This is a genomic window from Candidatus Eisenbacteria bacterium, from assembly GCA_018831195.1.
Classification (GTDB): Bacteria; Eisenbacteria; RBG-16-71-46; order CAIMUX01; family JAHJDP01; genus JAHJDP01.
In genome coordinates this window covers 1-49558 of sequence record JAHJDP010000048.1, presented here as the reverse complement: position 1 = coordinate 49558, position 49558 = coordinate 1, and the positions used below count along the sequence as shown (strand labels likewise).

The following is a 49558-nucleotide window of genomic DNA, read 5'->3' as shown; positions in this document are numbered from 1 at the left end:
GGACGAGGTCAGCCCTGCCCCTATCAACCCCGGCTTCTTTGTAGCGATCCACAAGTAGACCTCCCCACCACCTTCATCCCCGCCGGGGTTCCTTCTCTCAGGGGCCGCCGACCGATTCCCGGCCGGCCGCCACGCCGTTATCGATTTCGGAAGTGGCGGTGATGTCATACTCCGTCCAAACGGGTCTCAAGAGCTGAGAGCCCGCCCGGTTGGTCGCTTGGAGCACGGCGAAAACAACGGCCTCATCGGGATAAGATCCGATCAGGGCGCATCCGGCCATCTCGCTGCGGCGGCGCCCCGATAGCAATAAGACCTTTACAGCAATCGCCTCTCCCTCCCCCAACCTGAACTTCAGAGCATCGCCCAAACTCCATTGATGCCCCTCACGCGTCGCCTGCTGAACGGCATCAAGAGCCGCCTCACCCACCAGACGCAATCGGGACTCGGGCGTATTAGCCCCGGTCTGGGACCCAAAGAGAGACCCTCCGCCCCAGGAAAGTTCAACCTGAGCTTCGACGCGGGAGCCCTGCAGCAATGAGTTGACACTAACATATTCCAGCCGCTGATCCGTTGAGACTTCCACCGCGTCCGATTCCTTTACTTTCTTCATATCGTGCTGTCCCATTACCGCAACACTTATTTTGCGGTGGTTGAGTCGGATTCCGTGCCAAGCAAACAGCGTGGTCACCACATCACGGACAATCCCCTTCACATCCCGGCCGGGGAGGGCGATGATGTGAACCTCTTGAATCTGCTCACCGTCCGCCATCAAACGAACGGCCCGTACGGCGCGGAGTTCCGACAGATCCCGTTCTATGCGGCCCAATCGCTCAGGATCCACTGGAAACCCCTCCCCTCATCTTACTCGCATCTCTTCTATATCGGTTTCACCATCGAGGGCCTCATCGGGATAGGGGACCGATCCCATCTCCCGAAGGATCAGAGCCCTGGAGAGGATCTCACTTCGTTTCAAATTGACCAGGGCCTCAGCCCCGAACCTCTCGATGGCATACGATGCCGAAGCCCCTCCGATCAAGAGCGATCGGCGGAGCCCCACATCATCCAATCCCCAGCGGGCTAAAGAACCCAGAAAACCTGCGGCAAAGCTATCCCCGGCCCCGGTCGGATCGACGACCCTCCCCTCGGGAAAAGGCGGCACCCAAAACCAGGTGGATCGAATCCGCGCCAGGGCCCCGCAATCTCCGCGTTTGACAACGACCACCTCCGGTCCCCTGTCCTGAATCCAACAGGCCGCATCGGGAATCACATTCAGACCTGTCAGAAGTTTCGCCTCTTCATCATTGACCAGGACGGCATGCACGCGTCCGAGGAGTCTCAATAAAGAATCTCGCTTGGCCCCGTTCATCCAGAAATCCATCGTATCGAGGACGACCCACTCGGGTTTATCCATTTGATCAAGAACAGAGGCTTGGAGATCCGGATCTATATTCGCCAAAAAGACAATGGGTGTTTGTCTGAATGAGTCGGGAATGACCGGCCGAAATATCTCAAAAACATTGAGATCCGTCCTTAAAGAACGCCGTCCGACCAGATCGGCTTCATAGACACCTTCCCATTGAAACGTTTTTCCGGGTGCGACGGAGAGGCCCGTGAGATCGATCCCCCGGCAGGCAAGCACCTCATGATGTTTCTCCGGAAAATCTTCACCAACGACCGCGACGATGCGAACCGGCGCAAAGACGGATGAAACCAAACTGACATATGAGGCCGACCCGCCGAGAACCTCCACACCCTTTGCTTGCGGAGTCGAGATGGTGTCCAGCGCGACGGATCCGACAACAAGAATCGGCGTTGCGGCATTCCGTCCTTTGTCTTGGGGCATTCCGGTTCTCCGTGGACCCTCGATCCGGCGCTACGATTTAAAGGTTTCCCGGGGGGCATCTCCCCAAAGGCGCTCAAGCTGATAGTGTTCCCGGGTTTCGTGATGGAAGATGTGAACGACCCAATCAACACAATCCAGGAGAACCCATCGGTCACCTGTTCTGCCCTCGACATGCCAGGGCCGAATCCCGTATTCATCTTTCAACTGCCGGCGAAGCCCCTCGGCGAGAGCCCAAACATGCGCCTCGGATGTCGCGCTGATGACGACGAAGAAATCGCAGACAGAGGATATCTCTCGAAGATCGAGGAGAAGCACATCCTCGCCTTTTCGTTCCACCGCCTCCCGGGCGCACCATCGGGCCAGTTCGTGGTTAGAGATATCCCCGGATGCCCTATCCGCGGATGCAACATCTTTTGAGGCTGCATTCAAATTGGGGGCCGCCTTTCCATGCTTTGGGATTTTATCACCGCGGGGACGCATCTTCAAGGGTGACTCCTTGGAATACCAACCCGTGGGGTCCTGTTCAGATGGATCGATAACCTCTGTGAAATCAGGCGGTGAATCACGATGAATAGTCTAGTGCGTCCGCACAACGGCATAATCCACAGCCTGTTCCAACGCGTCGAGGTAGGGAGTTCTGCCGAGCCCTTCAATGAGGGCGCGGGCGCGATCGGCATATTCGAGGGCTTTCAGGCGTCCGTACTCGAGTCCGTCATAGCGGTCGAGAAGCTCGAGCACTTGCTCCCAATCAACGCCGTCCATCTCAGGACCTTGAATGATACTCTTGATCCGTATCTTTTCTTTTTCGGTGGCTTTTGAGAGAACATGGATCAGGGGAAGCGTCACTTTTCCTTCACGGAGGTCGGATCGCAGAACCTTGCCCAACTGCTCGGGATCCCCCACAAAATCGAAGAGATCATCCGTAATCTGATAAGCCAGACCGAGATAGTGGCCGAACGCCCTGAACATTTCCCGGTATCTCTCCGCCTCCTCCGTCACTAGAACCCCAATCTCACAGGCGGCGCTCATAAGAGAGGCGGTTTTACAATCGATGAGCTCCATGTACTTTTCCTCGCTCATCTCGGGATTCCCACGGTATTGGATCTGAAGCATCTCTCCCAGACTCATTCGATAGGCGGTGCGGGCGGTGACCTCGAGCACATTATGGAGGCCTCGATCCATGAGAGAGACAAAAGCCTTGGTATAGACAAAATCGCCGACGATTGTCGCGGCCATATCGTCATAGAGAGCGTTGAGCGTGGGATGCCCCCGGCGCAGCTGGCTACGATCAATGGTATCGTCGTGAATCAGAGTCGCGGTGTGGATCAACTCGACCACCGATGCGGAGAAAATCGCATCGTCCAGCCGTCCTTCGAAGTGACCCGCTACCAGAAGCACGAGGGTGGGCCGGAACATCTTCCCAGGAACGGCGACCGTGTAATCGCCGATTTTCTCAACGACTGGAATATCGGATTTGAAGAAGTTCCTCAACTCATGCCGGACATTCTGGAGACGGTCGCCCACAGGCTTCTGGACATTCTTCAGGTTCTCATCGGTATTCACCGCTCTGAGGAAAGACTCAAGATGAGAGAGGCTCAAATCGGCTCCTTCCTCCGATTCCCACAACTGAGATCTCATGAATTCCGACAAGCTCAACCGACGCAATCTAACAGTCGAAAGATCCCTCTGTCAAGGTGAACCCCCTTCCGCGGCGGCCACGGAAATCGTCGCACCATCCTTTGGAGAGAAATGCGGGGCCGACGGCGCCGGAATCCTCTTTCCTGGGAGCAAATCGTGGATCTCCTTTTCCAGCCAGGTCAGGTGCTCTCTAAAGCGGTCCCAATCCGTCTCTGGAATCGGGTGCGTCGGGGGATTCTTCAATCGAAGGGGATCGACAAACCGGCCATCCCGCATGACCCGGTAATCGAGGTGGGGTCCGGTCGCCAAACCCGTCGCCCCAACATATCCGATCACTTGATTCTGTTTGACCCTGGCCCCTCGACGGATTCCCTTCGCGAACTTCCTCAGATGCCCATAGGTTGTGTAGATCTGACCGGCATGTCTGATCTTGATATATCTGCCGAATCCCCCATTCCATTCCGCCTGGGAAACCTCTCCGTCGGCGACCGATACCACCGGGGTTCCGGAGGGGGCGGCGTAGTCAACGCCCAGATGGGGCCTGTATTTCTTTAGGATGGGATGGAAGCGGTGCTGGCTGAAGGTGCTGCTGATCCGCGTATAATTCAGAGGAGATTTGAGGAAGGACTTTCGCAGATTTCTCCCCTCAAGATCGTAATACTCCGGCCCTTCCCGATCCAAGGCATGAAACCGCACGCCGGTCGTCGAGACCTTCTCTCCCCGATAGGTGACCCATTGAATATCACCAAAGCGGAAAAATTCACCGTCGATGTAGATTTCCTCGACGACAAGATCAAGGGTATCTCCCTTGCGCGGATCGGTGAAGAAATCAAGATCCCAGGAAAGGGTCGCCGCCAGCTCATGAAGCAAGAGAGGATTCCCCCCCGCCCGCCGCAGAGCGGCATCGACCGTACTATTCACCACGGCCTGAAGACGGCGCCACTGGGTTTCCCGCACGACGGAACAGGCGGAGACGGAAACCGAATCCCCAGCCAATTCCAGCTGAAAAATATCTTCTCTGTTGAGGAGATAAAGGACCTGGCGCAGGGAACCCATCTCATCATGTTTCCCCTCTAACAGCTGGCCCGGCATGAGATGCCGCCACGAGAAAGGTTCATCGCCATGAACCCCATTGAGAAGCCGGTTGACGTCAGCCATATAGACTTGATGCCGATCCAGGATATCCCAGAGGGTGTCTCCCCGGCGCACCGTGTCACGCCACGTCGTCCAATACTGCTCTGGATCGACCGTGATCCCCTTTGAGGCCTCCTGATTCTCAGTGAAGCCCTTCTCCCCTTTCGATCCCTTGCATCCGGCGGCAAGGATGGAAATGAGCAGGATGAAAAGGATCGAAAGGGGGAAAAGGAGGGAACGTGAAATGATAGAGGGACCTGCCCCGTGGATGAGGATCCGATCTTCGCCTCTGATGTCACTCCGGGAATGATCCATAACAGAAAGACCGTACGGTGCATCGCCGCGTGTGTCAATGTGAAGGTTGATCGTGTGAGATCCTCGCCGGTTCGAAAGAGCGGCCCCGCACTCGAAACTAGGCGGCTTTGCGAGATCCCGGCAGGGAAAGATGGAACTGAGCGCCGCCAAGGGGGCTCGCGTCGACCCAGATTTTCCCACCGTGGTTCTCCAGAATGCGGAGACAGGTATAAAGACCGAAGCCATGTCCATCCGGTTTGGTGGTCACACCGGGTTCGAAAACCGCATCCCGCTTATTCTCCGGGATCCCCGGTCCGTCATCCTCGACGATTAGATGCGCGCCTCCATTGGCGTCGACTTCACTGTAGATGTGGATGACACCCTCAGCGCGCCCTTCACCCAGGATGGCGTCGGCGGAATTCTTGATGAGATTGATCAGGACCTGCTGTATTTGACCTGCATCAACGAACCAGTCCCCGATGCCCTCGCCCAGCTCCACGCGAAGCTCGATCTTATCGAAGCGATTTTGCGGTTTGAGGAATTCTACGGTTCGACTGGTCAGCTCATTGAGATCCGTATCCTGGGGTTTTACATCCCGGTGTGAATGGTCTAGAAGACCTTTCGTCAGGACCGTCATATTGGCCACTTGATCTTTAATCGTTTGGGCGTCCTTCGCCATCGCGGCATCGCCGGCGCGCATCGCCCGGCCGGAGAGGAGTTGCGCCCGGCCGGAGAGAATCGCGAGATAGTTGCCCAATTCATGGGAGATCTCAGCCGCCATCTCTCCCCGCGCCGCCATACGCTCGGAGCTGATCAAGGCATGGGTTGTGCGCTGGAGTTCGATATACTCCCGGTTCTGATTTTTAATGATAAACATCGGCAGGAAGAAGAGCAGCACGCCCCAATACCCCACCGCGAGATAGGCGATGACGAGGAGCGGCGATAGAATAAACAGCGCGACGGAAGAGAAGATGTAATTCCGGTATCCGAAATTGACGCGCCATGTCTTGAAGAGGGGTGATTTATTCTCTAATGAAACGGCGCAGGCGACCAATCCTGAATTAACGACGGTATAAACCGTCCCCGCTGCCAGACAGGGCAGCAGAGACATCGGATGGCGCAGCACTTCCAGTTCTGTGAACAATCCCCCTGTCCATCGGAACACCGATCCCGCCGCGATAATCGTTACAATCATTTGTGAGAATCCAAAGAGGGATTTGATAAAGTTTCTCTTTTGTACAAACCGCGTTGCAATAAAGACGCTCACCGGCACGACGAACAGAACGGTTGGAAGATCCAGCAGGTAGATTGCGGCGAAGTTCACGGTGGAGGCCATGGAATCCGAGCCCTCGCCGGAGATCGTCTCCAGCCAAAGAAACTCGGCGCCGATGCAAATGATGAGCCAAATCCAGAGATCGGCCCGGCGGAATTCATGCAGGGATGGGAAGGAGGCGCAAAGAATCCCCACCGAGGCCAAAATGACGGCCCCGACATAGAGACGCAGCGGTCTATCCCAGCCGGAAGAAACCGACGTTCCCCCCGACGCTGTTTCCTTGCCGGACATACCTCTCCCTTCCGATTCCTTACAGAAGATCGGCTCATCTCTTTGATATCCTAAGGATTGCCGGCTGTTCAGTCGGGATCCCGCGAGGATCTCCGCCTCCATCGCCACCCAGCGACCCTGGTCGCGATGGGACCTCCGGTGGCGTAGAGCAGCAGGGCGAGGCCCATGCCTATCAGGGCTCCCCCGATGAGATCCAGGGGGTAATGCACACCGACATAGACCCTTGAGAAGGAGATCGCCCCGGCCAAAAGAAGCCCCGACCACCACCACCGCCCCAGGACAAGGGCTAGGATGGCGGCGCCGCCCACACTGTTTGCGGCATGGCTGGACGGAAATGAGAAGCTATGTGATTGGGAAATAAGAGGGTTGACTCCATCAAGGGCAAAGCATGGGCGAACCCTCCCCACCATTTCCTTGAGGAGCGAGGCGGAGATCTGATCCGTTAGAATGAGGGTCACAGCCAGCAGGAGCCCGGCCTTCCGGCCGCGGAGGCCCCCAAAGATCATCAGCAGCAGCCATCCGACGAGGATAGGGATGCGGAAGTGGTCCAGATCGGTCAGCCAGGGGAAAAAGGCGTCGCCCCATGTGGAACGCGTAACCTCCCGCAGCCAGTGAAAGGCGAAGACATCCAGCTCTATCATCCGTTCCAACACGATGGACTTCCCCCAATGGGCCGCCCCCTTTACGATGGGGCCATGAGACCAGATGGGATCGAGTTCTCCGACCGGTTGACGCAAGAAAAGGGCCTGCTCCTCAATTGGATACCCTCATTGCCCGGGGAAGTCACGGGTTTCCTGACCACCCGCATCGGTGGTGAAAGCCCGAAACCGTACGACTCCCTCAACTGCGGCTTCACCGTCGGTGATCATCCCCAATCAGTCGAAGCGAATCTCCGACGGATTGGAGATCTGCTGAGAATACCCCCTCCCCGATGGGCTCGAATCAGGATGGATCATGGCTCGCGGATTCTCGCCGTGACCGATCCGGGTCTCGCCGGCCGGGCCGATGGGATGATCACAAGCCACTGCGGCCTGCCCCTCGTCATGACGGTCGCCGATTGCCCGCCCCTCTTCCTCTGGGCCCCCGGTCCGGTCATTTCCCTCCTTCACTGCGGATGGAGGGGCGTCGCCCGCGGCATGGTCGAGAATGGGATCCACCGTCTCAGCGCCGCCGCCGGGAGGCCCCCGGCGGAGCTCTGCGCCTGGATCGGCCCCGGCATCGGAGGCGAATGTTATCCCGTAAACTGGGATGTCGCCGTTCAATTGGCCCCTCTGGCGATGAACCGATGGTCGCCACAACCGCGGCTCGACCTCCGCCGGATAATTTATGAAAAATTGATCCGTTTGGGTTTATCCGCTCATCAGGTGCAACATTCGGCCCATTGCACATCCTGCCGATCCGACTTGTACTATTCGCACAGACGCGATAAGGGGCGAACCGGACGGATGGCCGCCGTCATGGTCATAACCCCGAGCACAGGTTCCATGATGCAGCCTAAGGACGAATCTCCCGATAAAGTTCGCGGTATTGACGGATGATCGTGTCGATCGAGAAGCGCTTCAGGGCCGATGCCCGGCCCAGGCGGCCCATCTCTTCTTTCACCGTGGGATTCTTTAAAATCTTTAAAGCCGCCTCAGTCATCCCTTCAAGATCCCGGGGATCCCGAAGAAACCCGGTCACTCCATCCTCAATCACCTCGACGGCGCCTCCCATGTTCGTCGTGATGACGGGTACGCCCGAGGCCAGGGCTTCAAGAGCGACCAAACCGAAGGATTCATGCTCACTGGGAGTCAAAACGAGATCAGCCTCGGGCAGAATTTGCTCGATACTGTTCTGAAGACCCATGACGAGAACATCATCTTGAAGCCCCAGTTCCCGGATCTGTTCAATCACCTTCGGTCTTTCCGGACCGTGACCGATTAAGACGAGGCGCGCCGGAATCCAACGCCGGACTCTCCGGAAAACCTCGATCACGGCGGGGACATTCTTCACTTTCCTGAAATTCGAAATGTGCATGATGATCGGGCGATCGTCCGGAAAACAGCGCGGACGGCTTGAATCCCGCGGCTTAAAGATGTCGCCGTCGATGAAGTTCGGAATAACCTGGATCGGGATGTCGACATCGAGCTTGGCGCGGGTTTCCGCCTCGAGCCAATGACTCACCGTGGTGACACGATCAGACTTCAAGATACTGAACCGGGTCGTCTCATAGAAGGCGGGACGCGTGCCGACCAGGGTGATATCAGTTCCATGCAGGGTCGTGACAACGGGCAGCTCCTGCGGCGCCAGGATCTGTTTCGCCAGATAGGCGGCGGTGGCGTGAGGAACGGCATAATGGGCATGGACGATGTCGAGCCCTTTCGTCCGGGCCAGTGAAGTAATGCCGGCGGCGAGACTTAATGTATAAGGTTGATGGTGGAATACCGGATAATGCTCTGTCTGCACTTCAAAGAAATCGAGGTTCGGCAGGGAACTACGGAAACGAATCGGCCGCGTATAACTGATGAGGGTCACTTGATCCCCTCCACGCGCCAGAGCCAGGGCCAAGTCGGTGGCGACGATGCCGCTGCCGCCGGAGCTGGGGTAACAGACAATACCGATTCGCAAGGGCCGGTCCGACATGAACGTCTCCTTTTCCTTCCGCTGGTGCCAAGCGCTATGACTTATCTTTCGGAGGACCCATTACCCAGTGGCTCCACTTTCCCTCCGAGCCGCTCCACTGATTCCCCCATTCCTCCACCCAATCAAGGATTTCGGAGTAGATGTCGGGTCCGCAGAAAAGCCCCGCTGTTAGAAGCGAAAGCCCGCGCTCCTGCAAGCGTCCTTTCGGCCTTAAAAACTCCTCAAAATGGGCCAAGCCGGGATTCTCTCTGAGCCGCCGGGCGCGGATTTTCGCCCGCAGTCCTTCTTCCAACCGTTTTATCTGAAAATCGATTTTGCGTTCCACGGAAGCAACCAGTTGCGGATATGATTTATCCTCTTCCGAACCGATCTCCGCCATGCCGGCAAGAATAGCCCGCAATTTCTTCCTGAATCCTCCCGATAGATGACCCAATTTTTCTCCCGCCGGGGATCGCTCCAACTTTGCGCGTGCGGCTTCGATGTCGAGGAGCCATTCCATGGGAACAATATCCTTGGGCAGCTGTTGAACCCAGGGCGGAAGAATCGTGGCGCTGAACCGTGGCAGGAGCGCCGGTGGCTGGAGATCCATTATCTTATACAAATCCCTCATCTGAATCCGGTAAAGAATCTCCCCCAATCCAACGACAACCCCCCTCTGGGGAAACAGGTAGCCCTGCATGAGGGGGCGCAGAATAACATTGGGCGCCCACATTCCCTCCGCTTCCCCGTCGCGGCGGATCCGTTTCGATTCTTTCAAAATGTATATGGGCCGGAGGGCCGACTCGCTGTCGAGCAGTGGAGTGATCTGCCGCTTCTGCAGCTCTTCACCCCGGGATTTAATCGCATCCATCGCCGCCGGTAAATGCTCTAGATATTTTTCAAAGAGAGGTCTGGCGGGAGACAGCAGGGACGGCCGCCGGCCGTCGACAACGATGAGCGGATGGGGGCCGGTCAGATGGAGCAGAAGGGCAAGAAAAGCCTCCCCCCAATCATCGCCCGGCAGGCCGGCCAGTGATTTTAACCAGACCGGCTCCCGATTGAGATCCCCCTCCACCCCTATTAGACCCAGCGCCTGATCAAAACCCTCCTGCCAGGATTCGCGCGGGAAACATCCGACCATGTTTTGCTGCGATTCAGGCTCCGGCTCAATCCGTATTTTGTTCAACCTGAGCTGGCGATCGGGTAGCAGAGTCCATGAGATCTCACCGAAATCGGTGTCATCGGTGACACCCCAAAACAGCGGCAGCACCGGACGGCCGGAGTGCTCCGACCAGCGCCGGGCCGTCACAACCGTGGTGGCCAGTTTGAGGAAATTGTATAAAGGGCCGCCGAGGATGCCGGGCTGCTGGCCGGTGATCAGCACATCGGCCTTGCCGCGCGAGACATCTTTCAGGAGCGATAGGGCTTTCTTGGTGGCTCCCAACCTCCGGTTCAGCTGCAGCAGATCGTTCCAGAAGGAATCGGTCTGGGGCGGCATCCCCTCACCGCCTCCCGCCGGCATTTCCTCCGGTTGGAACAGGGGACCCTGCACGGTAAATCCCCCCTCCCAGGCCGGCGGCTCGGTTTCCAGCAATGTTCCATGGCGAATCCAAAAACGATCGGTCATTGATGAAACCTCTCAGTCTGCCGCCCTGCAGAAAAAGAAGAGCCGGGGCGCATCGTCATCCGGCGGGGATCCATCATAATTCCCCCAAACCTGTTCGACGGCGAAGCCCCGGATCCGGAACTCCTTCTCCATCCTATCCCGCGGATAGAGGCGGACCCTCTCCGTCCACCGCTCTTCCCGGCTTGTGTCACTGTGCCGCAACCACACCTCTTTGACAACTCTCCACCCCTCCTCCTCGAGATGGCGGGTCTCGCGGATGGTCCACGCCCCCACCCTCCGCTCCGACATGGGAACCAGCGAACGCCGCACCCATGCGGGATTGCCGAGATCGAGCATGAAGAATCCAGCCGGTTTGAGGATGCGTCTCACCTCATCCAGGACCCCAAGATCCTGAGATTCGTTCTCGAAATAGCCAAAGGATGTAAAAATCGAGAGAACTCCATCCCAATGTTTGGGTTGGAAGGGAAGGAAACGCATATCCCCTCGGACAAGGGAGAGGCGGGGCGCCGACCGGCCGGCCTGCTCGAGGAGCTGTGGCGAAAGATCGAGCCCGGTGACATCGGCGCCCAGATCCTTCAGGATCCGGGATACACGCCCCGCGCCGCAGGCGAGATCGAGAAGCCGGAGAGATGCGACAGGCTGGATGGAAAGGAGACGATCCCCCACGGCGATCGCTTCCGCGTCATTCCGATGGTGGTAAACGATGGGATAGAGAGCGCCAAAAGCCTCTTCATACCAGGGATGCATAGGTCTCCTTCGGCCGGTTGGCCGGGGGGGGGTATCGCCCGGACATGGTTGGGAAGTCCCCCCCATGCTAGTCGGCGCCGCTCACAGGGGCAAGGCGGCCGGACGAAGAACCTAACTTGACATCATCGAATAGGAACGAAAAGATGCGGGAACCCGTATGGACAGACGGCGTCCCGAACAGGAAAATTCAAGGAGAGGTATGAAAAACAGAACCTGGATTTCAAAGATGGTCCTCATCATGGGGATTCTCTCCATCCTCCGCCTTCCGGTGAAGGCGCAAGAAGTCGGCGAGATCTCCGTCCCGCCCCCCGCTGCGGCGGTGGAGCTCTACAATGCCGGATTGGAGCTGGCGGGAAGCCAGCAATTCGCCGAGGCCAGCCTCAAATTCGAGGAAGCCCTCGCCCTGGCGCCGACCTTCACCGCGGCGCGCTACAATTTGGGATTGATCTACCGGCAGCTCGGCGAGAAGGAAAAGGCAGTCGAGGAGCTTCAACAATCTTTGAGCGGCGCTCCCCAGCCGGCGATGGCCCACCGGATTCTCGGCGAGCTCCTGGCTGATCTTGTTCGCATCGACGAGGCGATTGAACAATATGAGGCGGCCTTGAGCCTCGATGAAACGCAGACGGATCTTCATTATGCGATCGCCACCCTCCTCCACCGGCATGCCAAGACCAAAGAAGATAAACAGAGAACCATAGAGGCGTATGAGGCGGCGATCGAGAAAGCCCCGCGGCATTCCAGCGCCCGCTCGGCCTACAGCTCGCTGGCGCAGCTCTATTATCATGCCGGCGATAAAGAGAAGGCCTTGCACAATTACGACATGGCCTGCCGTTACGATGCCTCGAACGCCGATCTTCACTACAACCGCGGTGTGCTCCTGAATCAGATGTCACGAATCCAGGACGCCGTTGATGCGCTGAAGACATCGATCGAATTGGAATCCCCCAATGGGAAGGCGCAATATGCGCTGGCCGAAATCTACTACAGCAAGCTCCATATGGACGAAAAGGCGATTGATGCCTATGAAGCGGCGGCGGCCGATCCTCATTTTTCAAAAGCGACCCAGGCGCGGGACCACGCGAAAATGATAAAGGAGTATCTGGAGAAGAAACGGGAAGCCGAGGCGGAGGCCGACGCGGCAATGGAAGAGGGAGACGGATCGCAATAGCAGAGGCGCACAAAATAGGCGTTGCCGCATTCGATCTTGAACCCGGAAACCAAAACAAAAAAGCCGCCCCATGCAGGGCGGCTTTTATTACTTTATCGCGCCGGCTTAGTTGTCATCCGGCACACTGATCGGCGGCTTGCCCCTGGGTTGGCTCTCATAGGTGGGATCATCGGAACTCGCCAGATCAATCATGATGACGCCGAGACCGACAAGGCCGGCGCCGTAGAGCATCGTTTGTCCCATCTCCCTTTTCCGTCGCTGAACGCTCTCCACCAGCGCCAGAGGGATGCGGGTGACATGGGGCACATCGACATAGGCGATAGACCCGTTTTCAATTTTCTCTTCAACAACGGAATTAAAGCCGGAAAGGCTGTCCGCCTCGAAAACGAGGCGATCGAAATAGTAGACATAACCATCAAGGGTGACCACTTGGGCGTCTTTGATATCCATCCCCGGACGAATATCTTGAGGCGTCACGGTGACCTGGCGTGAACAACCGATCAGAACGAACAGGGCCAACAGGATCAAGCCGATGCGGCGCATGACTTCGCCTCCTTCGCATCCCCAGCGTCTGCCCTAAGGTTAGGAGCCCTCATCCGATCCGTCAAGGGAGGCTTTGATCCGCGCGCGCCAGTCTTCCAAGCATTCCCACGCCTCCCGGGGACTCATCCCATCCAGATCGATGCTCCGAATCTCATCGATAATCGGGCGCATCTTCTCCTCATTGAGGACACTCGCCGGATCCCCTGCTCGCCCGCTCCCCTCACCGCCCCCTTCATCCCACATCAGTTCTCCCACCTCATGATCCGAAAAGAGGGGCAACTGGGGTTGCAGGAATCCGCCGTCGGGGACCGGCCGGGGACCGCGCGCCTCGAGATTTCTCAGAATTTCCTCGGCCCGTTTCAGCACGGGGCCGGGGATACCGGCCAGGCGGGCGACATGAATCCCATAACTTCGATCGGCCGCCCCCTCGGCCACCTTTCGCATGAAGATCACCTCGTCATTCCACTCACGGACAAGGACATTGAGGTTTATAAAACCCTTTTCCTGTCTGGCAAGACGGGTGAGCTCATGAAAGTGGGTCGCAAAGATAACCATCGGACGGCGTTTGGGATCACGCCGCAGTTCTTCGGCGACGGCCCAGGCGAGCGAGAGACCGTCATATGTGGAGGTTCCCCGTCCGATCTCATCCAGCAGAACGAGAGCCCGGGAGGTCGCCTGATGGAGAATCCGGCTCGTCTCAATCATCTCGACGAGAAATGTCGATTGACCGAGCGCAATATTATCAGAGGCCCCGACACGGGTGAAAATCCGGTCGACCAGACCGAGGGTCGCCTCCTCCGCGGGAATCCACGATCCGGCCTGCGCCATAATGCAGAGAATCCCGACCTGGCGGAGGAAGGTCGATTTCCCGGCCATATTCGGTCCCGTTAGAATCTGAACCTGCCGATCGCCATTATTGAGATGGACATCATTGGCCACGAATTGCCCGGCCCCCACAAAACTCTCCACCACCGAATGGCGGCCTTGACTAATCCGGATCCCCGTCGTCTCAGACATCTCCGGACGGATATAACCGCCCCGCTGCGCTGTTTCGGCCCATCCGGCCAGCAGATCCAATTCCGCGATCCGCGAGGCCGTCTCAAGAATCCGGGAGGCTTCCCCTCCCGTCCGGGACTGAAGATCGCTGAGAATCTCCCTTTGACGCTTCTTCTCCGCCGCCTCGGCGCCGAGGACCTTCTCCTCCTTCTCCTTCAATTCCGGAGTTAGAAAACGCTCCGCATTGACCAATGTCTGCTTACGGATATAGTGATCGGGCACTTTGGAAAGTTGCGCGTGGGTGACCTCGAGGTAATAACCGAATACTTTGTTAAAGCCGACCTTCAGCGTCGGTATGCCGGTCTGCTTTCTTTCAATCTCTTGAAGCGCGGCGATCCATTCCCGCCCGCTGATGGATCCCTGCCGGATCGCGTCGAGCTCCTGATCGTATCCGTCACGGATAATCCCCAGGTCATTCGGCGTGGCCGGCGGGCATTCACTGAGGGAACGCTCGAGCAGATCCCGGATATCGGCCAGCAGATCGATATCGGCCCCGGGAATGACCGGCATCTCACCCGAACGGGAGGGGCCGCTTTGTCCCCCGGTCAACTCAAGGCACTCCTTCTGCAGAGCGGGCAGCGATGCCAATGAATCCCGCAGAGCCGCCAAATCCCTCGGCGTCGCCCTGTCCGTCGTCACCTTTCCCAGAATCCTCTCGATGTCCCGGATCCTGCCCAGGGCCTGGCGCAATCGTGTCAGCTGGGTGGGGTGGTCGATCAAGAGACCGATCGCGGTGTGCCGCCGCCGGATGGCCTCTAGATCCATCAGCGGGGCGCGTAACGCGGAGCGCAGCTTCCGCGCCCCCATCGGGGTGCACGTCCGATCGAGAACCGACAGAAGGGTCGTCGCGCGGTCGGTTCCCAGCAGGGGCTCCAGGATCTCAAGATGGCGCAGCGTGATCGCATCAAGAACCATGGTCGATCCGGGCCGGAGGCGTCGAATCGATCGGATATGAGGAAGGTCGGATTGTTTTTGGTCCCGCGCGTAGTCGAGCAATGCCGCGGCCGCCCCCAATCCCGGTCCCAGGTCTTCTAGATCCCAACCGGCCAGAGTCGACAGGCCGAAATGCTCACGGAGACGGTTTGCCGCCCGCGCCTCCTCGAATTGCCAGGGATCCAATTTTGTTATATAGGGTTGCGACGATTCCCTAAAAAGATCTTTTATCGCCTCATCCTGAACCTGATCGGAGCCGACAATCATCTCGGATGGTCTGAATCGTTCAAATTGTGCGCCCGCTTCACTAAAAGGCAGATCCCCGGCATAGAACTCGCCGGTGCTGATATCGGCGACGGCGAATCCGATCATCTCTCCGGCGATTCTGATGGCCAGGACAAAATTGTTCGATCTTGATTCCAAAAGACCGTCTTGAAGGGCCGTCCCGGGTGTGAGGACTTCTATCACCCGGCGATCCATAAGGCCGCTCTTGAGAGGGGGGTCGGAGACCTGCTCGCAAATGGCGATCTTGTGGCCGGCCTTGAGCAGCCGGGCGATATAGGGATCAGCGCTATGCCAAGGAAGACCGGCGAGCGGGATGCTGTTTTCCTGTCCTTTGTCGCGGGATGTTAATGTTAAACCGAGAATCTTGCTGGCCAGGACGGCGTCTTCATAAAACATCTCGTAGAAATCGCCCATGCGGTAGAGCAAAACGGCATCAGGATGTTGGGCCTTGATTTCGAAGTATTGGGCCATCATCGGCGTCGCCCGGCTTCGATCGACGGATGCGCCGGTGGATGTACCGGTCAATGACCCGGTCGTACCCATTTTTTTTAATTCTTTGCGCCGAGCCATAATTCCAACATCATTTTCGTCTTATCGCTTTTCGTCTACTTTTGGGGGGACCCGTCTCTAGGCTGCGTCCGTTCGAGCCAAACCCCCTCCAAAGAACCTGTCAGCGATCTCCCGTGCCGCTGGATAAGATCTCCGAGGGCTTTCCTCGCCCGGCTTCCCTCCGGGGTGAGGCTCAATCCTGCCATCCAGAGGCCGAAGAAACCAGTGGCGCGCGCGGCGCCTTCCCACTCCAGATAGGGGCGCAGGCCCTTTTCATCAGGAAGGCGATCAAGAGCCTTCCGGATTTCGATCCAATCCCTCAGAGCGTCCCATGAATAACGAGGTCTGTCATTAGGGCGTGGGGCTGAGAAAGAAGACGAAGTAAATGCTGTATCTCTTTGACTTGACTTGAACTGAGACAACGAGATCAAGTATCGCAGGCGCGGGGATAGGGTTGAGTCGGTCGGAAACAGATTCAAATCCATCGACTCCAGATCGACGGAGAGGCGATTCCAGTCTCCCCCGACGATAGCATCCTCAAGCAACCAGAGACGGGCCTGGCGGGCCGCCGGAGCCCCCGGTCTACGCCGAATGAACTCCTTGAGCAGTGTCACTATCTCTGATCGCGTCGGCTTGGATAGAATCTCTCTGAATTCGCCCATCAACGGATCTATGGCGGGAGGTTCCACTGGCGCTTGCGCAAGGGAGAGATCCGCGGATAAGCATAATATTCCAGCCAGAAAAAGAATCGGAAGAAGAGACAGGCCGGGCGCCTCTCTCTTTCCTCTACCGGATGGAAGGTGCCGACGGCGCATGCTGCCAAGCATTGCATTGAGGGCAACGAATGAGAAGATCCGAACCCCGGTATCCGCAAGAGGTGCACTGTGTTTGGAGGGTAGGATTCTCCTCCATCCACGTTTCCATATATTCCAGGGCTTCTGCCGTTTTACCCGCCGACAGCAGGGATTCAACCAGGAGCCGCCGCCCCCTCCGATCCTCAGGAAACTTTTCGTGAAGGAGTTGAAGATAGCGGTCGGCTTCCTCATACATGCCCCGTTTGATACACATTCTTGCCAGCGCGGCCAGAGCCCCCGGATGTTCAGCATCGTCACCCAGGATATCTTCATAGACGGCGTTTAGCTCGCCGAAGCGACCCAGGGCGAAGAGTGTTCGTTCAAGACGTCCGAAGACAAGCTCGGCGTCGTCGGGCCGGTGTTTCGCAAAATCCTTCCAAAGGTCGATCGCCTCGTTTTCATGCCCCCCCCGGCTTTTGGTATCGCCAAGAAAGACTTTCGCCAGATGAAGTTCCGGATCAAGACGCAGGGCTAGACGCAGATGCTGCTGGGCGTTTTTCAGATCACCGCTTTCAAGGCTCTTATGGCCCATAAAGACCTTATACAGCGCCGGCGACGGAACTCCTCCCGGGATGACCTCCGCCCTTTTGTAGAAGCGCTGAAGCTCATCCCAAGCCGCTTCCCATTCACCCTGGGAATCATAGGCCCGCCAGCTGATTTCGTGTGCAGTGGTATTTTGACGATCCAATTCCAGCATTTCATGAGCGGCATCCAGGGCCTTTTCTGGAAGCGCAAGAGCAAGGTTGTCCCGGGCGACCGATTCAAAAATCCGAACCATGGATTGTCTATCTCCAGGAACTTGCGTGACCAGCATCTGATGAAGGGGGAGCGCCTTTTGAGCTCGGCCCGAGCTTCTCAGGAGATCTCCCAATAGAAGTTGGGAATTCCAATCGTCGGAGTATTCAAGAGCGATCCGCCGCAGGAGACGGAGAGCTTGCGTGACATCGCCCTCGACCAGCGCTTCTGAAACATTCCGATAAAGCTCGGAACGATCCGGCTTGTGGCTCACGCCCCCCTTCCTGAAGAGAAAAACGATGATGAGAACAGCGGCGCCCGCTGCAAGAAGGGCCAGCAGAATCAAATAGCGATCACCCATCACTCCTCCGGCCGATCCTTCATTCCCCTCCTTCCGGAGGGTTCCAGGCTCTTTTCAAGTTCCTCTATCGGGGCGCGGCGCATCCTCTTGACCTCTTCCTGAAGCTGTTTGTTCTCTCTTTTCAGACGATGGAATTGGGTTCGCATCCGGAGATCCCGAGCAAGGGAGATCACATAGAGGGTGAGAATGCCTAAAAAATAGGCCAGGAAAAGGGCCATCGCCAGTGGCAATTCCAGCGAACGACTCACCGGCCAGAGGACCGATATCGTGGCGCTGGTATTCATGTTGGGTAGCAAACACCACAACAGAACCAGCACAACGATTAGAATAACAAGAGTCTTTAGAAACCACACCGTGATATTCCCTCCTCTGATACAGTTAGACCTTCGTCATTCTAGAACGGTCCCAGCCCCCCTTCAAGCCGGGCTCCGCACCGGGATAAAAAAAGGGGCGGCCAAAAGGCCGCCCCCGTTACAGACCACCAGCCTCTTGGCTAATCAGCCGGTGGGGTATCCTTGGAATCTTCAGCCGCCTCGGCCTCGGGGGTCTCCTCATCGACCGCCTTGCCGGCGGATTCATCGGTTTCCACCGCTTCATCCACCAAGTCGGCGATCTCATCAGTGCCCTCTGATGAGGACCCTTCGGCCTCGGATTCATCGCCCGCCTCCGCAGCGTCTCCGATCGCATCCCCTACCGTCTGCCCCCTCTTTCCAAATTTCGTCTGGAATTCCTCGAGGGTTTCCTTCTCCTGATCTTCATAATAAGCCTTCACAGAGAGAAGGATCCGGTGGTTGACCGAATCGACCCGCAGAACCTTGGCGTCGAGCTCATCCCCTTCTTTGAAGTGATCCGCGGGATCCTTGATCTTGTCGATCCCGAGATGCGCCACTGGAATGAATCCTTCCACCTTGTCTTCGAGCATCACAACCAACCCTTTATCGGTGATCTTGTTGACAACGGGTTTGGCGACGGCTCCGATGGTGAAGGTTTCGATCAGTTGAGGCCACGGATCATCCTCAACCTGCTTGAGACCGAGAGAGATTCTTCTTGCGACTTTATCAATGGCAAGAACGCGCACACTGACATCCTGGCTCTTCTTTACCACCTCACTGGGGTGGCCGACGCGGCGAGTCCAGGAAAGGTCGGAGATATGCACCAATCCGTCGATCCCCTCTTCCAACTCGACAAAGGCGCCGAAATTGGTGAGGTTGCGAACCTTCCCCTCAACCACTGAATTAATCGGATATTTTTCGTCCAGGGTGAGCCATGGATCGGGTTCCACCTGCTTTAGACCCAGAGAGATTTTTTCATTCTCTTTGTCTACTTTGAGAACCATGCATTCAACTTCATGATTCTCCTGGAGGATCTTGGACGGATGGCGAACATGCTTTGTCCAGGACATCTCGGAGACGTGGATGAGTCCTTCAACGCCCTTTTCCAATTCAACAAAGGCGCCGTAATCGGTGAGACTCACCACCCGGCCGGAGAGTTTTGAACCCACGGGGTATTTCTCTTCCACCCGCTCCCAAGGGTACTCCGACAGCTGCTTCAGACCGAGACTGATCCTCTCGCGATCCGGATCAAAGGAAAGAACCTTGACCTCGATTTTGTCACCCACATTAAGGACTTCGCTCGGGTGCCGGATGCGGCCCCAAGACATGTCTGTAATGTGCAAGAGCCCGTCAATACCGCCGAGATCCACAAAGGCGCCGAAATCTGTGATGTTTTTGACAAATCCCTCGCGGATCTGACCGACTTCCAGCTCTTTGAGAATGTTCGTCTTGGCCCAGGCCCGCTCCTCTTCGAGAACCAGCCTGCGGGAGACGACGATATTACGACGTCGCTTGTTCAACTTGATGATTTTGAACTTTAATGTCTCATTCATCAAGCCTTCGACGGATTGAGAAGGCCGAAGCGCAACTTGCGAGCCGGGGAGAAAGGCTTCGACGCCGAACAAATCGACGACAAACCCGCCTTTGATCTTTTTGACCAACCGCCCCTCGACAACTTCGCCCTTTTCCGCGGCATCCTTGACGCGGTCCCATACCTTGACGAAGTCGGCCCGCTGCTTGGACAGAACAACGAGTCCGTCCTGATTCTCAAGCCTCTCAAGGAAGACATCGATCGTGTCGCCGACTTTTATTGTGTCGAGCTCAGAGAATTCCGAAATGGCTATAATCCCTTCGGATTTGAAACCGATGTCCACAAGCACGTCTTTCTCATCCACCCGGATAATCCTGCCCTTGAGAATCTCACCCTCTTCGAGATGGCTCAGGGAGTCCTCGTACATGCCGACGAGTGAAGCCAGTTCTTCGATTTCTTCCGGGTTCTCCATCTCTTCCGCGTCGCGGTTCAGGATTTTGGGTTTTGGTTTGGGTCTCCCGCTACCCCTGCGACCCTCGGACATGGAATCCAGATCATCATCATCATCGTCCTCGGAAGTATCGAAGATGCCGACGTTTCTTGTCCTCTCGGCGACGCCGGTCATGACTCCAGCCGCCTTGGGAATCCTGCGACTCTCCGTGGCCGGGCTTTCTTCCTCGGGTTGTTTTTGGTTTTCGGACATTTTGGTAAACTTCCTCCTTGCATTTAAAATTCCCGGCCGCCGAGCCGCAGCCCTGGCCGGGTATCTCAGCAGATTATATCAAGGACGTTCCGGTCTCAATCCCCTTATTCGCTATTTCGATCGATAGGATCGGCCATTTTGGCAATCGCTTGCATGACCCTTTGGCTGAAGATCTTCTCATCCTCATCCCCAGGATGGATGGGCTCTCCGAACCGCACGGTGACCCTTCGCTTGCGGATCAGGGCTTTCCACCAACCTGATGTGCCACCGATATAAATGGGGACGACCGGGACACCTGCCATTCTGGCCAGGAAGGCCACCCCGCCGCGCGGCTTTCGAAAACCGGGCTCGGGCCTGCGGGTTCCCTCGGGGAAGATCAGAACCGGCCGGCCGGTCCGAAGGGCGTTGACATAGATCTTGATGCTCCTGAGATCGACCGCTCCCCGTTTTACAGGCAGGGCTCCGAGGGACCGGATGAGAGGGCCGAGAACCGGAACGCGGAAGAGCTCAATCTTCGACAGAAAGTGGATCGCCTCAAAGAGGACGACCGAGATCATGGGAGGATCGAGGTAGCTTTTATGGTTGGCCGCCAGAAGACACCCGCCCTCCGGGAGGACCGGTTTCGGCGGTTCGGAACGGAGGCCGAGAAAGACGACACCGATCGTACGGACAAACCGCCATATCAAAAAATAGTGAAACGGCATGCCATGCATCAGTTCATACTCCGTCGATCCCGCCCGCAGTCCGGCTCATGGCGCCGGATCTCACAGACCGCCCGGCGCGCGGCGCCGGCGATAGGCTTGTACAATACATTGAATTTGTTCCGCCGGCGTCATGGCCGTGGTATCGATAACAATGGCGTCGGGATGCCGCTTCAGCGGAGCCACCGCCCGTCCCGAATCCCTGCTATCGCGCTCGGCGATTTCTTCCTCGACCTCATCCACGGATGGTGCGGATCCTAATTTTTCCAGGTCTTTCAAACGCCGCTGAGCCCGCTCACGACGGTCCGCGGTAAGAAAGATTTTAAGGATGGCATCGGGAAAGACCACCGTCCCGATATCGCGCCCTTCAATCACGACGGATTGGGATTCCGCCAAGCGATGGAGAACCCGATCAACCTTCTCGCGGACATCGACCCGGACGGCCAGAACGGATGAGAGGTTTGAAACCCGGGGCTCGCGCAGCCGGGCCGTCACCTCATCCCCATTGACAAAAACACGAAAGAGCCCGGCGGACGTGTCAGCGGTTACCGTGACCTGGGTCAGCAGCGCATCAACGCGGGGATCCGGGAGGTTCTCAATACCGGCATCGACGGCGGCGACGGCGATCGCCCGATAAACCGCTCCGCTGTCGATATAGGCGAACCCGAGTTCATGGGCCACACCGGCGGCGCTGGTCGTCTTGCCTGTTCCCGCGGGGCCGTCGATAGCAATGATATCCGGCGTCATGAGAGATCCTTATCCTAAAAGATCATTGTGGAATCGATCTTAATCCAGCCAACGTTTCAATAAAGGCGGGATCAGAAGTCGAGATCGACTCCCCGCCGTGCACCGTCACACTCTCCCGCGCGGCGCACCCGGCCACAAGACCGGACATGGCGATGCGATGATCGTTAAAGCTCTCCACCACTCCACCCCGCAGACCGCCCGCCCCTCCATGCAGGGTGAGGCCGTCGGCCGTTTCTTCCACGGCGCCCCCCAGATCACGTATCATCTTGGCTGTTGTCGCCAGCCGGTCCGACTCCTTGTGCCGCAGTTCATCCAGGCCTTGAAAGACCGTCTCCCCCTCAGCGAAGGCCGCGGCCACAGATAAAACAGGCACCTCATCGATAAAGGTGACCGCCGCTTCGCCCGGCACCGTAATTCCCTTCAAACCGCAATGTTTAACCGTGATATCGCCGCGCGGCTCGGGTTCTTGTTCGCCACGGGGCGAGATTTCAATCGCGGCCCCCATCTGTCTCAGCACATTGAGGAATCCGATACGCCGCGGATTGAGTGCGACGTCCTCAAGGACAAGCTCGGACCCCGGCGCAATGAGAGCCGCCACAATGTAAAAGGCGGCTGCGGAGGGATCTCCGGGGATCGTCCATTCAAATGAAGGGATGGCGGCCGGTGTCTTGAGTTTGATGCGGGATCCCTCCACGAATATCGGAACGCCAAGATACTTTAACAATCGTTCGGTATGATCGCGGGCGGGACCGGGTTCCGTGACGACCAATTCCCCCGGTGCGGCGCCGAGACCGGCCAGGAGGAGGGCGCTCTTCACCTGGGCGCTGGCGACCGGCATCTCATATGAGATCGGGTGGCAGCGCCCCCCCAGGATGGCGAGCGGCGCGCGGCCGCCCTTCCGGGAGAGGATCGTGGCCCCCATCGCCCTCAGGGGGTCGGCCACCCGGCTCATCGGCCGGGAGCGAAGGCTCAAGTCCCCCGTCAGGATCGCAAGAAAGGGCTGGGTTGATAGGAGGCCGGCCAGAAGCCGGATACCGGTGCCGGAATTCCCCATATCGAGAACATGATCCGGTTCCTGAAAGATACCCTCACATCCCTCAATCACCCATTCCTCATCGGTGAGCCGGGTTTTTGCGCCGAGCGCCCGCGCCGCCTCGGCGGTCGCCCGGCAATCGCCGCCGGAGTTGGGCCTCGCTATCCGGCTGACACCCTTGGCGATGGCGCCCAAAAGCACGGCCCGGTGCGTCATCGACTTATCGGGGGTTACCCGCGTCCGCCCCGAGAGTGGAGGGCCGGGTTCACTCCTCAATGTCAAGGTCACGGAATATCTCCCTATTCGATCCAGGGTAGCGGGCCCAAATCAACACCGGTCATTTCCTCAAGCATCTTTCGCTCTCTCGGGGTCAGCGGCCTGGTTTTCCCTGAAGGAAGATCCCCCAACTCGATCCCCGCGAAGGAAAGACGGACCAGACGGATGACCCGGTGCCCCACGGCCTGCACCATCCGGCGGACTTCCCGCTTCTTCCCCTCGGTCAGGACAATGCGGAGGGCTGTTTTGGCGCCCCCCCGCTTGACCGATTCCGGCTGCACCCACTCCCCCGGCCCGATAGAAACGCCTTCCTGCAATTTCTTTATATCCTGATCAGAGGGTTCCCACTGCAGCACCGTAAGATAGTCCCGCTGGATGCCATAGCGGGGATGCAGGAGCGCATGCGCCAAATCCCCGCAGTTGGTCAATAGCAAAAGCCCCTCGGAATCCCGATCCAGCCGGCCGACGGGAAAAACCGCGGCGCCGGTTCCGCCGAGAACATCCATGATAGTCGATCGTCCGTGGGTATCGGATCGCGCGGTGATGAATCCCGGCGGTTTGTTGAAGGCCAGGACGATCCACTCCTCCGGCGCGGAGATCAAGCGGCCATCATATCTGACATCATCGCGTCCGGGAATGATGCGGACGGAGGGCTCCAGAATTTTTTCTCCGTTGACCGTGACCCGTCCTTCCTGGATTTGTACAAGAGCTTTCCGCCGGGAGGTGACGCCGCAGAGAGCGAGATAACGATTCAAGCGGATACCCAAAAAACGATCGTCGTCTGACCCGTTGTTCATCGGTACCTTAGGGGGATGGGGGTGGGCTTTCCTGGACTTCTTCCTCGAAATCCAACGCTTCTAATCCGGCTTCCAATTCAACGGCCTCATCATCATTTTCTATCTCTGGAGCTTCAGCATCTTCATCATGAGAAGCTTCCTGGGCCGCTGCATCGCCCGCTTCAGCCGAAGAGACCTCTTCCTCCACGGCATCCCGGTCGACCAGCGCGGCGAAATCCTCTAATTGGGGCAGGTCATTTATGGACGGCAGGCCGAAATATTCCAAAAAAGTCGCCGTCGTCCCATAGATGAGCGGCCGCCCGATACGATCCGATTTACCTTTAACCGCGACAAGATCCCGTTCGAGAATCGTCCGCAAGGCGCCCGAAGAATCAACCCCTCGCAAAGTATCTATCTCCCCCCTGGTGATGGGCTGGTTATAGGCGATGGCCGCCAGGGTTTCCAACGAGGCGCGGCTCAACCGAGCGCGGCGGCGGCCGATGAGAAGCTTTTCGACATAGGGCGCCTGCTCGGGGCGGGTCAAAATCTGCCATCCGCCGGCTACTTCGACAAGATGAACACCCCGCTCCGAGGATTCGAAATCTTGAATCATTTCTCCCAGCGCGTCCTTGATCGTCTGTTTATCAAGATCCATGGCCTCCGCGGCGGCATCTATTGATAATGGATGATGACTGGCGAAGAGGAGAGCTTCCAAACTCGCCTTTAGGGATCCCTTCATTCGCTGAGAACCTCCTCCGTCTCCGTGTCGGTGCTGGAAGATGCATCGGATGAGACCACTTGGGTTGATGGACGGCGGTCGAGGATCCAGATATCTCCCTCGGTCCATAGCTGGCAAATGAGAAGAATTTGCATGCGGCAAAGCTCCAGAAGCGAAAGAAATGTCACAGCAACTTCAATCGGACGGTAGGGAGGAGTAAAGAGGTCGCGGAAGAGCATCCGCCCCCCTCCCTCTTCCAGGCGTTTTTTAATCAAATCGGTTTGATCTTCAAGCCGGACATCTTCTATCTGCACTTCATGCCGGGTCGGTTCATCCTCAGCGCGGGAGAGCAAATCTTGCAGCGCCTGCGCCATTGTATAAAGGCTCACCGGTTTCAGGGGTAATATATAATCCTCCGGCAATTGTGAAATATGCCCCCGCGGATGAACGTGACGCGCCATCTCCTCACGCTCCTTGAGGTCTTGTGCGGCCGCCTTGATGGTATGGTACCTCAGCAGGCGCTCCATGAGTTCCTCTTGGGTCAACGGCTCATCCCCATCCTCATCGAACAACTCAGGCCGGGGGAGCAGCATCTGGGATTTCATCCGCATGAGGGTGGCCGCCATGACGAGAAACTCGCCGGCGACCTCCATATTGAGAACCTTCATCAATTCCAAATGGGTTAGATACTGCCGGGTAATCCGTGAGATTGAGATATCGGTGATCTCGATCCGATCCTTCTTGATGAGGTACAGCAGCATATCAAGCGGACCGTCGAAATTGGGCAGGCGGACGCGAACCTCCTGAAACTGGGGGGCTTCCGCATCCTGGCGCGTGAGCAGGGTCCGTATCATTCCAAACTCCTTGCGGGCCGAACAATGGTCCGGATTCTGTTTTCCTGAGATGACTCCGCCAGGGTAACCAAAAAGGGTCCGGATTGCGAACACGCTATGGGCGGCGGAGGGACCAGTCAAGGATAACGCGCGCCGGGGCGCGGGGCCAGAGGTTGCGTGAGAGAAACCGGCCGGAAATTCGGGTTGGAAATTCGACTCGTCTTCAGAGCCTGGATGAAGCATGATAGCCGGAGAATAAACCTTGAATCCTTTGGAGGGACGCCACTTGAGCGCGAAACGCCACCCTATCCTTCTCGCCGGATCGACCTTTGTCACCGGCGGGGCGGAACGAATCCTCTATTATCTGGCGAAGGGTCTGAACCGTCCCCCCTTTCAGATCGAGTTGCTCGCCCTCCGGGAACTGGGAGAGGTTGGTGAAGAGATCCGCGATCTGGGGATTCCGGCGCACTCGGAACTCACCGGATCGGGCCGGATGGATCCCCTGGTCCCCTTCCGAATCGCCCGGCTCCTCCGCCAGGGGAATTTTGAGGCGATCTACTTTCTCGATCATCCCCATGCCGTCTTTTACACAACCCTGGCCTCTTTCCTTGCGCCCGCCCGTGTCCGCATCGTTCCGGTCCACAGCATGGGACTATGGGGCGGGCGGCCCAGTGTCCGGAGACCGATCCGCCTCGTTATGCCCTGGATCAAATCGATTGTCACCATCGCCGAAGCGCAAAAGGAATATCTCCACCGGGAAGAGGGGCTTCCGGTGGAGAAAATGACCGTCATTTACAATGGGATCTCCCTCGAGTCGCCGGATGCCGGGGAGCGCGCTCGTCAACGCGCCGCCATCCGAGTCCGCATGGGTGTTTCAGAGAAAACCCCCGTGATCGGCATCATCGCCGTTCTCCGCCCTGAGAAGAATCACGAGATGCTCTTTGAAGCGCTGTCCACGATACGCAAGATTATCCCTGATGCAGAGCTGTGGGTGATTGGGGGGGGGACCCGGCGCAAGGAACTCGAGCGTGTGGCGGGGGACCTGGGGCTGGACCGCGCGATCCGTTTTCTGGGTCTCCGGCGGGACGCAAGAGAGTTGATGGCCGGACTCGACGTGGCGGTCCTTTCGAGCCATCCCCGTGTCGAGACCCTCCCCCTCTCACTGCTCGAAGCCATGGACAAAGGAATCCCCGTTGTGGCGACCCGTGTCGGGGCGTTGGCTGAAATGATCGAAGATGGGCGGAATGGTCTTTTGGTGCCGCATGGAGACGCCGGCGCCCTCGCGGCGGCTTTAACATTGGTTTTAAAAGATCCGGAGCAGCGGAAGCGGATGGGCGAGGAAGGGCAAAAAATCTGCCGGGAGAAGTTCACGGTGGAGCAGATGATCGATGCAACCGGAAAACTTTTGTGTGACCTCTTGAAAATCGATCCCAAGGAATGGACCGAAAGAGAACAATCAACAGGGGAATCACAATGATAAGAACCGAATTCATACAAGTGGACACACGTGGTTATTGCGACATGCTGGATCTGACGCCGGGTGTAGAGCGGCTCCTCACCTCTTCCGGCTTGAAGGAAGGATCGGTTCTTCTTTTTGTTCCGGGTTCGACCGCTGCGCTCACGACAATTGAGTACGAAGCGGGCGCCTTGCAGGATTTGCGGGATGCGATCGAACGTTTGGCGCCCACCGATATAACCTACGCGCATGACCGGCGCTGGGGTGACGGGAATGGATTCTCCCATGTCCGCGCCGCCCTGCTCGGGGCGCATCTTGAGATTCCTGTGGCCGGCGGGCGGTTGATCCGGGGAACCTGGCAGCAGATTTTGCTTATTGATTTTGACAACGGCCCCCGCCAGCGCCGCGTCGCGATTCAGCTGCGGGGGGAATGAATCAAGACTTACTGTATAATCCCTAGCCAATCCCTCAATAGAAACTGCACCCGGCCGGTGAGAAGACTGATACGCGCCATCACCGTATAACCGAATGAAGCGCCGAAGGTGACCATGAGAACCCAGATGCCGACACGGCTGGCCGGCAAAAGGATCCCCTTGTGTTCACTGCTGAAAAAGAAATAGACAAGCCCGCAGATAACGCCAAAGAAGAGGACGATATTGCTGAGCGATGCGCCGAAAGCGAAAACCCCCTCATTGACGACAATCAGCGGTTTCATCGTCGACGAAATCTGGCTCATGAAATCGCTTTGCATATAGCGGATGAGGTTTGTACCGGCGGCATAGCCGATCACCAGGCCCATTGCCCAGCGGGAGAGAAAACTGATCTTCTTGATCAAGCGCGTCAGCAGCAGCATACCGAAGATCAGCGGTATGAGATAATGGTATTCGGGTTGATTTCCCGCAGCGGCGGGAAGAACGCGCACAACCAGGGAGGGCCAGATCTTGGCGATAAGATTGGGCATGATCGTCGTGTGGAACCCGACCACCATCCAGTAAGCCGCACTGACACCGACAAAGAGGTGCTCGGCGAATTTGTAGAAGATATTATCCTTGAATAGGAAGCTGAAGATCATGATCGTCAGTAGAGCGCCGATCCAGATTTCCACACTTGATGAGAGCTGCATCCTTGTTTCCTTGCCGAATTATCGCGCCGTTCGACTGACACCCGGCGGCGCGGCGTCCTATATTTTTCTCTCTCTTCGTCTCTCGATAAAGAATGTGATATTACCGATCAGAACGAAAAGGACGATAACGGTATGGGCGACCGCCTGCGGGCCCATCAGCTCCACGGCGTTGACCGCCGTCTCTTTGAATTTTGGGTACGTCCGAATCAAGGCCGCTTCATACTCGGCGGCGCCCTGCAGCCCTCCCATCAAACCAAGCAATTGGCTCGGGTAATAGGGATAGAGCAGCGGCGCCTCCACCGCCGTCACACCGCCGCCGACGGGAATATCGCCCCTGTCGCCCGCGAACTGAACCCATTCCTTCAGCCCGGGGAATCCTGATCCGATCCCGGCGATGAGGTGCATATCGGTGAGGTTCTCAACATCGGCCATCATTGGAATGTCGTCGACCGACGTTCCGTTGACATCGGTTGTGTACATCGCTTTCATATCGAGAAGAATGGCGTTGATGAGACCCTGATTCCCGGCCTTGTAACCGATATTAACCCAGTCCTCGCCCTGAACCTTATCGGGAAATTCACGGCCGAGCATATCGATCAAAAGCACGGCCTGTCCGGGACCGGTCGCCCAGAGGGACATAATGTACAATTTGAGATCCCGCTCGAGGGCATGGCGCGCCATCGACTCGGCCATCGGCTGGTTCTCAGGCGCCGTCGCCGGACCGTAATCAAGGGATAGGAGAACCTTCGATCCAGGCGGCAAGGATTCGATCTTGTCGAAAAGACGATCGACAATGGGGCTGGTATGCACCGGCAGAACCAAGTTCAACAATAATGGGAGAGCGACAGCCAGGAAGATGAGAAAAAAGATGATCCGTCGGTCGAGGCGGCCCAGTTTATAGATCCAGTCTTTTTTGACCTCGGCCATTGTTACTCCTCCCCACCCAAGTGGGTTCTCTCCATACCCAAGATGAGCTTCAACGACGTGGAGACAATCCCCAGAGCGATACCGATCATGATCGCCCGCTGCCCGGCGGCGTTGGGGAATGACAGAATCCAGTTGCTGAGATTCGGAATGTCCAACCAGCTGAGGGAATCGGGAAGCCAACCCGTTATATAGTGCCCCATCGGAGTGCGCCCCAAAAGAATAATAAAAGCCGAGACGAGCAGAAGCGTCGCCTCGCGGGTTTTCGCGCGAAAAGCGCGATAAGAAGCCGACGCGACAAAGAAACCGAGAAGGCTGAACATGGCGGCTGACAGCGGTGTGAACATCGAGTCGAAGATAAATTTAAACCAGGTTCCGGTCCCGATGTAATCACCGGCGGGAACGATGGTGAAATTCATTCTCAATTTCAAAAGACCGAAGATAAGGGTTCCCAAAAAACCCACCAGGACGACAATACTGAACGGCCAATCCCTCGCCTTCCGATAGACCTTATCACCGTGCATTCTCACAAGATTACCGCCGCCGAGAATAAAGGCAAAGGCGGCGACAATATCAAAATAGGTGGAGAAATGCTGATCCATCTCCCGGAACGGCGAGCGCGGGATAAATATCGCCGCGACAAGCACAATTCCCACAATGAATGTTATGAGAGTCGGGATGAGCACCCTGAGTGTATACACCTCTCCCTATCTCCTTTCTTGTCTCGGCTAAAATGTCGTACTGAACATGTCCTTCAGGAACTCCGCGACCGTCGTGGCGACCCCGGAGCCGTCACTCAAGCGGCTGATCGTCTCAAAGACCGCCCCGATCAAAATGGCCACCATTGCGAGAACCTTCCCCAGATCCTGACCCCTCAGTGAGCCGATGGCGCGGGCGTCCTGCGAGAGATACACCGACGCGGCAAACAATTCCTCGCCAATTAATGTATAGTCACAGGCGGCGACGAAGAAAGGCAGCTGTGTCGGCATCGCTGTCCCGGCGATCTGGATGGCGCCGATCGAGTTTCCCGTCTCGGCGAGAATGAGGCTCTCGGCGAAAAAGGCGCCCATATAGAAACAGGCGGCCGGCTTCTCACGCACCATGATACCGTCGACGGCGGCGACATATCCGAACTGCTCATCGGTGAGATAATGCGCCATCTCTTCGGAGTAGAGATCGGGACGCCCCTCTGTTGTATAAGCTTCTTTGATCGTTTCCCGGGCGGTGCTCATCACGAGCGAACGGGAAACGGGAACATGCAGCTCTGCCTCGTATTTTGCGGTGAGTCTGGCGATGGATCCGAGAATCGTCAGTCCCGCCACGGTTTGGACATTATCCAAATCCTGGATACCGGGGATGAAAAGTACCGATTTGCCCATCTCCGTGGCGCGCCCCACGGCCTCTTCCACCGCGTCGAGTCCCGCGATCTTGCGGATAAAGAACTTTTTACCCCGCGCGGCCATCTGCAAGGAAATGAGAATGGCACCGGAAAGGAAGATCAGGATCATAAGCAGATAAAACTTCGCGGTGTGGAACCATTGCGCTGTCGGTTTGACCGGCAGCTGGCTCCACATTTCAGGACCGGCCCCCATCGGCCCGTTGAATCGGACGGCATAGGTATAACTATAACCATCCTCCAAGCCCGAATCATTATACTCCATCATGATCGGTGGCAGCTGAGCCGCGATCTCGACCTCTCCCTCCGGTTGCCCCTCTAGGAATCGTTGGCGCAACAGCTCAATTCGCTCAGCTGTTTCAGGGAGCGAGGCGGGAATTTCCCATGTGATGCGCAAAGCCCCGCCATTGTCGTTAGGAGCATCTTGAACGAGAATGTTATTGGGTTTGATATTGGGGGGATCTATCGCGGCCGTCGGAACTTCCTGGGCTGCCAGCCCCATGGGGACCAGGAGCCACACAACCCATAGGATTCTAAGATATGTCAATCCCAACCCTCCCTGGTTCCAAACCTTTCCGGCAGAATGGAGCCATCCTAGCCTTTCTCCCTTTTTTTCACAAGCCTTCTATCTGGGTCTGTGACGAGACGGTGGTTCGTCTGGGGCGTGAACTCCGGGCCCTGGGATGTGAGACGTCGATCTTCAGCGGAGGGCGGCTTCCGAAAGAACCCCCACCCATCCTTCTCACACGTTCCCATCGTCTCCTCGCCGATCGGGATCTCTCCTTCCTCCCTCCGACGATCCTACTGAAATCAGATCGGGTCGGCGATCAACTTCGCGATCTGGATCGTATCGCCAAAATCAACCGGATCCTGCGACCTTGGACCCTTTGCATCCGGTGCGGAGGCCCACTGAACCGTCATTCCCCCGAAAAATTCCGAGGCGCGGTGCCGGATTATGTGGTGGCGTCGACACGGTGGATCGGCCGGTGTGAACGATGCGGGCATCTCTTCTGGCGGGCGACGCAGACATCCAAACAGGAGGCCTTTTGGAGAGAGATTTTTGGAAGCCGATTCCCCATCGGCGCCGCGGATGCGCCGTCGTCTTGATCGGCTGTTGGATAATCTCAAAAAAAGGCTTCGCCGGATTCCGAAGAACCCGGCGAAGACACTCTTGACTGAAAGGGGCCCCCTCATGCTTGTGCGAGCAATGGAGTTGGGCAGCCAGCGTTGCTGCAAACCAACGTGGCCACAACTAGTTGACTGCTACGATCTCCCTTCCAGTCAATCCAACACTAGATCCGGACCAACAGAATCCGGCTCGAAACCCTCATGACCGGAAGAGCCCAAGGGACCCTTCCGAGCATGCCGGAAACATATTCCTGGGATTATGTTCCCGATTGGGGGATGCCATCCCGGAAACTAAAAATCCCCACAGGGCACCTTTTCCGTCTCTCGTTCGATAAATAGATCGCCGTGGTTCACCGGCAAACGAACGAAGTGAAAAGGATATCCATCATCAATATGGCACGATTCATACGGAATCGTCTCAAGCACTGTCATTTTCACTTGGCCATCCTCGGTCAAAGAGAGATCTCTCACTTGAATCGCGAGAAGATCCCACTCGCCGACGACCCCGAGGATCATCTCCTCTGTGAAACGAATCGAAGGCCAGATGACCGGCTGGCTTGGTGATAGCTCTTGCAGCGTCCGACTGACATCATCCTGGCTTCTTAGAATATAGTGGCCCGGTTTCAAATGACCACGCCCTTGATCGATCGAATGATAGACGATCGGCCTGAAGGTGGATTGATAACCGGCGATCCGGCCCAGAGTTTCAGCGAGAGCCGCCTGATTCTCCGGGACCGGCTGGCAGGGGCTCCCTCCAAACGAGAGAACCATATCATCCTGGATGATGCTGACAAAAAAGCGTGGGCCCTCAGAACATGGAACCTCAGCGCGACTTGGCACAGGTTCCACCGCAGCGACGAGTTTATCAATTTCAACAACAGAGCCTTTGGACAGATAGCCATCCTGAGCGATCGTCTTACCATCGCGCAGATCGGTCACATCGATATTGCCATTGTGATCCAATACGAGATCCACGGAGCCCTCAACTCCGTACTCGTGATAGCGAAGGGATGTCCATGTGGTCTCTGGGGAAATGGGAACCGGGGGTCCCTCATCACAACTGATGAGGAATCCCCCGGCACCGAGGAGGATCACCCAGATGATTGTTCTGCGGATGTCAATCATGGTGTCCTGTGCTGCGTCGCGTTTCTATACTACTGCCAAAGTCGTGCCAGCGACGACTGAGGGAGTTCCCTAGATCCAGAGCCCCAAAGAACCTGATAACCTGTTCTCCCACAATGAATTAAACTTCAACGATCAAGAGGCAATCCCGGTTCGACCGCCTCCCATGGTCCAGAATCCACGAATTTCTGAGACCTGTCCACCAATGACCCTCAAATTTCCGTGGCATCCCTCTATCTTCCTTAAAAATCTCCCGCTGTTTCAATCATCCTCTTTTCGCAAACCCCAGCGCAAAGCCCATCCGACCTGCCACTTGTCATAATACCGCCCGACCAAAAGCGATTCATTTCGGTACCAAGCGGCACGCAGTTCAATGATCGGCCCATCTCGGAGAGGGCGGCGCAGCCTCAAGGTGAGAGAGTTGTTGTCGTCCCGCGCTTCCACATCTTCTCCTGCGCGAAGGACATAGACGGTATCTATCCCGCTATCGGTATACCGGGCCGACTGCAACGTCCCCAATATCTGGAGATCCATCGTCCAGGGGAGGGCAAGGGAAGCCAGCATGGAGAACTCATGCCGGATTTGCGAGAAACCAAAGCTATTACTGGATCTGGCGGTGAGGGTATAACCGGTGCGAAAAATGAAGGGTCTCAACCGGCGGAGTGACAGGCCAACCGTTCTCACGCCATCCTTCTGATCCGGTCCCAGCTCGTATTCGTAATGATCCCCTTCCGGTTCTCTGCGGGGTTTGAGGGATCTGCGCCCAAACCGATCTTCGCCGATCCGGAAGGTCCCCTCCCCATGCCATCCCCATCTCAGGGGGTGGCCTCCGGCCAGGCGGATGCCCCAGCCCTTTTCGTCGGTGCGCTGGGTTTCACGATAATCCAGCCACCGGGTGTCTCCATGAATGCTCAACGACAGGCGGCTCTCAAAGGTCTTCCGGAAGCTGATTTCAACTCTCCGGCGCTGATAATCTCTGTTCAGACTGTCGGGGTAAGATTGATCAAACAGGCTCCCCGTGATCTGCAAACGCCGCCCTCTTCCGATATCCCAAAGTCCCTGTATCTGACCCTCGGCCAGCCACCGTGATTCTTCCATGAGCTGGGCATACCGATCCAAACCACCCCGGAAACGGGTGCTAAAACCAATCCGTCGGTGAGCCTTTACAAGGGGAGGGCGGATATCACAAAGGAGCCGGAGGAGCAGATCATCTTCTTCGGCCTTGTGATCAAGGGCCTCTTGAATATTGGTTTCGTAGATCCATCCACCTTGTATGGATCCCTGCCAGGGCGAACTTCCAGCCCTTGCGCAAGGAAGCGCAACAGATAGGATGACAAGACACGCGCAGAAGACACGCGATAGATTTTGGATCGGACTCCTTAGCGAACAACGGTTATAACTATAGATACGCCCCCGTAACTTCCTACGGAGTTTCCAATTCCACGGCTTCCTCTTCCAACCGTTCAGCTTGAGCCCGAGCAGAGTCACTCTGGAATGCTACCTCTTCTTGGGCAGAACTCAAGATACCAAGAACGCGACGCATCTCTCCTTCTGTGGTGGGACGCTCCTCCAGTAGATCGTCCAGGTTCCAAGCGCCATCCGGGGTATAGAAGAGGACGGACCCCGGTTTGGCGTTAATTGGGCTGTGAGCACCTTCAATGCGGAATCTGAGAGGCGCCTCTCCCTGGCTCTGCCAGGATCCCCCATCATCGAGGAAGTCGGCCTCATCCCAGAGTTCCTCGGCCCCTCTTAAGAGACGCTCTTCCCGTCGAAGGCTCTCGAGGCGCCGTTCTAAAACCCCCGCCAGATGATCCAAACCATCGGCGAGATCTCTCAAATAGGCCGCTTTATCCCGCAAATCATCGGGGGTATCTTCGGGGCCTATCTCAACTTCGATGGTGGGAATCAGGGGAGACATCCCCTGCCACACCAAGAGGTTTTCACGAAAATCGTGGACATTTCGGGGGATTGTTTCTTTACGATCCCCGATGGCGGCATCAATCCGCTCCAGAATGCGCAGCGAGGTTTCCCGAAGATGATTACGGGAAACAACGAGTTCCACGTCAATCCGATCAACTTCCTCCCGGATCAATTCGCCATCCGCAAGGATGCCGGCATGCGCGACACGGTTCTTGGGCTCGTTGGATGCGGGGTCAATTTCGAGTTCAGCCAACCGCAGGTCCAAATTGTGGGCCGAGATTTCCAGTTGATTCCGCTCGATGACGAGGGAATCCCACTGGCTCTTCTCCAATACCCAAATGGACCAAGCCTGACGGATCTCGGGGTCTCCCTGGAGGGTCTCAGGTACGGAGAGGTCGGACATCGCCAGCGACATCTCCGGTCTTTCTAAAGAGGCCGGATGGACGGCATTCTGGGCATGAAGATGGGAAAATCCGGCCAAAAGAGCCGAAATCGCCATCGACACCATCAGAAACCTGAGGGTCATCCGCAATTTTCCGGGGAAACGCTGCCTCTGCAAAGGTGCTACTCCTTCTCTGATGTGCCCTCTAAAAGTCCGTATTTCTCGAGTTTGTAGTACAGAGTGCTGGGCTTCAAATCGAGCAGTCTCGCTGCCTCTTCCTTGATGCCTTTCGCCCTCTCTACCGCCCTCCTAATGAGTTGTTTTTCCATCTCTTCCACCGCTTCTTTGAGGGGTGGGATCCCCTCCGGCAGGGGGATCAATTGGGACCTCTTCTGGTCTTGGAACGGCAGGTCCCGGGGCCGTATTCTCTCGTCCTCACTGAGGACGGCGGCACGTTCCAAAACATTCTCCAACTCCCTCACATTGCCCGGCCAATCATATAGATTGAGCAAATGCAGTGCCTCGGGATCCATAGTCAGTGATTTTTTCCCAAGTTCTTTTGTAAGCCGCTCGAGAAAGTGGGCGCAGAGGCTGGGGATATCTCCCCGCCGCTCCCGCAAAGGAGGGATATGAAGCGGGATGACATAGAGCCGGTAAAAGAGATCCTCGCGGAATTTCCCCTCTTTCACTGACTTTTTCAGATCGCGATGGGTCGCCGCCATCACCCGGACATTGACCTTGATCGTCTCCTCACCCCCCACCCTCTCAAATTCCCTTTCTTGGAGGACTCGCAGAAGACGGACCTGAATCGAGGGAGGAATCTCACTGATCTCATCGAGGAAAATCGATCCGTCATGCGCTAATTCGAACCGCCCCCGGCGCTGGCGCACGGCGCCGGTGAAGGCGCCCCTTTCATGTCCGAAAAGCTCCGACTCCAAGACCCCCTCGGCCAGCGCCCCGCAGTTGACCCGGATAAAGGGGCGGTCCTTCCTTTGGGAGTTGAGATGGATCGCCCGGGCGACGACCTCCTTCCCCGTCCCGCTCTCGCCGGAGATCAGAACGGAACTCGAGGTCGGCGCCACCTTGCGGATCTGCTCATAGATCCGCCGCATTTCATCACTCTCCCCGACGATTTCACCAAAGTTGTAGCGCGCATGAACCTCCTCATGCAGAAGCGATTTCTCCTCCAGCAGAAGCCGGTACTCCCTCGACAGGTCCAGGGCTTGATTCACCTTGAGCAGGAGCTGATCCATGCGAATCGGTTTGGTGAGAAAATCGAAGGCGCCGCGCTTCATCGCCTCGACCGCCTTCTCCACCGAACCATGCGCCGTCAAAACAAGGACGCTCGAGGTCGGATTCCGTCCCTTCAATTTGTCCAGGAGCCACAAACCATCTTCGCCGGGAAGTCGAAGATCGGTTAATACGAGATCCGGCCACTGATCCTGGGCCTTCTCCCAGGCCTCTTCAGCCGTTTCCACAAATTGGGTTCGAAGGCCGCCCTTTTTAAGGACATCCCGAATCGCTTCACCCAAGGTTCGATTATCTTCAACAATAAGAACGTGGCTCATACCATCACTCCCTTGAATCCGCATCACCGTCCTGCGGCAATCTGACACGAACAGCCAGTCCGCCGAGATCACTACGATCCAGCGCCACCGATCCGCCATGCGCCCGCGCCAGCCGCTGCACCATCGGTAATCCCAAACCAGCGCCCCTGGCCTTGGTTGTCACAAAGGGTTCCAGGGCCTCTTCATACTTTGAGGGATCCACGCCCGGACCCGAATCCTCCACCTCTAAAACAATCTCACCGGCCGCCCGGCGGGACCGCACCCGGATAATCCCTCCTGCGGCGCCCAAGGCCTCGGCCGCATTCAAGGCAAGATTCAGGAGGATTTGTCGCAGTTGCCGCCGGTCGGCGGAAAATTCATCCGCCTCCCATTCCTCCACCCACTTGATGGCCGGGGGCGCCGCCGACCGCTCTTCGACCATCCGTCCCTCAACCAGCGGACGGACCTCCTCCCAGAGGATGGCCATGCGGATCGACTCCAGCTCCGGCACCGATGGACGGGCGAAAATGTTAAACTCCTCGACGATGCGCTCCAGGATATTGGCTTCCCTGAGAATCTTCGCCGCCTGCGCCCGCCCCTCTTCCGACAGCGTTGGATCCTGTCCCAAAAGGTCTGCATAGAGCACCAATCCCCCCAGGGGATTGCGGATCTCATGCGCCACGCCGGCCACCATCAGGCGAAGCTGTTGATCGCGGTGCTGCAGATCCCGCCGCATCCCCTCGAGGACACGGCCGAGTTCGCCGACCTCGCCGGGACCGGCGGTGGTGACCGGGCTCTCCAGATCACCCCCGCCGATGAGACGCGCCGCCTGCGCCATCCGCCGGAGGGGGCTCGTGACACTCGAGGCCAATCCCCAGGCGGCCAGCGCGCCGAGGAGCAGGGCCACCAGACCGACTGAAATGAGAACCTGCCGCATCCGCCCGGCCGAAGCGAGAAAGCCGGCATTCCCTTCGGCGACAATCACCGCCTGTGGAATCCCCTCACGGATCACCGGCGCGAAACCCATCTTGTAAACCTGGTCGCCCCTGCCCGGGAAGAGAAAAGAGGCGGAGGCTTCTCCCCCACGGGCCTGCTCCAGGTGAGAGCGGTAGAGATTCGCCGTAACACCGCCGAGTCCCGCAATCGTGCTGGAGTCGGAATCGATCAGGATCCGGCCCTCGAAATTCCACATGCCGAGCCGCTCGACACCGGTTGATTCTTTGAGCTGGTGGAGACGATCCCGGATGATGCGATAGGTTCGCGTGTTCTCATCCCCAGGGACGAAATCCAGAACAAAGGGAAGTTGAATACTGGAGATAATGGTCGGATTGGATGCCGCGGCCGCGATGGCGATCAGCTTGCTATCGAGTTCTTTCTCGAGGGCAATCCTGGCCTGGTGTTCGATCCAGTAGGACAATCCGGCCAATAGGATGAGAAAGGCGGCAAAGGCCATGAGGAGTCTGAAACGAATGGTCGGCCGAATGAAAGGCAGCACGGTGACAAATCTCTCCCCCCAGAGGGTGGTTGCGGATCCGTGAGCCGGAACGGACGGATGGGCGACTTCGGGCCGTTCGGTTCGTTGGGGCCGTATGAATCAATACTACCAAAGGCTATCAATCCCCATCGCTTCGAACAACCCGAACGAAGGATTCTTTCGCTCTCTGTTACTTGATACTCTGCCACTTGATTCTTCGATTCTGTTGATGCGACCGGCCCAGTTGGACGGAGAAGATCCCGGTGAGGATCAGAAGGGCACCGAGGATCTCGGCCAGACCCGCCGTCTCGTGCCGCACCACAATGCTGAAAAGGGCGGCGAAGACCGGCTCCATCGTAAAGATGACGGCGGTATGCGTGGGTGTTGTCTCCCGTTGCATGCGGATTTGCGTGAGAAAGGCCAAGGCCGTCGCGAAGAGCCCGGTTCCCGCGGCGGCGAACAGAAAGAGGGTGCTTATCCCAAGAAATGTCGGCGAGCCGCTCACCGGGTTCCCGGCTTGCTGAAAAGCCTGCGGCTCAAAAATGAAGGCGCCGGCCCCGAGGAGAATCGTCGCTGTAACAATCTGAATCCAGGTCAGACGGAGGATTGAATGGCGGGGTGAACTCCGGCCGACAACAAGAATGTGCAAGGCGAAAGTCACGGCGCAAGCCAGGGTCAGCAGATCCCCGACCTGCCATCGTCCGCCGGGATGAAAGATCCAACCGGTGAGAAAGGTCACGCCGACCCAGGCCAAAAAAGTTCCGAAGAGGTCCCATCTGGAAAGCCGATCCCAGCGAAAAAGTCCGCCGAGCAGCGGAACAAAAACGACGGCCAATCCCGTAAGAAAGGCGCTGCGTCCCGGCTCGATCGACTGCAGACCGATTGTCTGGGTTATATATCCGGCGGCCAGGAGGATCCCCAGAAGGGCGCCGCTGCGCCAAGGCCAACCGGTCCCCCTTAATGTGAAAGGGGAGAGAATGATGGTGGCAATGAGGAATCTGAGGGCCAAAAAAAAGCAGGGCGGCCCATCGGTCAGCGCTTCTTTCACGAGGGAGAAGGTAATCCCCCATATAAACGCAACGCCCAGTAGGGCCGCGTCCGCTCGCAAGCGATGCGGGGGGGGATTCAAGGAGTTGCGACTCATGACGCATCATCCTACCTCAGGGTTTGGCTGGCTCCAAGCGGGAAGAGTTCAGGGTTGGGTTCGTTGTCACTGATTCGTGGGGATGGGGTTTCGGACGATTCGGCGTAAAGCCCTACGCGGCGCTATTCATCCGGCGTGAGAGGGCCAGCAGACGCTCCACTTCAGCGATCAAGACCTCTTCGGCGACGGGTTTGGAGAGAAATGCGGTCGGGCCCCCTCCCTCCGGCGCGAGATCCTTGATCTTTACTTCCTTCTCTAGAAAGACACCGGAGACGAAGAGCACGGGAAGATCGGCAGAGCGTGGATCCGCGCGGAGAATTCGGAAGATCTGAAATCCCTCGGAATCTTTGAGCTGGAGATCGAGTATCAGCAGATCCGGTTTTTCATACCCCAGGAGCAGGAGGCCCTGTAATCCCGATGGACACGTGACAATATCATACCCATGAAGCTCAAGGAGTTCCTTGAAGGTCTCGAGCAGCTCAGTATTGTCATCAAGTATCAGTAATCGCGCCACGGTCTCTGACTCCATTTCGTCGGGCCCATCTCAGGGGCCTCCATGGAATAATCGGCAGAGGGGAGCCCTCACTGAAGTTCTCTCCTTTTCCTGGGATCGGGCGGCGCTTAGGACTGGGCGGGGCGCGCCTGCCCCCTTATTCTATCCATCTGGATCCATCGCTCGCTGAAAAAGGCGCGGTCGAGGCAGGACGAGGATGTGGCGAAGGGCGGATATCCCGTGAAATCACTCATAAGAAGATTCCTGCCCCCCCTGGCCCTCCTGGGGGTTCTCGCCCTTCTCGTCTATCAACCCGGGGCGCCGGTCCATCTAAGGAACTGGGGATTTCATTTTCTTACCTATTTCCCTCTGCCGGTTTCGCTTCTATTTTGGCTCTCCGCCGCGCTCCTTACCCTCTGGAGCCCGGCCGGCCGTCTCTTCGGCCGGGGCATTGAGGCGTGGGGCCACCTGCTGGCGGATGGGGGGGCTTCGGCCTTTAGAAAAAGAATCGCGGATACCGGAATCCCGGTTCTGCTCGTCGGCTTGTTTTGGATCCTCCGCTCCCGATACGCCTTTCTCGGTGACAATTGGCTCCGATACGACCAAGCCCTGCGGGGGATTCATCTCCCCTATGAGTGGGGCACAATGGTCCTGTTTCATCAGGCCCTGAAATGGATCCCCGCCGTCCTAAAAATCGAGCCCCGTGTGGTTCTATCGATCCTCAATACGCTGGCCGGGCTCCCCTACCTGGCGGCATCCGTCCTTCTGGCGAGGGTCCTGGGGAAATCAGCCTACCAGCGGGGATTCATCCAGCTGGGTCTCCTTGCGATCGGGGCCCTGCAATTTTATTGCGGCTATGTGGAAGCCTACTCCTGGGCGCTGGCCTTTATCGCGCTCTCCCTGGCGGCCGTTTTCAGGGCCTTTGAGGGAAAGAGCCGCCTGCTTCCCTTTATTTTTTTCGCCATCGCCGTTCTGCTCCATGCCATCGCGGCCCTCTTTGCGCTTCCGCTGCTGCTCCTTCTTGTACATTTCTTTTCGGAGCCTTTTAGTGATTTTCTGGAGCGTCCCCGTTCCGGCCCCGTGCGCCTCACCGCGTTAATGATTCTTCTCGGCGCCCTGGCGTCCCCGCTTTTGATGCCGGAGCTCTTTCATCAATATACATCCCCCCGCCCGGGTGATTTGACGTTGCTGCAACCGGCCCTTTGGTGGGAGCGCCTCAATGGCCTGATCCTGGCCGCGCCGCTGGGGGCGCTCATCGGCCTACCGTTGCTGCTGAGGTTCCTGGTGAAAGGGGATTATCAAAACCGCGAACGCTTGATCCTGGCCGCCGCTGCCTTTCCCCCTGTGGTTGTTCTCGTACTGATGAAGATGGTTCTGGGTTCGGCGGATTGGGATATCATCGCCTTCACCGGACTGCCCCTCATCCTCTTTGCATCTGTCTGGATCCGGGATAGAAAGTATAAGGAGACGGGTCAACCGCTTATCACCCTGCTTCTCTTTCTATCCCTCTGCAATACCTGGAGTTTTATTACCATCAATCATGGGAACGCATCGATCCAAAGAATCAAAGATATCATCGCCGATGATCCGGCGCCCTATTATCAGAATCACCCTCCCCCCATGCACGCCGCCTTTCTTTTTTATTCCAACAATCTTCAAGAGCAGCGGCGGGAGGTCCTGCAGCAGGGAGTTTTGGAATACCCGGACGACCCCCGGATGGTGTATAACCTTGCCGTCGCCTGCTATGAATCGGGGGAATTGGACAAGGCCCGCTATTGGACGCTTGAAGCTCTGGCGCGAAATTCCGGATATCTTCCACCTGTTTACCTTCTATATCTGATCGCCGGTCAGCGGGGCGACGATCACGAGAAGCGCCTCGCCGGCGAAACAATCCTCAGGGCGCATGATGAGGATCCTGCCATGACATCGCGCTATATCCAACCGGATCAACTGGAAGAAGTCCGGAATACGGTCGAGCGTTTGCGGTCACGAGGCCGGACGGATGAGGAAAGGAACAGCCAGGATCATGTCGAAGATTGAGATTACCGAAGAAGCGCATTGGGATTGGGTGAAGATCTCCCTTGGCCGGGGGAATGCCGTGGGGCCGGAGTTTCTCAATCAATTGGATGCCGCTCTGAAGAGAATGAGCATTGTACAAGAGGAAGGCCCGGCCCGGCCGATTATCCTGACCGGATATGGAGATTTTTTCTCTGCCGGATTAGACATTTCGATTCTCTCTTCATACAATCGGGAAGAGTTGAATCTTTTTCTAAATCGATTCCAAGAAGTCTTTCTTAATTTGGCATGCTGTCCCCGGCCGACGGTTGCGGCCGTTAATGGCCATGCCGTCGGGGCCGGATGTCTTCTGCTGCTTGCCTGCGACCGACGGATCGCCGAACAAGCTCTGGCCTCATCAGGAAGGCCTTACCATATTGGAATGAAGGTATCCGCTCTTGGGGTTCCACTCCCCCCTTTTGCCGCCACCCTGGTGAGAACGTCTTTGGAATCCCTCACTCACCGCCTAAATTTAACCCTGACCGGAGACCTGTTTCCGCCCGGCGATGCCCAACAGATGGGAATGGTGGACAGGGTTGCCGGTGTCGGAGAATTGAGGGAGGCGGCTGAGAAAGAAGCCGCCCGTCTTACGCATTCAACGGGACGGACGGCGGCCTTGCTGAAATCCCAAATGAAATTGGAATTGTATCAGTCGATGGAGCAAGAACCCGATAACAATCCTTTCCTTGACGCTTGGTACTCCGCCGAAACGCAGCGGCGGCTCGGAAGGGTTTTGGAAAAACTCCACAACAACGGGAAAGGCGGTGAATAGCCTCTCGCCTGCGCGGCCGGATTGAAACCCTTAGGATGGACCGCCCCGAAAAGCCTTTAAAGCCTCGTCTTCCTCGTAATATGAATCGAAGACTTCCAGCAATTTCGTGACCATCATGACTCTCGATATCTTCTCATTGGCATTGGCGATCTTCATCTGAGCGCCGGCATTTTGAATGCTGACGAAGGCGGCTGTGATGATACCGATACCGGTTGAATTAACAAAACTGACTTTATCCATATTCAGAAGGATCTTCTTTGCGCCGCCGTCCAATTCACCTTTGATCACATCCTTGATTTTGTATGACTCTTCACCCCCTTCAAGGGGTCCTTTGAGATCGAACACAAGGACATCATCCACTTTTCTGGAACTGAATTTCATCGGCAACACCCCTTCTTCTTGGTTTTTCAAAAAGCATCTACTGAAACGGACCCATTATAAAATCCTTGGCATCCCATGTCAAGCAGCGCAGGCAAGGCTATTTGACAACGCGGACCGATAGGTATCCTTGCCAGACGGTCCGGACCTCTTTATATCCGTCGTCCGTGCGAATCGCGTCAATACGAAGAATAGGATCCACCGTGGGTACCCCCTCCCATCTCAAATCGAGGGAGTATCCATTGCTCTCCTCATCCGGAATTGAGGGATGCGGAACGTTCGTTGCCGTATGGACAAAATGAATTCCTGCCAGGAGATCCCCCACCGGCCGCCCCGTGAGGGAAAAACTGATGATACTGTTATCCATCAGACCAAAGCCGGGAGCTTCTTCATCGTCTATCTCTTGAGTGCCCCGATAGAAGCCCGAAAGCGACAATCGTTCCCGGCTCCCTCCATCCCGGTCAAAAAACTGGACACCGCTGGAGAAACGCCACCCCTCATGATTTCCATCATAGGATAGGGCGCCATAGAGAGGATCGAATCCCTGCTCGAGCCAGAGCCGGTGCGCCTTGATCCAAACAGCGGTTGATCCCATCAGCCATCGTCCGCGGAGACCGGCGCGAAGGGCCCGGCGGTTCATCTTCTCCACTTCCCAGCCGGTGCTCCATTGATCGATAAGGGCCAGGCGCCACCAGACATGTTCGACTTCCGCGCGACACCCCTGCCAGGGTCCCAGCCCGGCCATCAATGTATAAGAGTGCTCGTCCCATTCACTTGATGGACGAATACCCTCCAGGCCTGATGTTCTTCGGTCCTCTCCCACATTGAGGTAGGCGAATCGAAGGCCATACGGCGTCGGAAGTCCGAAAATCGGTTCTTCGGAACCTACACGTCCAAGATCGATCGATCCGCCGTATAGAATCCGGCGATAGCGCGCCGCTGATTTTTCTTCGGGGGTCGCGGTGTTCGAAACACTCACTTCCCACGAGGGCACGGCCAGCCAGCTTTCAGCTTTAACATAACGATGGTTGCATTTGACGGCCAGTCCTTCGAATGTATAATCAGGACCCAGCACCTCCAAACTCCGCTGGCTTAATCCGGAGGCGCCGGCGCCGCAGGTTGCACAGCCGGAGACGCCCCCCAGCGGCGGCGCATCCTCTTCATCCCATCTCTGTAAAATTAAAGGTGATATCCTGGCATTGAAGGCGCCGAATGTCGAAGAGACGTGCCGGCGGTGAAAATAGAGACTGGCCGATCCGTACCGGCTTGAGAACTTCTCCGGACCTTCCGTCAGGATTCCATCACTTTCATTACTGACACGCAGCAGGGGTACGAATTCGATACCCCGCGCCAAGCCCCAATGCAGCCTCAGATCCCAACGGTAAAGAAATAGAGCACCGCTTTCCAAGGATTCGCCATAGAGACCGTGATCGCCCGGCCGCGCATTCTCGGTGCTGAGAAAGCGGAAGCGCCCATCGGTCCTGAGGGACGGCAAATCCATGTTCAAGCTCATGCCGGGAATGGAGGCTGATGACGGATCGTTCTGCGGCGCTCGGGAGTTTTGCGGGTGCTGGGAGAGATCCCGAACCACCGGCAGAACCGCATCGGTCAGATCTGGAATGGAATGGTCAAAAACCGCTCGAACGATGCCGTTCGAATCGATGACGAATACCCCCAGATGTTCCATCCCCAGCCCATAGGCCGCGGCGATCCTGGCATGCTCATCCCAGAGCTGCGGGAGGTCGACTTCTTCCCGCTCCAGCAGCAGTTCCAGACTCAGCGGATCATCCGGGCCGAAGAGGATCCCCGCAACTTCGACGCCGTAGGGAGCGACCGCCTCCACGAAATCATCAAGGCCCAGCGCCACTTCCGTACAATGGGGGCACCCGCGGTTCCATAGCACCAAGACAATCATGTCGGAGGACGAGAGCAGATCACGGATTCCCAAAGACCCCTCCATCGAGAGCCATGGAAGCTCAAAGTCGATAAAGGGATCACCCGGCTCCAGGGCCGCAGCCGATGGAACGGCGCCGAAGACGAAGGCGGCAATCCAGAGAACAAGAAAAACGGAAAGAATCCGGGGGATTCCAAAGAGGGTCCTGGGCGGGAAGAGCCGGGCCGACTGAATTGAATTCATGATATCAACCTCCGGTTAATCCGTACCATCTAACGAGGCGCAGAGCAAGCCGTTGTCGCATCGCCGTTGGATGGAATTCCATAATCAGATTTTATGGAGGGCCGTCTATCCGGGGATGCTATTTTGCAATTTTCATCCTATACTGCTGGTGTCATTTAATGGGACGATTCGTCAGGGAAAATCAGGTCCGGATTTTTCAGCGGCCAAGGAGGGATGCGATGATGAACCCGTTCAAAAACTCAAGGGATCATTCCATTCGGTCATTAAATTCCCACACTTTCTTTCTAGCCGCCCTGCCCCTTTGTCTCCTGATTGCAATGACGGCATCCGCTCAAGAACTCCCTCTCCGCATCGAGGCGGAGAGCCTTATCGATTATGAAGATTTAGACAATCCGCTTTTTTGCCCGGATTGGCCGGATATGCATGCTTCTAATCTATTGGCGGTTGATGGGTTTAATCGCCCCGGCCAATGGTGTGATTATGAGCTGATGGTTGAACAGCCCATCTGTTTTGTCGATTATATCGGCAGCGCCGGATCCCTGGGGCTTATCCGGGAATATTATATCTCCTACAGAACCTATGAACACGAGATTCTTGTCACCGACACCCTCGTCACCATTCCTGGTCTTAGTGAAGGGACCTGAGCCTGCACCTACGACTGGGTCCAGTCGGAGAAGGTGATTTGCTTGGAACCGGGTTTTTATTTTATACGTGTGATGCGGGGAGGAATAGAGGGAAGGACGCGTTTCGATTTTCTGGATCTTGTCTCCGCCACAACACCGGTGCGTTCAAATACATGGGGAATGATAAAATCCCTCTATGATTTGCGCTAGCGATTGATCCGCGCTTTAAGCCCGCCCCAGGTCGCGGCCTCGACAGAACCGTCGGCAACAGAGGATGCCGGACACCCGATCGGATGGGCTCCGATGAGGCCGCAGACCCACCCGCCGGGATGATGGCTGTAAAGACAGGACGACCCGGATTGCAGCGTGAAATCCCCGGCTTCCGGAAGACAGAAGAGGGGATCCGCGTAGATATTACCGTCAAAGCCATACTGGTCCTGGATACACGCAACCCAATCACCCCCGGCATTCCCATAGATATTGCAGCAGCTGAGACTGATGGCGCTGCCGGGTAAACTCAACACCGATCCCCCATCGAGGCTGCCGGCGATGATTGTCCGTTCAAGAACGGGGAAAGAGCCCTCTTCAGCGAAGAGCCCGCCGCCTTGGTCGGGCGCCGTATTGCCGTAAATTGTACAGCCGATGATCATTGGAGATGCCGTGGTGCACAGGATGGCGCCTCCTTGCAGCTCGACGGAATTATTCCAAAATGTGCAATCAATAACGGTCGGTTCGGCGTTATAGGCGTAAAAGCCGCCGCCGTATCTGCCGTAGTTATCGACAAAATGAACATTAACGATAGTCGGATTTGAACCATTTCGACAGAGGATCCCGCCCCCTGATTTGCACACTCAGTCATCTCCACTGACATAGCCATTTATGATCTTTAAATTCTCTACCCTCGCATCGGCGTCTTCTTGATAGAGAAAATAGAAGCCCCGGTGATATTCGACCGCACTGCCTTCGCAATCAATAATGCAGGATTCGGGGTCGCCGCTCTGCGACCGTACGATAATCGATTTGCCATGATATTCGATATCCCGATTGCCGTCTCCGTTAAAAACTCCATCCGTCAACTCTATAATATCCCCCGGATCACAGCCGGTGACGGCTTCCTGGATCGTCGGGTAATCTCCCAATCCATCGGGGCTGATGGTATAAACGGCGGCAAAGGAGGGAAACGAAAGGAACATCGAGAGAAGGAAGATACCTATTGTGTAAGAGCACAGATTACCCATCATCCAACTCCTCATTTCTCTGACGTTTTTTTACGCATCTATTTTACGAACGTTATCTTTCCTGTTTGGTAATTATGCTCCCAGGAAAGCCTGATATAATATTGCCCGGGAGAGGCGGCGTTTCCGAAATCCGTTTGACCATCCCATGTCAGGGTGTATCTTCCTTCCGGTCTGGATTGATCCAGCAGGGTCCTTACCCGGCGGCCCGAGAGATCATAGATGGAGCATCGCAAGGGAGTTTGCTCGATCCCCGCTGGTACCCGCAAAGCGATTTGTGTTTCTGTGTAGGCCGGATTGGGCGTGATGAGTCCAAGCTCCGGCCCCGGGCTTCCCGGGGGAAGAAACTCATCCGCCGCGGCCAGCGGTCTGGATTGATAAATCCCGATCGACCACCCGCCGGGTCCATAGCCGTCCACCGCCGCGATCCAGTACTCTCCCGTCCACCAGGCATCGCATGTATGCATGCCGGAACGGGCCCACCCATCGCCGTATTTCTCCAGAACCGGGCTCTCCGGCATTTCATGCTCCGCGTAATCGGACCGCGTCAGGAGGTCCACCTCAAAAGCCCGGACCGCCTCACCATAACTTTCATCACATTTCTGAGCCAAGCGAATGATCCGGTTGTCGTCGAGGAGCAGGAATCTCCCGGCCGGGCGCGCTTTGCTGGGATCATCGGCGATAATCGGGCTCATCGGGTGTTCCGTCCAGCCCGTGGCGAGGCTGTCTGAATAGTAAAGATAGCAATCCCGGCTTCCCTGCCCTCCGACAAACAACCACCACGTCTCATCATAGTAGAGGATGGAGGAATCTCTCATGATGTGGCCATCGACCAAGATAGCTGTTTGAGACCATGTGTAAGGGAAGCTATCCGCCCGATAGAGTTTAACATCTTCGGCATAACTCACCGTGGGTATCATGTAATAGTCGCCGTTCGATCTAAATACATGAGGATATGAAAAGATACCCTCCTCCTGAAGCACCAGCCGATCATAGGTCCAGTCGAATCCGTTCAGACTCGTCGCCACGGCGATATTGGCATCCTCAGGATTGGTCAGATAGACCTCAAAAAACATATACCAGATCCCATCCACAAACATGATAAAGGGATCGGCAAGAAAGCTGGCCGGTGTATCGGTGACATCCGCGGCGGTCAGGACGGGATTGACGACAGGGGCAAAAAGTGGAAAAGGATCCTCGGTTAGAAATGTCCAATCAGGATAAACAATGTCACTTCGTGAACCGGGTGAATCGGCAAGGCAGGGACAAATGCATAACAATAAGACCAGCATCGCGGCCGGAGATAAGACTGAGGGTTGTTGGTTCCGCTTCATTTCCAAATCCCATGGTACTCTTGCGCCGGTGCACGGCGATACCGATGTATGACGACTCTATCCCATAAGTATATAGGAAAGTCGCCCCGATGTCGAATCGGTTGCGGGTGGACCGGCTCAGCATGGGACTCGGGCAGAGGAACAAGTGAAGATTGTGATTCCGGGTACTACACCAGCCCCCCGAAGCCTTCGCCGCGTGAAGGAAATAGCAATGCTACTAAGCCGCACAGGAGAGCGGAGAGTATAACAATTACATTTTTGGGCCGGACTGCTTTCAAGACAGTTCGTGGATCCCGATATCCTCGCCATCCGCTCCACCGATATGAACGCAACAAGGTCGTTCCTGGTTTTCTCTCTCGACTCCTTCACCAGAATTGATTAGTATGGGATTGAAAGATGGCGTGCAAATAAAGCCATCGATGAAAATATAGGAGCGATTTAAGAGTTATCTCTCCGGGGTTAGACGAGCAGGCATGCGAGTTGAAACCTCATCCCGGCAAGTAAGATGGAGCCGGGGCGTGGATCATGCCGGTCGTCGCTGTCTGAAGGAGGGATGACAATGAAACGCTTCTTTTTTATTATCCTGTCTTTTGCGGCTCTCTCATGCGCGCATGATCCCGAGAGCCCTATCATCAACGACAATGCCCTGAGAGCGACCTCGTGGGCGCAGATTCCGCTCTTTATCGAACAAGCCATCGAAGGAAAGAGCATCGTTCTCTACGACTCGCTCCTGGCGGATGATTTTATCTTTCATTTCAACCCGCGCGATGTCGCCCGGAATCCCGATCTCCAGCCTTCTTGGAAGAAAGAGCGGGAGATCCAATCGGTCTCGGGCTTGTTTGACGATGCCCTGATCGGAAAGATCTCGGTCGATTGGGTCGTGGGAAGCCTGATCGACAGCCCCATCGCCGGATGCAACGGCCGTGTGGTTCTCTCTGACCTGGATATGAGGGTTCCACGAGGGCGGGAGGATGGCGTCGTTGACACGTTTCGCGTCGGCGGGGAGTTTGTTCTCGACCTTAAAGAGATGCCCTGGCTGGACGAATACGGCAACAGTGTATGGAAAGTGGTGGCTTGGTGGGAACGGTCTCAGCCGATGAAGCCGGGACCCCAATGCATCAAATAGAAGGGTTGTGCTTCGGAAATTGCATCTGAGGGGGTCAAGCGCCCGGCGGTCCCTACGGCCGCCAGGCGCTTTTCATGCTCGCCGTGGGTCTAATAGGCGTATTTCAGCTCATGACGGCGGTTCTTCGGGATGCAGCGGGTCTCAATCGTGCGGTTGTAATATTGTTTGAGCCTGCGCGGTAAGCGCGTCCGTGTGGCAAAGAGCCTC

General features: G+C 56.7%; 47 protein-coding genes. 9 read left to right on the top strand and 38 right to left on the bottom strand.

Annotated elements, in window-relative coordinates:
- Positions 1-97: 97 nt before the first annotated feature.
- The 7 genes from KJ970_09945 to KJ970_09915 all read right to left on the bottom strand — a co-directional run bounded on the left by KJ970_09945 (position 98) and on the right by KJ970_09915 (position 7126).
- On the bottom strand, positions 98-841 hold the full coding sequence (locus KJ970_09945; protein MBU2691240.1) for a hypothetical protein: 744 nt from the start codon (positions 839-841) through the stop codon (positions 98-100).
- 15 nt (positions 842-856) lie between these two features.
- Entirely contained in the window at positions 857-1843 is a 987-nt protein-coding gene (locus KJ970_09940; GenBank protein MBU2691239.1) for a sugar kinase, read from the bottom strand.
- 30 nt (positions 1844-1873) lie between these two features.
- Positions 1874-2323 carry a ribosome silencing factor gene (gene rsfS, locus KJ970_09935; GenBank protein MBU2691238.1) on the bottom strand — a complete coding sequence of 150 codons (450 nt, stop codon included), beginning with the start codon at positions 2321-2323 and terminating at the stop codon, positions 1874-1876.
- A gap of 96 nt (positions 2324-2419) precedes the next feature.
- Complete coding sequence (locus tag KJ970_09930) at positions 2420-3481, bottom strand: polyprenyl synthetase family protein (GenBank protein MBU2691237.1); 1062 nt, start codon at positions 3479-3481, stop codon at positions 2420-2422.
- Between the two features lie 51 nt (positions 3482-3532).
- Positions 3533-4930 (bottom strand): peptidoglycan DD-metalloendopeptidase family protein, encoded by a 1398-nt coding sequence (locus tag KJ970_09925; protein MBU2691236.1) that lies wholly within the window; start codon positions 4928-4930, stop codon positions 3533-3535.
- A gap of 97 nt (positions 4931-5027) precedes the next feature.
- Positions 5028-6473 carry a HAMP domain-containing histidine kinase gene (locus KJ970_09920; GenBank protein ID MBU2691235.1) on the bottom strand — a complete coding sequence of 482 codons (1446 nt, stop codon included), beginning with the start codon at positions 6471-6473 and terminating at the stop codon, positions 5028-5030.
- Between the two features lie 68 nt (positions 6474-6541).
- The gene (locus tag KJ970_09915) at positions 6542-7126 is read right to left on the bottom strand and encodes a phosphatase PAP2 family protein (GenBank protein MBU2691234.1); all 585 of its coding nucleotides are present in this window, start codon (positions 7124-7126) and stop codon (positions 6542-6544) included.
- Between the two features lie 15 nt (positions 7127-7141).
- Between KJ970_09915 and KJ970_09910 the strand changes: the two genes are divergently transcribed.
- The gene (locus tag KJ970_09910; protein ID MBU2691233.1) at positions 7142-8011 is read left to right on the top strand and encodes a polyphenol oxidase family protein; all 870 of its coding nucleotides are present in this window, start codon (positions 7142-7144) and stop codon (positions 8009-8011) included.
- On the opposite strand, the gene bshA is transcribed toward KJ970_09910, so the two are convergent.
- Genes bshA through KJ970_09895 form a run of 3 tightly spaced genes read right to left on the bottom strand, consistent with a single transcriptional unit; the run spans position 7968 to position 11448 of the window.
- A complete protein-coding gene (bshA, locus tag KJ970_09905) occupies positions 7968-9095 on the bottom strand; it encodes an N-acetyl-alpha-D-glucosaminyl L-malate synthase BshA (protein MBU2691232.1) in 1128 nt (375 codons plus the stop codon). The genes KJ970_09910 and bshA overlap by 44 nt on opposite strands.
- Positions 9096-9129: 34 nt before the next feature.
- Positions 9130-10701, bottom strand: a complete 1572-nt coding sequence (gene bshC, locus KJ970_09900; protein MBU2691231.1) for a bacillithiol biosynthesis BshC — start codon at positions 10699-10701, stop codon at positions 9130-9132.
- A 12-nt stretch (positions 10702-10713) separates the two neighbouring features.
- Positions 10714-11448 (bottom strand): class I SAM-dependent methyltransferase, encoded by a 735-nt coding sequence (locus KJ970_09895; protein MBU2691230.1) that lies wholly within the window; start codon positions 11446-11448, stop codon positions 10714-10716.
- Positions 11449-11647: 199 nt separating this feature from the next.
- Between KJ970_09895 and KJ970_09890 the strand changes: the two genes are divergently transcribed.
- On the top strand, positions 11648-12616 hold the full coding sequence (locus KJ970_09890) for a tetratricopeptide repeat protein (protein ID MBU2691229.1): 969 nt from the start codon (positions 11648-11650) through the stop codon (positions 12614-12616).
- 105 nt (positions 12617-12721) lie between these two features.
- On the opposite strand, the gene KJ970_09885 is transcribed toward KJ970_09890, so the two are convergent.
- The 12 genes from KJ970_09885 to KJ970_09830 form a co-directional block, all read right to left on the bottom strand.
- Positions 12722-13159: a hypothetical protein gene (locus KJ970_09885; GenBank protein MBU2691228.1), complete on the bottom strand. Its 438-nt coding sequence runs from the start codon at positions 13157-13159 to the stop codon at positions 12722-12724.
- A gap of 39 nt (positions 13160-13198) precedes the next feature.
- Positions 13199-16003 (bottom strand): DNA mismatch repair protein MutS, encoded by a 2805-nt coding sequence (gene mutS, locus KJ970_09880; protein MBU2691227.1) that lies wholly within the window; start codon positions 16001-16003, stop codon positions 13199-13201.
- A 35-nt stretch (positions 16004-16038) separates the two neighbouring features.
- Positions 16039-16644: a hypothetical protein gene (locus tag KJ970_09875; protein MBU2691226.1), complete on the bottom strand. Its 606-nt coding sequence runs from the start codon at positions 16642-16644 to the stop codon at positions 16039-16041.
- Between the two features lie 124 nt (positions 16645-16768).
- A complete protein-coding gene (locus KJ970_09870; GenBank protein MBU2691225.1) occupies positions 16769-17932 on the bottom strand; it encodes a tetratricopeptide repeat protein in 1164 nt (387 codons plus the stop codon).
- Complete coding sequence (locus tag KJ970_09865) at positions 17932-18285, bottom strand: LapA family protein (GenBank protein MBU2691224.1); 354 nt, start codon at positions 18283-18285, stop codon at positions 17932-17934. The genes KJ970_09870 and KJ970_09865 overlap by 1 nt, the downstream gene beginning before the upstream one ends.
- 140 nt (positions 18286-18425) lie before the next feature.
- Complete coding sequence (gene rpsA / locus KJ970_09860) at positions 18426-20498, bottom strand: 30S ribosomal protein S1 (protein MBU2691223.1); 2073 nt, start codon at positions 20496-20498, stop codon at positions 18426-18428.
- Between the two features lie 104 nt (positions 20499-20602).
- Positions 20603-21202, bottom strand: coding sequence for a 1-acyl-sn-glycerol-3-phosphate acyltransferase (locus KJ970_09855; protein ID MBU2691222.1), 600 nt, complete (start codon positions 21200-21202; stop codon positions 20603-20605).
- Between the two features lie 60 nt (positions 21203-21262).
- Positions 21263-21946, bottom strand: a complete 684-nt coding sequence (gene cmk / locus KJ970_09850) for a (d)CMP kinase (GenBank protein MBU2691221.1) — start codon at positions 21944-21946, stop codon at positions 21263-21265.
- 22 nt (positions 21947-21968) lie between these two features.
- Positions 21969-23261, bottom strand: a complete 1293-nt coding sequence (aroA, locus tag KJ970_09845; protein ID MBU2691220.1) for a 3-phosphoshikimate 1-carboxyvinyltransferase — start codon at positions 23259-23261, stop codon at positions 21969-21971.
- Between the two features lie 17 nt (positions 23262-23278).
- Positions 23279-24052 carry an rRNA pseudouridine synthase gene (locus tag KJ970_09840; protein MBU2691219.1) on the bottom strand — a complete coding sequence of 258 codons (774 nt, stop codon included), beginning with the start codon at positions 24050-24052 and terminating at the stop codon, positions 23279-23281.
- Between the two features lie 7 nt (positions 24053-24059).
- Positions 24060-24770, bottom strand: coding sequence for an SMC-Scp complex subunit ScpB (gene scpB / locus KJ970_09835; protein MBU2691218.1), 711 nt, complete (start codon positions 24768-24770; stop codon positions 24060-24062).
- The gene (locus tag KJ970_09830; GenBank protein MBU2691217.1) at positions 24767-25603 is read right to left on the bottom strand and encodes a segregation/condensation protein A; all 837 of its coding nucleotides are present in this window, start codon (positions 25601-25603) and stop codon (positions 24767-24769) included. Before KJ970_09830 ends, scpB begins: the two co-directional genes overlap by 4 nt.
- A gap of 265 nt (positions 25604-25868) precedes the next feature.
- Here KJ970_09830 and KJ970_09825 point away from each other — a divergent pair, with 265 nt between their 5' ends.
- Positions 25869-27059 (top strand): glycosyltransferase, encoded by a 1191-nt coding sequence (locus tag KJ970_09825; GenBank protein ID MBU2691216.1) that lies wholly within the window; start codon positions 25869-25871, stop codon positions 27057-27059.
- On the top strand, positions 27056-27472 hold the full coding sequence (locus KJ970_09820) for a secondary thiamine-phosphate synthase enzyme YjbQ (protein MBU2691215.1): 417 nt from the start codon (positions 27056-27058) through the stop codon (positions 27470-27472). The genes KJ970_09825 and KJ970_09820 overlap by 4 nt, the downstream gene beginning before the upstream one ends.
- 8 nt (positions 27473-27480) lie before the next feature.
- Here the strand turns inward: KJ970_09820 and KJ970_09815 are convergent, their stop codons facing one another.
- From KJ970_09815 to KJ970_09800, 4 genes are read right to left on the bottom strand one after another with little or no spacing between them, the layout of a single operon-like run.
- On the bottom strand, positions 27481-28161 hold the full coding sequence (locus tag KJ970_09815; GenBank protein ID MBU2691214.1) for a hypothetical protein: 681 nt from the start codon (positions 28159-28161) through the stop codon (positions 27481-27483).
- 57 nt (positions 28162-28218) lie between these two features.
- Positions 28219-29088 carry a hypothetical protein gene (locus tag KJ970_09810; GenBank protein ID MBU2691213.1) on the bottom strand — a complete coding sequence of 290 codons (870 nt, stop codon included), beginning with the start codon at positions 29086-29088 and terminating at the stop codon, positions 28219-28221.
- Between the two features lie 2 nt (positions 29089-29090).
- The gene (locus KJ970_09805; protein ID MBU2691212.1) at positions 29091-29786 is read right to left on the bottom strand and encodes a DUF4149 domain-containing protein; all 696 of its coding nucleotides are present in this window, start codon (positions 29784-29786) and stop codon (positions 29091-29093) included.
- 27 nt (positions 29787-29813) lie between these two features.
- Positions 29814-31028: a hypothetical protein gene (locus tag KJ970_09800; protein ID MBU2691211.1), complete on the bottom strand. Its 1215-nt coding sequence runs from the start codon at positions 31026-31028 to the stop codon at positions 29814-29816.
- On the opposite strand from KJ970_09800, the gene KJ970_09795 reads away from it, so the two are divergent.
- The gene (locus KJ970_09795) at positions 31022-31588 is read left to right on the top strand and encodes a Mut7-C RNAse domain-containing protein (GenBank protein MBU2691210.1); all 567 of its coding nucleotides are present in this window, start codon (positions 31022-31024) and stop codon (positions 31586-31588) included. The genes KJ970_09800 and KJ970_09795 overlap by 7 nt on opposite strands.
- A 312-nt stretch (positions 31589-31900) precedes the next feature.
- Here the strand turns inward: KJ970_09795 and KJ970_09790 are convergent, their stop codons facing one another.
- From KJ970_09790 to KJ970_09760, 7 genes are all read right to left on the bottom strand, one after another.
- Positions 31901-32704, bottom strand: a complete 804-nt coding sequence (locus tag KJ970_09790; GenBank protein MBU2691209.1) for a hypothetical protein — start codon at positions 32702-32704, stop codon at positions 31901-31903.
- Between the two features lie 288 nt (positions 32705-32992).
- Positions 32993-33829 carry a hypothetical protein gene (locus KJ970_09785; protein ID MBU2691208.1) on the bottom strand — a complete coding sequence of 279 codons (837 nt, stop codon included), beginning with the start codon at positions 33827-33829 and terminating at the stop codon, positions 32993-32995.
- Positions 33830-34154: 325 nt separating this feature from the next.
- Positions 34155-35177: a hypothetical protein gene (locus tag KJ970_09780; GenBank protein MBU2691207.1), complete on the bottom strand. Its 1023-nt coding sequence runs from the start codon at positions 35175-35177 to the stop codon at positions 34155-34157.
- 38 nt (positions 35178-35215) lie between these two features.
- Positions 35216-36601: a sigma-54 dependent transcriptional regulator gene (locus KJ970_09775; protein MBU2691206.1), complete on the bottom strand. Its 1386-nt coding sequence runs from the start codon at positions 36599-36601 to the stop codon at positions 35216-35218.
- Positions 36602-36605: 4 nt separating this feature from the next.
- The gene (locus KJ970_09770; GenBank protein ID MBU2691205.1) at positions 36606-38075 is read right to left on the bottom strand and encodes a HAMP domain-containing protein; all 1470 of its coding nucleotides are present in this window, start codon (positions 38073-38075) and stop codon (positions 36606-36608) included.
- A 169-nt stretch (positions 38076-38244) separates the two neighbouring features.
- Positions 38245-39198, bottom strand: coding sequence for a DMT family transporter (locus KJ970_09765; GenBank protein MBU2691204.1), 954 nt, complete (start codon positions 39196-39198; stop codon positions 38245-38247).
- A gap of 112 nt (positions 39199-39310) precedes the next feature.
- Positions 39311-39712 carry a response regulator gene (locus tag KJ970_09760; protein MBU2691203.1) on the bottom strand — a complete coding sequence of 134 codons (402 nt, stop codon included), beginning with the start codon at positions 39710-39712 and terminating at the stop codon, positions 39311-39313.
- Between the two features lie 219 nt (positions 39713-39931).
- Between KJ970_09760 and KJ970_09755 the strand changes: the two genes are divergently transcribed.
- Positions 39932-41731 carry a hypothetical protein gene (locus tag KJ970_09755; GenBank protein ID MBU2691202.1) on the top strand — a complete coding sequence of 600 codons (1800 nt, stop codon included), beginning with the start codon at positions 39932-39934 and terminating at the stop codon, positions 41729-41731.
- The gene (locus KJ970_09750; GenBank protein MBU2691201.1) at positions 41694-42518 is read left to right on the top strand and encodes an enoyl-CoA hydratase/isomerase family protein; all 825 of its coding nucleotides are present in this window, start codon (positions 41694-41696) and stop codon (positions 42516-42518) included. Before KJ970_09755 ends, KJ970_09750 begins: the two co-directional genes overlap by 38 nt.
- Positions 42519-42548: 30 nt before the next feature.
- On the opposite strand, the gene KJ970_09745 is transcribed toward KJ970_09750, so the two are convergent.
- Both KJ970_09745 and KJ970_09740 read right to left on the bottom strand, forming a co-directional pair.
- Positions 42549-42899 carry an STAS domain-containing protein gene (locus KJ970_09745; protein MBU2691200.1) on the bottom strand — a complete coding sequence of 117 codons (351 nt, stop codon included), beginning with the start codon at positions 42897-42899 and terminating at the stop codon, positions 42549-42551.
- 97 nt (positions 42900-42996) lie between these two features.
- Entirely contained in the window at positions 42997-45033 is a 2037-nt protein-coding gene (locus KJ970_09740) for a peroxiredoxin family protein (GenBank protein MBU2691199.1), read from the bottom strand.
- A gap of 218 nt (positions 45034-45251) precedes the next feature.
- Between KJ970_09740 and KJ970_09735 the strand changes: the two genes are divergently transcribed.
- Positions 45252-45677, top strand: a complete 426-nt coding sequence (locus KJ970_09735) for a hypothetical protein (protein ID MBU2691198.1) — start codon at positions 45252-45254, stop codon at positions 45675-45677.
- A gap of 185 nt (positions 45678-45862) precedes the next feature.
- On the opposite strand, the gene KJ970_09730 is transcribed toward KJ970_09735, so the two are convergent.
- The 3 genes from KJ970_09730 to KJ970_09720 are packed head-to-tail and all read right to left on the bottom strand — an operon-like array spanning position 45863 to position 48225.
- Positions 45863-46507 carry a right-handed parallel beta-helix repeat-containing protein gene (locus KJ970_09730; protein MBU2691197.1) on the bottom strand — a complete coding sequence of 215 codons (645 nt, stop codon included), beginning with the start codon at positions 46505-46507 and terminating at the stop codon, positions 45863-45865.
- A complete protein-coding gene (locus KJ970_09725; protein MBU2691196.1) occupies positions 46508-46897 on the bottom strand; it encodes a hypothetical protein in 390 nt (129 codons plus the stop codon).
- A gap of 35 nt (positions 46898-46932) precedes the next feature.
- The gene (locus KJ970_09720) at positions 46933-48225 is read right to left on the bottom strand and encodes a hypothetical protein (protein ID MBU2691195.1); all 1293 of its coding nucleotides are present in this window, start codon (positions 48223-48225) and stop codon (positions 46933-46935) included.
- Positions 48226-48784: 559 nt separating this feature from the next.
- Here KJ970_09720 and KJ970_09715 point away from each other — a divergent pair.
- On the top strand, positions 48785-49351 hold the full coding sequence (locus KJ970_09715; GenBank protein MBU2691194.1) for a hypothetical protein: 567 nt from the start codon (positions 48785-48787) through the stop codon (positions 49349-49351).
- Positions 49352-49558 lie beyond the last annotated feature (207 nt).

Bases quoted from the DNA above. Each gene is read 5' to 3' on its own strand.
- KJ970_09785 (MBU2691208.1), bottom strand. From the start codon at position 33,829: ATGGAAGAATCACGGTGGCTGGCCGAGGGTCAGATACAGGGACTTTGG.
- KJ970_09740 (MBU2691199.1), bottom strand. From the start codon at position 45,033: ATGAATTCAATTCAGTCGGCCCGGCTCTTCCCGCCCAGGACCCTCTTT.
- KJ970_09870 (MBU2691225.1), bottom strand. From the start codon at position 17,932: ATGGGTGATCGCTATTTGATTCTGCTGGCCCTTCTTGCAGCGGGCGCC.
- KJ970_09885 (MBU2691228.1), bottom strand. From the start codon at position 13,159: ATGCGCCGCATCGGCTTGATCCTGTTGGCCCTGTTCGTTCTGATCGGT.
- KJ970_09735 (MBU2691198.1), top strand. From the start codon at position 45,252: ATGATGAACCCGTTCAAAAACTCAAGGGATCATTCCATTCGGTCATTA.
- KJ970_09855 (MBU2691222.1), bottom strand. From the start codon at position 21,202: ATGCCGTTTCACTATTTTTTGATATGGCGGTTTGTCCGTACGATCGGT.
- KJ970_09840 (MBU2691219.1), bottom strand. From the start codon at position 24,052: ATGAACAACGGGTCAGACGACGATCGTTTTTTGGGTATCCGCTTGAAT.
- KJ970_09930 (MBU2691237.1), bottom strand. From the start codon at position 3,481: ATGAGATCTCAGTTGTGGGAATCGGAGGAAGGAGCCGATTTGAGCCTC.
- rpsA (MBU2691223.1), bottom strand. From the start codon at position 20,498: ATGTCCGAAAACCAAAAACAACCCGAGGAAGAAAGCCCGGCCACGGAG.
- scpB (MBU2691218.1), bottom strand. From the start codon at position 24,770: ATGAAGGGATCCCTAAAGGCGAGTTTGGAAGCTCTCCTCTTCGCCAGT.
- KJ970_09895 (MBU2691230.1), bottom strand. From the start codon at position 11,448: ATGCATCCCTGGTATGAAGAGGCTTTTGGCGCTCTCTATCCCATCGTT.
- mutS (MBU2691227.1), bottom strand. From the start codon at position 16,003: ATGGCTCGGCGCAAAGAATTAAAAAAAATGGGTACGACCGGGTCATTG.
- KJ970_09720 (MBU2691195.1), bottom strand. From the start codon at position 48,225: ATGAAGCGGAACCAACAACCCTCAGTCTTATCTCCGGCCGCGATGCTG.
- KJ970_09925 (MBU2691236.1), bottom strand. From the start codon at position 4,930: ATGGATCATTCCCGGAGTGACATCAGAGGCGAAGATCGGATCCTCATC.
- KJ970_09820 (MBU2691215.1), top strand. From the start codon at position 27,056: ATGATAAGAACCGAATTCATACAAGTGGACACACGTGGTTATTGCGAC.
- KJ970_09890 (MBU2691229.1), top strand. From the start codon at position 11,648: ATGAAAAACAGAACCTGGATTTCAAAGATGGTCCTCATCATGGGGATT.
- KJ970_09715 (MBU2691194.1), top strand. From the start codon at position 48,785: ATGAAACGCTTCTTTTTTATTATCCTGTCTTTTGCGGCTCTCTCATGC.
- cmk (MBU2691221.1), bottom strand. From the start codon at position 21,946: ATGACGCCGGATATCATTGCTATCGACGGCCCCGCGGGAACAGGCAAG.
- KJ970_09765 (MBU2691204.1), bottom strand. From the start codon at position 39,198: ATGAGTCGCAACTCCTTGAATCCCCCCCCGCATCGCTTGCGAGCGGAC.
- KJ970_09795 (MBU2691210.1), top strand. From the start codon at position 31,022: ATGTCAATCCCAACCCTCCCTGGTTCCAAACCTTTCCGGCAGAATGGA.
- KJ970_09745 (MBU2691200.1), bottom strand. From the start codon at position 42,899: ATGAAATTCAGTTCCAGAAAAGTGGATGATGTCCTTGTGTTCGATCTC.
- KJ970_09810 (MBU2691213.1), bottom strand. From the start codon at position 29,088: ATGGCCGAGGTCAAAAAAGACTGGATCTATAAACTGGGCCGCCTCGAC.
- rsfS (MBU2691238.1), bottom strand. From the start codon at position 2,323: ATGCGTCCCCGCGGTGATAAAATCCCAAAGCATGGAAAGGCGGCCCCC.
- KJ970_09815 (MBU2691214.1), bottom strand. From the start codon at position 28,161: ATGCAGCTCTCATCAAGTGTGGAAATCTGGATCGGCGCTCTACTGACG.
- KJ970_09875 (MBU2691226.1), bottom strand. From the start codon at position 16,644: ATGGGCGAATTCAGAGAGATTCTATCCAAGCCGACGCGATCAGAGATA.
- bshA (MBU2691232.1), bottom strand. From the start codon at position 9,095: ATGTCGGACCGGCCCTTGCGAATCGGTATTGTCTGTTACCCCAGCTCC.
- KJ970_09830 (MBU2691217.1), bottom strand. From the start codon at position 25,603: ATGATACGGACCCTGCTCACGCGCCAGGATGCGGAAGCCCCCCAGTTT.
- KJ970_09920 (MBU2691235.1), bottom strand. From the start codon at position 6,473: ATGTCCGGCAAGGAAACAGCGTCGGGGGGAACGTCGGTTTCTTCCGGC.
- bshC (MBU2691231.1), bottom strand. From the start codon at position 10,701: ATGACCGATCGTTTTTGGATTCGCCATGGAACATTGCTGGAAACCGAG.
- KJ970_09910 (MBU2691233.1), top strand. From the start codon at position 7,142: ATGGGCCGCCCCCTTTACGATGGGGCCATGAGACCAGATGGGATCGAG.
- KJ970_09775 (MBU2691206.1), bottom strand. From the start codon at position 36,601: ATGAGCCACGTTCTTATTGTTGAAGATAATCGAACCTTGGGTGAAGCG.
- KJ970_09750 (MBU2691201.1), top strand. From the start codon at position 41,694: ATGAGGAAAGGAACAGCCAGGATCATGTCGAAGATTGAGATTACCGAA.
- KJ970_09940 (MBU2691239.1), bottom strand. From the start codon at position 1,843: ATGCCCCAAGACAAAGGACGGAATGCCGCAACGCCGATTCTTGTTGTC.
- KJ970_09780 (MBU2691207.1), bottom strand. From the start codon at position 35,177: ATGACCCTCAGGTTTCTGATGGTGTCGATGGCGATTTCGGCTCTTTTG.
- KJ970_09725 (MBU2691196.1), bottom strand. From the start codon at position 46,897: ATGATGGGTAATCTGTGCTCTTACACAATAGGTATCTTCCTTCTCTCG.